This is a genomic window from Streptomyces sp. NPDC042201 (genome assembly GCF_055582185.1).
In genome coordinates this window covers 1-57,671 of record NZ_JBVJDS010000003.1, presented here as the reverse complement: position 1 = coordinate 57,671, position 57,671 = coordinate 1, and the positions used below count along the sequence as shown (strand labels likewise).

The 57,671-nt window shown below is 70.2% G+C and carries 44 protein-coding genes, 1 tRNA gene, 2 rRNA genes and 1 pseudogene (1 of these 48 running past the window's edge); 14 read left to right on the top strand and 34 right to left on the bottom strand.

Annotation, left to right across the window (positions count from 1 at the left end; all coding sequences use genetic code 11):
* The 4 genes in view from ACZ6MZ_RS07810 to ACZ6MZ_RS07795 are tightly spaced (at most 60 nt apart) and all read right to left on the bottom strand, a layout consistent with a single transcriptional unit that may run on beyond the window.
* A protein-coding gene (locus ACZ6MZ_RS07810) for an IucA/IucC family protein (protein WP_469350455.1) crosses the window boundary here: on the bottom strand, positions 1–1,687 show its 5' portion. 152 nt of this gene lie to the left of the window's left edge; the window shows 1,687 of its 1,839 coding nt (coding positions 1–1,687); its start codon is at positions 1,685–1,687; its stop codon lies beyond the left edge, outside the window.
* 60 nt (positions 1,688–1,747) lie between these two features.
* A complete protein-coding gene (locus ACZ6MZ_RS07805) occupies positions 1,748–2,485 on the bottom strand; it encodes a GNAT family N-acetyltransferase (RefSeq protein WP_389782517.1) in 738 nt (245 codons plus the stop codon).
* Positions 2,486–2,527: 42 nt separating this feature from the next.
* A complete protein-coding gene (locus tag ACZ6MZ_RS07800; protein ID WP_469350453.1) occupies positions 2,528–4,441 on the bottom strand; it encodes an IucA/IucC family protein in 1,914 nt (637 codons plus the stop codon).
* A gap of 29 nt (positions 4,442–4,470) precedes the next feature.
* A complete protein-coding gene (locus ACZ6MZ_RS07795; protein WP_469350452.1) occupies positions 4,471–5,835 on the bottom strand; it encodes a diaminobutyrate--2-oxoglutarate transaminase family protein in 1,365 nt (454 codons plus the stop codon).
* Between the two features lie 282 nt (positions 5,836–6,117).
* On the opposite strand from ACZ6MZ_RS07795, the gene ACZ6MZ_RS07790 reads away from it, so the two are divergent.
* Positions 6,118–7,341 carry a trypsin-like serine peptidase gene (locus ACZ6MZ_RS07790; protein WP_384179924.1) on the top strand — a complete coding sequence of 408 codons (1,224 nt, stop codon included), beginning with the start codon at positions 6,118–6,120 and terminating at the stop codon, positions 7,339–7,341.
* A gap of 128 nt (positions 7,342–7,469) precedes the next feature.
* Here ACZ6MZ_RS07790 and hflX read toward each other — a convergent pair whose 3' ends face one another.
* From hflX to miaA, 6 genes are all read right to left on the bottom strand, one after another.
* The gene (gene hflX, locus ACZ6MZ_RS07785; protein ID WP_469350450.1) at positions 7,470–8,960 is read right to left on the bottom strand and encodes a GTPase HflX; all 1,491 of its coding nucleotides are present in this window, start codon (positions 8,958–8,960) and stop codon (positions 7,470–7,472) included.
* 114 nt (positions 8,961–9,074) lie between these two features.
* The gene (locus ACZ6MZ_RS07780; RefSeq protein ID WP_469350449.1) at positions 9,075–10,613 is read right to left on the bottom strand and encodes a M1 family metallopeptidase; all 1,539 of its coding nucleotides are present in this window, start codon (positions 10,611–10,613) and stop codon (positions 9,075–9,077) included.
* A gap of 165 nt (positions 10,614–10,778) precedes the next feature.
* The gene (locus ACZ6MZ_RS07775; RefSeq protein WP_469350448.1) at positions 10,779–12,854 is read right to left on the bottom strand and encodes a RelA/SpoT family protein; all 2,076 of its coding nucleotides are present in this window, start codon (positions 12,852–12,854) and stop codon (positions 10,779–10,781) included.
* A gap of 138 nt (positions 12,855–12,992) precedes the next feature.
* Positions 12,993–13,901: a diaminopimelate epimerase gene (dapF, locus tag ACZ6MZ_RS07770; RefSeq protein ID WP_389782535.1), complete on the bottom strand. Its 909-nt coding sequence runs from the start codon at positions 13,899–13,901 to the stop codon at positions 12,993–12,995.
* A gap of 63 nt (positions 13,902–13,964) precedes the next feature.
* Positions 13,965–14,402, bottom strand: a complete 438-nt coding sequence (locus tag ACZ6MZ_RS07765; RefSeq protein ID WP_384179914.1) for a hypothetical protein — start codon at positions 14,400–14,402, stop codon at positions 13,965–13,967.
* 125 nt (positions 14,403–14,527) lie between these two features.
* Complete coding sequence (miaA, locus tag ACZ6MZ_RS07760) at positions 14,528–15,466, bottom strand: tRNA (adenosine(37)-N6)-dimethylallyltransferase MiaA (RefSeq protein WP_389782536.1); 939 nt, start codon at positions 15,464–15,466, stop codon at positions 14,528–14,530.
* 182 nt (positions 15,467–15,648) lie between these two features.
* Between miaA and ACZ6MZ_RS07755 the strand changes: the two genes are divergently transcribed.
* Together ACZ6MZ_RS07755 and ACZ6MZ_RS07750 are read left to right on the top strand one after the other, a co-directional pair.
* Positions 15,649–15,888, top strand: coding sequence for a hypothetical protein (locus ACZ6MZ_RS07755; RefSeq protein ID WP_386876665.1), 240 nt, complete (start codon positions 15,649–15,651; stop codon positions 15,886–15,888).
* Between the two features lie 30 nt (positions 15,889–15,918).
* Positions 15,919–16,170, top strand: coding sequence for an antitoxin (locus ACZ6MZ_RS07750; protein WP_386876666.1), 252 nt, complete (start codon positions 15,919–15,921; stop codon positions 16,168–16,170).
* Between the two features lie 129 nt (positions 16,171–16,299).
* Here the strand turns inward: ACZ6MZ_RS07750 and ACZ6MZ_RS07745 are convergent, their stop codons facing one another.
* Both ACZ6MZ_RS07745 and miaB read right to left on the bottom strand, forming a co-directional pair.
* Positions 16,300–17,022 carry a class III extradiol dioxygenase subunit B-like domain-containing protein gene (locus ACZ6MZ_RS07745; protein ID WP_469350444.1) on the bottom strand — a complete coding sequence of 241 codons (723 nt, stop codon included), beginning with the start codon at positions 17,020–17,022 and terminating at the stop codon, positions 16,300–16,302.
* Positions 17,023–17,088: 66 nt separating this feature from the next.
* Positions 17,089–18,576, bottom strand: coding sequence for a tRNA (N6-isopentenyl adenosine(37)-C2)-methylthiotransferase MiaB (miaB, locus tag ACZ6MZ_RS07740; protein ID WP_384179904.1), 1,488 nt, complete (start codon positions 18,574–18,576; stop codon positions 17,089–17,091).
* Positions 18,577–18,674: 98 nt separating this feature from the next.
* On the opposite strand from miaB, the gene ACZ6MZ_RS07735 reads away from it, so the two are divergent.
* Positions 18,675–19,676: a TAXI family TRAP transporter solute-binding subunit gene (locus tag ACZ6MZ_RS07735; RefSeq protein WP_384179902.1), complete on the top strand. Its 1,002-nt coding sequence runs from the start codon at positions 18,675–18,677 to the stop codon at positions 19,674–19,676.
* Between the two features lie 66 nt (positions 19,677–19,742).
* On the opposite strand, the gene ACZ6MZ_RS07730 is transcribed toward ACZ6MZ_RS07735, so the two are convergent.
* Both ACZ6MZ_RS07730 and ACZ6MZ_RS07725 read right to left on the bottom strand, forming a co-directional pair.
* Positions 19,743–21,134 (bottom strand): sensor histidine kinase, encoded by a 1,392-nt coding sequence (locus ACZ6MZ_RS07730; protein WP_469350441.1) that lies wholly within the window; start codon positions 21,132–21,134, stop codon positions 19,743–19,745.
* 6 nt (positions 21,135–21,140) lie between these two features.
* A complete protein-coding gene (locus tag ACZ6MZ_RS07725; RefSeq protein ID WP_384179898.1) occupies positions 21,141–21,854 on the bottom strand; it encodes a response regulator transcription factor in 714 nt (237 codons plus the stop codon).
* A gap of 251 nt (positions 21,855–22,105) precedes the next feature.
* On the opposite strand from ACZ6MZ_RS07725, the gene ACZ6MZ_RS07720 reads away from it, so the two are divergent.
* The 8 genes from ACZ6MZ_RS07720 (at position 22,106) to ACZ6MZ_RS07685 (ending at position 28,476) form a co-directional block, all read left to right on the top strand.
* Positions 22,106–22,891, top strand: a complete 786-nt coding sequence (locus ACZ6MZ_RS07720) for an amino acid ABC transporter ATP-binding protein (protein WP_384179896.1) — start codon at positions 22,106–22,108, stop codon at positions 22,889–22,891.
* Between the two features lie 138 nt (positions 22,892–23,029).
* The gene (locus ACZ6MZ_RS07715) at positions 23,030–23,872 is read left to right on the top strand and encodes a glutamate ABC transporter substrate-binding protein (RefSeq protein ID WP_389782544.1); all 843 of its coding nucleotides are present in this window, start codon (positions 23,030–23,032) and stop codon (positions 23,870–23,872) included.
* A 74-nt stretch (positions 23,873–23,946) separates the two neighbouring features.
* Entirely contained in the window at positions 23,947–24,621 is a 675-nt protein-coding gene (locus ACZ6MZ_RS07710) for an amino acid ABC transporter permease (protein WP_386876672.1), read from the top strand.
* Positions 24,618–25,505, top strand: coding sequence for an amino acid ABC transporter permease (locus ACZ6MZ_RS07705; RefSeq protein WP_469350438.1), 888 nt, complete (start codon positions 24,618–24,620; stop codon positions 25,503–25,505). Before ACZ6MZ_RS07710 ends, ACZ6MZ_RS07705 begins: the two co-directional genes overlap by 4 nt.
* A gap of 161 nt (positions 25,506–25,666) precedes the next feature.
* The gene (locus ACZ6MZ_RS07700) at positions 25,667–27,274 is read left to right on the top strand and encodes an FAD-dependent monooxygenase (RefSeq protein WP_384179888.1); all 1,608 of its coding nucleotides are present in this window, start codon (positions 25,667–25,669) and stop codon (positions 27,272–27,274) included.
* Between the two features lie 32 nt (positions 27,275–27,306).
* Positions 27,307–27,393, top strand: a complete 87-nt coding sequence (locus tag ACZ6MZ_RS07695) for a putative leader peptide (RefSeq protein ID WP_311307652.1) — start codon at positions 27,307–27,309, stop codon at positions 27,391–27,393.
* A 70-nt stretch (positions 27,394–27,463) separates the two neighbouring features.
* Positions 27,464–28,036, top strand: coding sequence for a cupin domain-containing protein (locus ACZ6MZ_RS07690; RefSeq protein WP_469350436.1), 573 nt, complete (start codon positions 27,464–27,466; stop codon positions 28,034–28,036).
* A gap of 11 nt (positions 28,037–28,047) precedes the next feature.
* Positions 28,048–28,476, top strand: coding sequence for a rhodanese-like domain-containing protein (locus tag ACZ6MZ_RS07685; RefSeq protein ID WP_469351101.1), 429 nt, complete (start codon positions 28,048–28,050; stop codon positions 28,474–28,476).
* Positions 28,477–28,525: 49 nt separating this feature from the next.
* Here ACZ6MZ_RS07685 and ACZ6MZ_RS07680 read toward each other — a convergent pair whose 3' ends face one another.
* The 8 genes and pseudogenes from ACZ6MZ_RS07680 to ACZ6MZ_RS07645 form a co-directional block, all read right to left on the bottom strand.
* Positions 28,526–28,801 (bottom strand): DUF2087 domain-containing protein, encoded by a 276-nt coding sequence (locus tag ACZ6MZ_RS07680; RefSeq protein WP_469350435.1) that lies wholly within the window; start codon positions 28,799–28,801, stop codon positions 28,526–28,528.
* Positions 28,802–28,868: 67 nt separating this feature from the next.
* Positions 28,869–29,576, bottom strand: a pseudogene (recX, locus tag ACZ6MZ_RS07675) (recombination regulator RecX); the annotation flags it as partial.
* On the bottom strand, positions 29,459–30,586 hold the full coding sequence (recA, locus tag ACZ6MZ_RS07670; RefSeq protein ID WP_389782556.1) for a recombinase RecA: 1,128 nt from the start codon (positions 30,584–30,586) through the stop codon (positions 29,459–29,461). The pseudogene recX and the gene recA, both read right to left, overlap by 118 nt.
* A gap of 222 nt (positions 30,587–30,808) precedes the next feature.
* Positions 30,809–31,927: an AI-2E family transporter gene (locus tag ACZ6MZ_RS07665; RefSeq protein ID WP_384180199.1), complete on the bottom strand. Its 1,119-nt coding sequence runs from the start codon at positions 31,925–31,927 to the stop codon at positions 30,809–30,811.
* Positions 31,928–32,109: 182 nt separating this feature from the next.
* Positions 32,110–32,304 carry a DUF3046 domain-containing protein gene (locus ACZ6MZ_RS07660; protein WP_469350433.1) on the bottom strand — a complete coding sequence of 65 codons (195 nt, stop codon included), beginning with the start codon at positions 32,302–32,304 and terminating at the stop codon, positions 32,110–32,112.
* 57 nt (positions 32,305–32,361) lie between these two features.
* Positions 32,362–32,670, bottom strand: a complete 309-nt coding sequence (locus tag ACZ6MZ_RS07655; protein WP_469350431.1) for an AzlD domain-containing protein — start codon at positions 32,668–32,670, stop codon at positions 32,362–32,364.
* Positions 32,667–33,407 carry an AzlC family ABC transporter permease gene (locus ACZ6MZ_RS07650; RefSeq protein ID WP_384180197.1) on the bottom strand — a complete coding sequence of 247 codons (741 nt, stop codon included), beginning with the start codon at positions 33,405–33,407 and terminating at the stop codon, positions 32,667–32,669. Before ACZ6MZ_RS07650 ends, ACZ6MZ_RS07655 begins: the two co-directional genes overlap by 4 nt.
* A gap of 134 nt (positions 33,408–33,541) precedes the next feature.
* Entirely contained in the window at positions 33,542–34,372 is an 831-nt protein-coding gene (locus ACZ6MZ_RS07645; RefSeq protein ID WP_469350429.1) for an AraC family transcriptional regulator, read from the bottom strand.
* A gap of 81 nt (positions 34,373–34,453) precedes the next feature.
* Between ACZ6MZ_RS07645 and ACZ6MZ_RS07640 the strand changes: the two genes are divergently transcribed.
* Complete coding sequence (locus ACZ6MZ_RS07640) at positions 34,454–39,073, top strand: ATP-dependent helicase (protein ID WP_469350427.1); 4,620 nt, start codon at positions 34,454–34,456, stop codon at positions 39,071–39,073.
* Positions 39,074–39,669: 596 nt separating this feature from the next.
* Here ACZ6MZ_RS07640 and ACZ6MZ_RS07635 read toward each other — a convergent pair.
* The 9 genes from ACZ6MZ_RS07635 to ACZ6MZ_RS07595 all read right to left on the bottom strand — a co-directional run bounded on the left by ACZ6MZ_RS07635 (position 39,670) and on the right by ACZ6MZ_RS07595 (position 54,166).
* Positions 39,670–40,140, bottom strand: coding sequence for a Dps family protein (locus ACZ6MZ_RS07635; protein WP_384179872.1), 471 nt, complete (start codon positions 40,138–40,140; stop codon positions 39,670–39,672).
* 144 nt (positions 40,141–40,284) lie between these two features.
* A complete protein-coding gene (locus ACZ6MZ_RS07630) occupies positions 40,285–40,668 on the bottom strand; it encodes a helix-turn-helix domain-containing protein (RefSeq protein ID WP_384179870.1) in 384 nt (127 codons plus the stop codon).
* Between the two features lie 109 nt (positions 40,669–40,777).
* Positions 40,778–41,308, bottom strand: a complete 531-nt coding sequence (locus ACZ6MZ_RS07625) for a CinA family protein (RefSeq protein ID WP_469351098.1) — start codon at positions 41,306–41,308, stop codon at positions 40,778–40,780.
* Positions 41,309–41,346: 38 nt separating this feature from the next.
* Positions 41,347–42,018 (bottom strand): CDP-diacylglycerol--glycerol-3-phosphate 3-phosphatidyltransferase, encoded by a 672-nt coding sequence (pgsA, locus tag ACZ6MZ_RS07620; RefSeq protein ID WP_384337671.1) that lies wholly within the window; start codon positions 42,016–42,018, stop codon positions 41,347–41,349.
* Positions 42,015–43,550, bottom strand: a complete 1,536-nt coding sequence (rimO, locus tag ACZ6MZ_RS07615) for a 30S ribosomal protein S12 methylthiotransferase RimO (RefSeq protein WP_469350425.1) — start codon at positions 43,548–43,550, stop codon at positions 42,015–42,017. The genes pgsA and rimO overlap by 4 nt, the downstream gene beginning before the upstream one ends.
* A gap of 50 nt (positions 43,551–43,600) precedes the next feature.
* Complete coding sequence (locus ACZ6MZ_RS07610; RefSeq protein WP_384180193.1) at positions 43,601–44,368, bottom strand: helix-turn-helix domain-containing protein; 768 nt, start codon at positions 44,366–44,368, stop codon at positions 43,601–43,603.
* 417 nt (positions 44,369–44,785) lie between these two features.
* Positions 44,786–47,602 (bottom strand): DNA translocase FtsK, encoded by a 2,817-nt coding sequence (locus ACZ6MZ_RS07605; RefSeq protein ID WP_469350423.1) that lies wholly within the window; start codon positions 47,600–47,602, stop codon positions 44,786–44,788.
* Between the two features lie 104 nt (positions 47,603–47,706).
* Positions 47,707–48,375, bottom strand: coding sequence for a response regulator (locus ACZ6MZ_RS07600; protein WP_384179862.1), 669 nt, complete (start codon positions 48,373–48,375; stop codon positions 47,707–47,709).
* A 277-nt stretch (positions 48,376–48,652) separates the two neighbouring features.
* Complete coding sequence (locus ACZ6MZ_RS07595; RefSeq protein WP_469350422.1) at positions 48,653–54,166, bottom strand: HAMP domain-containing protein; 5,514 nt, start codon at positions 54,164–54,166, stop codon at positions 48,653–48,655.
* A gap of 281 nt (positions 54,167–54,447) precedes the next feature.
* Between ACZ6MZ_RS07595 and ACZ6MZ_RS07590 the strand changes: the two genes are divergently transcribed.
* Positions 54,448–57,099 (top strand): SpoIIE family protein phosphatase, encoded by a 2,652-nt coding sequence (locus ACZ6MZ_RS07590; protein ID WP_469350421.1) that lies wholly within the window; start codon positions 54,448–54,450, stop codon positions 57,097–57,099.
* A 63-nt stretch (positions 57,100–57,162) separates the two neighbouring features.
* Here ACZ6MZ_RS07590 and ACZ6MZ_RS07585 read toward each other — a convergent pair.
* From ACZ6MZ_RS07585 to ACZ6MZ_RS07575, 3 genes are all read right to left on the bottom strand, one after another.
* Positions 57,163–57,235 (bottom strand) — tRNA-Thr (locus ACZ6MZ_RS07585).
* Positions 57,236–57,399: 164 nt separating this feature from the next.
* Positions 57,400–57,516, bottom strand: a 5S ribosomal RNA gene (rrf, locus tag ACZ6MZ_RS07580).
* Positions 57,517–57,597: 81 nt separating this feature from the next.
* Positions 57,598–57,671, bottom strand: a 23S ribosomal RNA gene (locus tag ACZ6MZ_RS07575); the annotation flags it as partial.

Sequence of the window (57,671 nt, the reverse complement as noted above, 5' to 3'; positions counted from 1 at the left end):
TCTCGAACCGCTCCTTGGACTCCGGGAAGCGGACCTGGTAGCGCAGAATCTCCGCCCGTACGAGGGACCAGAACTCCTCCTCCGGCACACCCAGCTGTTCCTGGCACAGCGGCGCCAGGAAGCGGAAGACACCGACGAAGAGCCCTGAATGGATGAACTGGGTGAGGAAGGCCGGTTCCTCCTTGAGGAGGACGTCCTTCACGTCGCTGGGCATCGCGTCGTGCTCGGGCAGCGGCTGGGCGCTGATGTTGACGTCGTCGACGAAATCCTTGATCGCGAGCCGTACCGGCACGTCCCGGTCGTCGAAGACGACGATGGCGTTCTCGCCGTGCGGGGAGAAGACGGTCCCGTAGCGGTAGAGGAAATGCAGCAGAGGCGGGAGCAGGGCCGAGAACAGCCGCTGCAGCCAGACGGCGGGGGCGAGTCCTGAACGAACGACGAGCTCGGCGGTGAAGGAACGTCCCTGCTGATCCGTGTGGAGCAGAGCGGCAAGCGTACGGGCGCGCTCGCCGGGGGCCAGCCGGGTCAGGAGGGGCTCACGCCAGATCGCGCCGAGCAGCTCCCTGTACTGGTACGGAACATCGGGGAGGTGATCGTAGAGGGGGTGCTCGACGGTCACGGAGGCGACTTCACCGAGCAGGATCACCGCGCACTCGTCGCGCAGGAAGGGGTCCGCGTCGCGCAGTCCGTGCACCCAGGCGGTGACAGCGGGGGCGGCGAGCGTGCGCTCCGTGGGCAGTCCGCGCCAGACGAGGGTGTTGAGGATGGACAGCGGCAGTTTGACCGTGTGCCGGTCGGGCCGTCCGACGTTGAGGAAGGTACGGATGGACTGCTGCGGCAGTCGGAGATCACCGTCGGTGGGGAGCGGGACGATCGCTCCCTGGGCTATGGCGGGGGCGTAGAGCTGCACCAGCACTTCGTCCCACTGCCAGGGGTGCACCGGGAGGTAGAGATAGGCGGCGGGGTCCAGACCACGGCCGCGGAGTACGGAGTCGAAGCGCTCGCGGACCGGGGCGTCGAGTTCGAGGCCGTAGAGCCGGTCGGGGGTGTCCAGGGCGGACACGCCCCGGTAGGTGGCGAGCGAGGTGCTGACCGCGATCCAGGGCAGCTGGGCCCGCGTGCGCGCCTCGGGCGACCAGCGGGCGGCATCGGTGGTGGAGAAGCCGATCCGGCCCTTGTTCAGGACGATCCAGGGATGGCCGGTCTGGTGCCCTTCGAGTTCGGCGTAGCCGAGGTCGGCGAGGTGTGCGGCGGTGAGGGCGGTGTGGTCGAGCCGGGCGTCGGCGGCGAGTGTGGTGGTGAGTTCGCGGACGAGATGGCCGAGCGTTTCGCCGTCGAGTCCGAGCAGCCGGCGGGACAGCAGCAGGAACCGCAGGGGATCCGTGAAGGGCTCGTTCCCGTATTCCATGGATTCCGGATCGACGCGCCAGCTGCCGTACGCGCCGCGCGCGGCCCGGAAGGTGAGCGCCTCGCCGGTGTCGACCGTGAGCGCGTACTGGCCGTCGGCGGTCCCCGGGACCGGCTCGATGATCTCCTCGTACGCGAATTCCCCGAGCAGTTTGGCGAGAAGGCGACCGGCCGCCCGCTCCCAGGCCCCTGGATTCAGCTCGGGTGGGGAGAAGAGCGCGGTCGGCTCGGCGGAGCCGGTGGGGCCGGTGGAGTCATCGGGGACGGGGAACTGCGGCACATGGACTCCTCGGGACGGAACCGATGGGGATCGAGCGGTGTATGTAAGGCAGCGGACCGTTCACAGCAGGTCGCGAAGGGCGCGGTCGCGGACCATGAGGGCGGCTCGCTTGTCGGGGAGATCGACTTCCGCCTGGAAGCGGAAGCCGGCGCTGAGAAAGGCGGACACGGAGGGGGTGTTGCGCAGGTCGGGTTCGGCGATGACGCGCCCGCAGCGTGGGCGGTGGTCGAGGACAAGACCGGAGACCGCTCTGAGGAGGGTGGTGCCGACTCCGCGGCCGCGGTCGGCGACGCCGGCGACGAGCAGATGGATTCCGGTGTCGTGCGGACGGGAGGGGTAGTGGCGTGCGAGGGGGTCGAGGTCCGCGCGGTAGATCTCCCAGTAGCTCATGGGGATCCCGTTCAGCACACCGAGACAGGGGATGCTGCGGCCGTCGCCTTCGAGCTGGGGGCGCAGATGGGCGGCGGTGACGGCTTCCGGACCGGAAAGTTCCCAGAAGGCGGCGACGGCGGGGTCGTTCATCCAGCGGGTGATCCGTGCCAGATCACGCTCGATGCGGACGGGAACGAGCCGGAAGACACCGACGGACGTGGTGACCGGGCCCCAGCCGGCGGGGGCGTCGAGCAGGCCGCCGGCTGAGGCAACGTCGGACGGCACCCCGACGGCTGTCGGGGTGCCCTCTCCGAACAGTGCGATGAGCTCCTCGGGCAGCCGCAGATCAAGAGTGTCGTCGGCGCCCCCGCCGATATGCGGGGTGGGGCTGGTTCCGGTGTCGGTGCTCGCGTCGGTGGGAGGCACAGTGGCGCTCTCCTCTCAGCAGTTCGGACGAGTCGTGTTCGTTCAATGGCGAAGGGGGTTGGTGATGGTGACGTAGACGGACTGGGTGTCGACGGGGCCGACGAGCTCGTCGAGGCCGTGCAGCCGGGTGAGCAGATTGGCCTTGCAGCGCAGCGTGGGTGACTCCAGGAGCTGGCCGGGCAGCGCTGAGCCGAGCTCCGCCGCGCGGGAGAGGAACTGTCGGAAGGCGGCGAGGAGGACGCGTTCGTCGGCGAGGCCCTGGGCGCCGAACGCTCCGATCAGACCGAAGACGTTGTTGATGCCGAGGTAGTAGGCGAAGCGCTCGTCGGTGACCTCGTCGGAGACAAAGGTGTCGCTCACCGAGCCGATGCCGGGGAGACGGCTTTCCAGCGAAGGGCGGTGGGATTCACGGAAGTAATAGCCCTGGTTGTCGCGGTAGCGGCCGCCGACGGGCCAGCCGTCGGTGTCGAGGAGCACCAGGGTGTTCTGCTGGTGAGCCTCCAGGGCGATGCCCGCTGTGCCGTCCAGCCAGAGCACCGGGCGTACCACCTGGTCGAGGTAGCGCAGGAACCACTCTGCGGACACGGCTCCGGTGGAACGGCCGGTACGGGCGGCGAGGCCGGCGATGGTCTCGGCCAGGCGCGAATACATGCCGGTTCGGCCGGGATAGGGGCGCGGAGCGGTCAGTCCGGCGATGCAGACGGCGTCGTCGCCGGCGGCGAACGGGTTGTGGCGGAGCATGACGTCGAGTCCGCCCACCGCTTCGCCGTCCGGGGTGTCGACGGCGAGCCAGGCGGGGTCGCGGACGATGTCGAAGCCGGGGTGGGCGGCGTGCCATTCCTTGGCGAGGCCGCTGCGCAGCAGCCGGTGGACCTCGACGCCCCGGTGGAGTTCCTTGCGGAGGTTCTCGCGACGGGAGTTGGTGATGCGCACGCCGAGGGAGAGCTTGAGCATGGCCCGGGCGCCGGGCCGGTGCACGGTCCGGATCGAGGAGGTGGGATGCCAGGGGGTTCCGTGGGGCCCGAGGTCGTGGAGGAGGCCGGCGTCGAGGAGTCCGGCGACGGCGGGTCGCTGCCGTAATTCGCGGGCCTGCCAGGGGTGGAGAGGCAGGGGCACGGTGTGATCGGGAAGAGGGACGTCTCCCAGTAGGCGGGCCGTCAGCAGGCCGGCGGGCACGATGCGGCCCTGCTCGGTCCAGGCCGAGTCGGCGGCGAGCACGGACCGGTCGACGGCCATCCAGTGCAGCGGGAAGGAGCCGCGCAACTCGGGTGAGTAGAGGCGGGCTTCGGCCTCGGAGAGTCCTTCTCGGCTCTTCGGTGTGGGATGGAGGGGGTGCCCGAGCAGCAGCGACTGTTCGGCGGTGAGGAACAGGTCCGCGTCCGCGGCGGCTTCGGGACGGCGGCGCCGGTCGGTGAGGAAGTCGGCTGTGTGGCTGACGGAGTTGGCGACCCTGCCGACCAGATCGGCGCCCTGGTAGCGGCCGGACTCACGGCTGAGGAGTGCGGCGACCGTGACGGCCTCGGCGGCGGGGGCGTTGTGCGGGCCGCTCTCCAGGAACGGCATGCCGAAGCGGTGCCAGCCCGTGGCCGACCAGTACCGGACGGGGACCAGAAGGGCGATGCCACTGACGTCGAGCGGGATCCGCAGCACATTGCCGTCGGGGCGGGGCAGGTTGTTCTCCCTGACCCAGCAGCGCAGCAGATTCTCGACCGCCGCGGAGTCGGCGGCCTTGTGGGGGTCGGGATGGTCGAGGTAGTCGGCGGCCGGTAGCCCCGCTGACAGGTCGGCGGTGGAGGCGAGGTGTTCGTCGAAGCCACCTGCCGGTTGGCGGGGCACGGTCGGTGACTCGACGGTCCGGGGGGCTTGCGCCGGGTCGTGCCCTCGGCGGTGTCCCCGGTCGTCGGCGGTGGGACGGCCGTGGGCCTCGGGCACATCAGGTGCGGGAGTGGAGTTCACGGAAGGCTTCCTTGTGGGGGTGTCCAGAGTCAGTACGACGGGCCGGTTTCTGTCCGGCGGAGCACGGCACGCTCCGCGGCGGCCAGGGCGTCGGCGAAGCGGTCGAGGACCGCCACGGCCTGTTCATCGGTGAGGGTGAGCGGAGGGAGCAGACGTACGACGGCGGACCGGCGTCCACCGAGTTCGACGATGAGACCGCGGCTGAGACATTCTCGCTGAACCGCCGCGGCGAGGGCGGGATCCGGCGGGGCGGGGTCGCCGGCGTCCGTGGCGACGAGTTCGACACCGATCATGAGCCCGCGGCCGCGTACGTCTCCGATGCACGGGTGGTGCACGGCGAGGCCCTGGAGCTGTCCCAGCAGGCGCGCGCCGAGGGTCGCGGCACGATCGGCGAGCTTGTTCTCCCGTACGTACGCGAGGGTGGCCGCGCCCGCCGCCATCGCGAGCTGGTTACCGCGGAAGGTGCCCGCACGCTCTCCGGGCGGCCAGCAGTCGAGGTCCGAGTGGTACACGATCACGGCCAGGGGAAGGGAGCCGCCGATCGCTTGGGAAAGCACCATGACGTCAGGGGTGATCCCGCTGTGCTCCACGGCCCAGAAGGTACCGGTCCTCCCGACTCCTGTCTGCACCTCGTCTGCGATGAGCGGGATGGACCGGCTCTCGGTGATCTCCCGCATCCTGCGCAGCCAGGCGTCGGGGGCGGGGATGATGCCGCCCTCGCCCTGCACCGGTTCGAGGATCATTCCGGCGGGGGCGGGCAGTCCGCCCCTGGAGTCGTCGAGCAGGCTCTCGGTCCAGCGGGCGGAGAGTTCGGCGCCGCGTTCCCCGCCGATACCGAAGGGGCACCGGTAGCTGTACGGATAGGGCAGCCGGGTCACCCGGACGTCCTGGGCACCGCCGGAGGCGGCGAGGGCTCCGGCCGTCATCCCGTGGTACGCCCCGGTGAAGGCGAGGAGGCCGCTGCGGCCGGTGGCGGCGCGGACGAGCTTGAAGGCGGCCTCGACCGCGTCCGTGCCCGCGGGACCGCAGAATCGCACGCGGGCGTTGCCGGCGAACTGCCGTGGCAGGGTGGCGAACAGCTCAGTGAGGAAGGCGTCCTTGACGGGCGTGGCGAGGTCAAGTGCCTGCAACGGCGCACCGGAGTCGAGGACTTTCCTGATCGCCTCCAGGACCACCGGGTGATTGTGTCCGAGCGCCAAGGTCCCCGCGCCGGAGAGGCAGTCCAGATACCGCCGCCCGTCCGCCCCTTCGATCGTCAGCCCCCGTGCGCGCACCGGCACGATGGGCAGCGATCTCGCGTAGGTACGGGCGGCCGGTTCGCGCAGGGACTGACGCCGGAGGATGCCCTCGTGGGCGATGGTCGGCGCCGCCGGAGCTGGTTCGGTCACGGCCACGGCTGTCGGTCCTTCCGCTGTCACGTTCAGTCTCACGTCAGTACGGCGCTCACCTGCCGAGTGTTCGACCGTGAACGCTGACGTCGCCCCCTACGTACCAACGACGGCGGGTGCCGGGGATCACGGCCGATCGGAAGATCCTTCGGGTCGCGGAACCGCGGCCCTGCCGTACGCCGTCCCCATCAGCACCGGCATAGTGGGGGGCCGCGTCCCGGCTCCGGCACCGTGACCGGGGTGCGCACTCTGTTCCGAACTGTTCCGAAGTCCCAGGGGGATCACGCCATGCGACCCATTCGCCCGACGCTCGCCGCACGCCGTGGGAGGAGCGCACGGCGCAGAATCTCTCCCGTACTCGGCGCCGTCTCGGTCGCCGCGGCCCTCGCGCTGACGGCCACCGCCTGCGGGCCGGGCGACGACAACGCGTCGGCCCAGGCGAGCGAGACCGCCGGCGGTTCGTCCGACGGCAAGATCACGATTCCCGACGATCTCAAGGACCGGCTCAAGGATCGCGGGATCGATCTGGACAAGTGGCGCGGCGGCGAGTGGAAGAACTGGGACAAGGACACCTGGCTGCGTGAGGCCAGGGACTTCGTCAATCCGATCATCGAGGGCCTCTGGGACCAGGACCGGATGCGGGACGCGGAGGAGCCCGACAAGCCGGTCGACGAGCAGGACATCTCGGGCGACGAGGGAGTCACCGACCCGACGCCGCAGCCGGTCGACGCGCAGGCCGTGAAGACGCCGTACGGCGACAACGTGGCCGAGGCGGGCAAGCTGTTCTTCGACGGGCCCGAGGGCTCGATGGTCTGCTCGGCGACCGTGGTCAAGGACCCGGCCCACCCCGGTAAGTCCAACATGGTGTGGACCGCGGGTCATTGTGTGCACGCAGGCAAGAGCGGCGGCTGGTACCGCAACCTCGCCTTCGTGCCCTCGTACAACAACGGCGGCCTCTCGATGGCCGAGTTGGAGAGCGCCACCAAGGAGCAGGCCGCTCCGCACGGCGTGTGGTGGGCCGACTGGGGCCAGACCTCCGAGCAGTGGATCTCCCAGGGCGCCTCGACGGGCGGCCAGGGGGCGCCGTACGACTTCGCGGTGATCCATGTGACCCCGGAGAAGGGCAGCGGCGGCAAGTCGCTGGAGGAGACGGTCGGTTCGGCTCTGCCGGTGGACTTCAACGCTCCGGCCACCGCGGAGATCGCCGCCATGACCGCGACCGGATATCCGGCGGCGCCGCCGTACGAGGGCCAGAAGCTCTTCCAGTGCCAGGACAAGCCGGGCCGGCTGTCGCTGACGGCCGAGGACCCGACGATGTACCGCATCGGCTGCACCATGACCGGCGGTTCGTCGGGCGGCGGCTGGGTCGCGAACGGCCGGGACGGCAAGCCCGCCCTGGTGTCCAACACCTCCATAGGCCCGGTGACAGCCGGCTGGCTGGCCGGACCGCGCCTCGGCGATGTGGCCAAGGGCCTCTACGACGGCGTCAGCGAGAAGTTCGCGGGCCAGTAACGCGCGAGCCGGCCACGGGCGTTCGCGTCCATGGGTCCGGCTGGGGCGGAGACGCACAGGGCGAAGGCCCGCACCCTCGTGTCGAGGGTGCGGGCCTTTGTCGTACGGTCAGTCAGCTACCGGTGTGCTCAGCGGGCGACCGGCACATAGGGAGCGAGCGCGGCGGCCAGTTCCTCATGGACGCGGGCCTTGAGCGCTGTGCCCTCCGGGGTGTGTTCCTCGGAGAGCACCTCGCCGTCGGCATGCACCCGCGAGACCAGTCCGCCCTGCGTGTACGGCAGGAGCACCTCGACCTCGACCTCGGGACGGGGCAACTCGGCGTCGATGAGTGCGAGCAGCTCACCCATGCCCATGCCGGTGCGCGCCGAGACGGCAATAGAGTGCCGTTCCATGCGCAGCAGGCGCTGCAGGACCAGCGGGTCCGCCGCGTCCGCCTTGTTGATCACCACGATCTCGCGTACGTCCACGGCGCCCACCTCGCGGATCACCTCACGCACGGCGGCCAGCTGCTCCTCCGGCGCCGGATGCGAGCCGTCGACCACGTGCAGGATGAGATCGGAGTTGCCGACCTCCTCCATCGTGGAGCGGAACGCCTCGACGAGGTGGTGCGGCAGATGCCGGACGAACCCGACCGTGTCGGCCAGGGTGTAAAGACGGCCGCTCGGTGTCTCGGCCCGGCGCACGGTCGGGTCGAGGGTGGCGAACAGCGCGTTCTCCACCAGCACGCCCGCGCCGGTGAGCCGGTTGAGCAGGGAGGACTTGCCCGCGTTGGTGTATCCGGCGATGGCGACCGACGGCACCTTGTTGCGCCGCCGCTCCTGCCGCTTGATCTCGCGGCCCGTCTTCATCTCCGCGATCTCCCGGCGCATCTTCGCCATCTTCTCGCGGATCCGCCGACGGTCCGTCTCGATCTTGGTCTCACCGGGGCCGCGGGTGGCCATGCCGCCACCGCCGCCACCACCCATCTGCCGGGACAGCGACTGACCCCAGCCGCGCAGCCGCGGCAGCATGTACTGCATTTGGGCCAGCGCGACCTGTGCCTTGCCCTCGCGGGACTTGGCGTGCTGCGCGAAGATGTCGAGGATCAGGGCTGTACGGTCGACGACCTTGACCTTGACGACATCTTCGAGATGGATCAGCTGGCCGGGGCTCAGCTCACCGTCGCAGACGACGGTGTCGGCGCCGCTCTCCAGGACGATGTCCCGGAGCTCCTGGGCCTTGCCGGAGCCGATGTAGGTGGCCGGATCCGGCTTGTCACGGCGCTGGATCACCCCGTCGAGCACCAGCGCACCCGCCGTCTCGGCGAGCGCCGCCAGCTCCGCGAGGGAGTTCTCCGCGTCACGCACGGTCCCCGAGGTCCACACACCCACCAGCACGACGCGCTCCAGGCGCAGCTGACGGTACTCGACCTCGGTGACGTCTTCCAGCTCGGTGGAGAGACCCGCCACACGCCGCAGCGCGGCGCGCTCGGAGCGGTCGAACTGGTCGCCGTCCCGCTCTCCGTCGATCTCGTGGCTCCAGGCGACGTCCTCTTCCATCAGGGCATCGGCCCGAAGGCTGTCCGTGCGAGTGTCCGCGAAGCTCTGCGCGTCCTGGGAAGGGGATGAAGAGGAGGTCATTGGATCCTTACGTCGATGGAGAAGTCGCTTATGCCAGTCACAACGCGTGACGGCCAGGATTGATTCCCGGCCGCGTCGCCGACTCATGAATGGTGGCACGGTTCGGGTCGGCCGTCACTCGGGTTTCACGCTCTGTTCCGGGACGATGCCACGGCTGAGGGGCGCTGTCTCGCTGCCCGGGCGGTGCCGGGTTTCCTGCTCGGTGCCGGTCGTCCTCGTCGAGGTGACACTCCGCCACTCCGGGTGGCCGGGCATCCGCGGGGTCTTCCGCCCGTACAGCCATGCCGTGAAGAAGGCGGACAGGTCACGCCCCGCGATGTCCGACGCCAGCGCGGTGAAGTCCGCCGTGGTCGCGGTCCCGTCCTGGTGGTCGCGCACCCAGTCCCGCTCCAGCCGCTGGAAGGCCGTCGCGCCGATCTCGTGCCGCAGCGCGTAGAGCACCAGGGCGCTGCCGTCGTACACCACCGGCCGGAACAGGCTGATCTGGTGCCCCGCCGTCGGGGGCTCGGGGGCCGCCGGGGGGCCGCCCGCCGCCCGCCAGCCGTCGGACTTGCGGTAGGCGGCCCGCATCCGCGCCTCCAGTGACTTCTTTGCGTGCTCCTGCGCGTACAGCGCCTCGTACCAGGTGGCATGTCCTTCGTTGAGCCAGAGATCGGACCAGGTGCGCGGCGAGACACTGTCGCCGAACCACTGGTGGGACAGCTCGTGGACCATGACCGAGTCGACGTACCACTCCGGGTACTCGGAGCGGGTGAACAGGGAGCGCTCGAAGAGCGAGAGGGTCTGGGTCTCCAGCTCGAAGCCCGTGTCGGCGCCGGCTACCAGCACTCCGTACGTCTCGAAGGGGTACCGGCCCACCTGCTGCTCCATCCACCGCACCTGCGCCGGTGTCTTCTTGAGCCAGCGCTCCAGTTTCCCGCGGTCGGCGGCCGGCACCACGTCCCGTACGGGCAGTGCGTGCGGCCCCGCGCGGCGGATCACGGCCGAGTCGCCGATGGAGACCTGGGCCAGTTCGGTGGCCATGGGGTGGCGGGTGCGATAGGTCCAGGTGGTGTTCGCGCCGTGGCGGGTCTTCCCCTCGGGCAGACCGTTGGCCACCGCCGTCAGCCGCTGGGGCGCGGTGATGCGGAAGGTGAAGTAGGCCTTGTCCGCGGGGTGATCGTTGCCGGGGAAGACGCGGTGCGCCGCATCGGCCTGGTTGGCCATCGCCAGCCCGTCGGTGGTCCGCACCCAGCCGCCGGCCGTGCCCCTCGGGTCGCTGGTGTGGCTGACGGTGATCCACATCCGGGAGCCCGCGTCCACCGCTTTGGCGGGGGTGACGACGAGGTCCTCACCGGCCGTCACGAACCGCGCGGGTGCGCCGTTGACGGCGACCGAGCGGACCACGCCGTGCGTGAAGTCGAGGTTGATCCGCTCCAGTCGCTGGGTCACCAGCGCGTCGATCTTGGTGAGGGCGGCCAGCGGCTTGCTGTTGTTGCCGCTGTAGGTGAAGTCGAGGTCGTAGGTGAGGACGTCGTAGCCGGGATTGCCCAGCTGCGGGAAGAGCGGATCGCCGATGCCGAGCGGCTGGGGCGCGGGCAGGGTCGCGGCGACGAGGGTGACCGAGGCGGCGGCCAGCAGAGCGGCGCGCAGACGGCGGGAGGTGAGCAGCATGAGCCACCGCTACCAGCGCGGGCCCCGCGCGCGCAGACGGCGCGCGCCGCACCCACCCGAAAGGGGCAGGTCCGGGCCCCGGCGGCGGCCGGATGCCGTTCTTCACGCCCGGTTGACGAACCGGCCTCCGGCGCGGCCTTGAGGGCGGTCGCCGGAGGCCGGTCCTCAGGCGGTAGCCGGATGCTGGGCCCGGCTGACGTCGTACACCCCGGGCACGTCGCGCATCGCGCGCATCAGCCGGGTCAGCCCCGCCGCGTCGGGCAGCTCCAGCGTGTACGTGTGCCGTACGCGCTGCTCGCTGGGCGGCTCGACGTTGGCCGAGACGATCGCGGCGCCCGCCGTGGCGATGGCTTCCGTGAGATCGGCGAGCAGCCGGGGACGCCCGAAGGACTCGGCGTACAGCGTGACCCGGCACCCGGGCGTGTCTCCCCAGCTCACCGTGACCGGGGCCCGGTCGGTGGCCCGCATCCGGGCCACCGCCGGGCATTCCTCCCGGTGGACCGTGACGGCGCCGCCGCGGACCGAGAAGCCGGTGATCGCGTCCGGCGGTACGGGCGTACAGCAGCCTGCCAGCCGTACGGTCGCGCCCGGCGGGTCCACCACGGCGTTGGCGGCGCCGCGCCGGTCGGCGGTGACGGCGAGGCGGGCACGGGGCGCGACGGCGGGAAGTCCCACGGCCTCCGGGTGCGCCGCGAGCCATCCGGTGATCGCGATCCGGGCACTGGCCGTACGGGCGTGGTCCAGCCACTCGCGCGAGGGCCCCGATCCCCCGTCCTGGGCCAGCAGCAGCTGGACCGTGTCACCGTCGCTCAGGACCGTGCTCAGCGTCGCCAGCCGGCCGTTGACCCTCGCCCCGAGGCAGCCGTGCGCCGCTTCGCCGTACTGGGCGTACGCCGCGTCCACACAGGTCGCCCCGACCGGCAGCCCGAGCATGCCGCCCTCGGCGCGGAAGACGGTGATCTCCCGGTCCTGCGCGAGGTCGGCGCGGAGCGTCGTCCAGAAGGTGTCGGGGTCGGGGGCCGCCTGCTGCCACACCAGCAGCCGGGAGAGCCAGCCGGGCCTGGTCGGATCGGCGCGCTCACCGTCCTGCGGCTCCACCACGTCGACCGAGGCGTAGGGGTTGCCGAGCGCGACGACTCCGGCCTCGGCGACCTGGTGCATCTGATGCGTACGGATGAGGACTTCGGCGACCGCGCCGTCCGGCCCCGCGACCGCCGTGTGCAGCGACTGGTACAGGTTGAACTTGGGGGCGGCGATGAAGTCCTTGAACTCCGAGATCACCGGGGTGAAGCAGGTGTGCAGCTCGCCCAGGACGGCGTAGCAGTCGGCGTCCTCGCCGACCAGCACCAGCAGCCTGCCGAAGTCCGTGCCGCGCAGCTCGCCGCGTTTGAGCCTGGACCGGTGCACGGAGACGAAGTGCCGTGGCCTGACGAGGACCTCGGCGGTGATGCCCGCCTCGCGCAGCACCCGCCGAACGTCCTCGGAGATGACCGCGAGCGCGTCCCCCGCGGTGGCGTTGTCCGCGATCAGGGCCCGGGTGATCGTGTACTCCTCGGGGTGGAGGATCGCGAAGACCAGATCCTCCAGTTCGGTCTTGAGTGCCTGGACGCCGAGGCGTTCGGCGAGCGGAATGAGCACGTCCTGGGTGACCTTGGCGATACGGGCCTGCTTCTCGGGACGCATCACCCCGAGGGTGCGCATGTTGTGCAGCCGGTCCGCCAGCTTGATCGACATCACCCGGACGTCGTTGCCGGTGGCGACGAGCATCTTGCGGAAGGTCTCGGGCTCCGCGGCGGCGCCGTAGTCGACCTTCTCCAGTTTGGTCACGCCGTCGACCAGATAGCAGACCTCGTCACCGAACTCCGCGCGCACCTGGTCGAGCGTCACTTCGGTGTCCTCGACGGTGTCGTGGAGAAGAGAGGCCGTCAGTGTCGTGGTCTCGGCGCCCAGTTCGGCGAGGATCAGGGTCACCGCCAGCGGATGCGTGATGTACGGCTCGCCGCTCTTGCGGTACTGCCCGCGGTGCGAGGTCTCGGCGAGGACGTACGCCTTGTGCAGCACGGCGAGATCGGCGTCCGGATGGTGCGCGCGGTGGGCGTCCGCGACATGGCCGATGGCGTCGGGCAGCCGGTCCCTGGAAGCGGGACCGAGTAACGCGGCCCTGCCGAGCCTGCGGAGGTCGATCCTGGGAATACCGCGTCTGCGGCTATGGGCACCAGGGTTGGTGGCCTCTGCACTCATGGGCACCTCCGGCAGCTTCGTCCGGCGGTGGAAGAGCAGGAGCGCCCTCCGGGCCGGTGCTTGATGCTACCGAGCCCACCACGTGGAGCAGTCCCGCCCTTGCCCGGCGGGAAACGGATCACCCATTCGAGCGAAGCGTTATGCGAAGGCCGTTTCGAGCCACACCGGGTCGATGTGACCCTCAGCGACGATCACGGCGGGCCCGGTCATCTCGATCTCGCCGTCAGGACGCTCCGTGATGACCAGTCGTCCGCCGGGAAGATCCACGGTGTACGTGACGGGGACGCCGGTCACCGCGGGGTCGTCGCCGTCCCTGCGCGCCGCGGCGACGGCCACGGCGCAGGCGCCCGTGCCGCAGGAGCGGGTCTCTCCCGAGCCGCGCTCATGGACGCGCATGGCGACATGGCGGGGACCGCGGTCGACGACGAATTCGACATTCACCCCGTCCGGGTAGACGGACCCGGGGCTGACGGGCGGCTCGGAGAACAGATTCCCGGCGTGCGCCAGGTCGTCCACGAACGCGACCGCGTGCGGATTGCCCATATTGACGTTGAGGGCGGGCCAGGCGCGGTCGCCGACGGTGACCGTCACACCGTCCTCGGGGAGCGCGGCGCGTCCCATGTGGACGGTGATGGCGCCGCCCTCGATGCCGTTCTTGGTCTCGGCGTTCTTGGCGAGGTGCACCTTCTTCACGCCGCCGCGCGTGGCCACGGCCAGGTCGCCCGCCTCCACATGGCCGGCACGCTGCAGATAGCGGGCGAAGACCCGCACGCCGTTGCCGCACATCTCGGCGATGGATCCGTCGGCATTGCGGTAGTCCATGAACCACTCGGCCTCGCCTGCCATGGCACGTGCCTCGGGGTGCGCCGCGGACCGCACGACATGCAGCAGCCCGTCTCCGCCGATGCCGGCCCGGCGGTCACAGAGGCGGGCGACGGCCCGTGCGGGCAGGTCGATGACGTTGTCCGGGTCGGGAACGATCACGAAGTCGTTCTCGGTCCCGTGGCCCTTGAGGAAGGCGATCGGTGCGCTCTGCGAGGTGCTCACGGGACCATCGTACGAGCCGGCACCGACAGATCCGCTGTCCGGCGTCCCGGCGGGGCGCCGAGGTCAGCGCAGCCGGGCGACGCGCCAGACGGCGAGGGCGACCAGGGCGGCGGCCACGGTCACGTACAGGGCGATGACCCGCCAGTCCGGGCGCTCGCCGGAGGAGCGCGAGGGCAGTCCCGGCCAGGTGTGGCCCACCCGGCGGGCGGCCATCATGCCCCAGCCCGCCGCGCAGCAGCTGATCAGCAGTCCCAGCATGGCGACGACCGCTCCGCCGTCCCCGGTACCGAAGGCGAGGGGGAAGGCGAACATCAGGGAGCCGATCGCCGCGAGCATCACGATCGGGGCCAGCTGCCAGATCCGCAGCCGGCGCTGCGGCCGCAGTTCGACCTCGACCTCCGGGGTCACGGTCTCTTCTTCCGGCCCGTCAGGACTCAGCCGTGGGGCGTCATCCTGCGTGTCCGGTACCGCGGGTTGTCCGTTGCGAGGGCCGGCCTCCATCGCCACGCGCCCTCCCAAGTCCGACTCCACTGGCTGATCGATGCCCGATGGTCGATCGATGCTCGATGATGGCACGCTCATGGGTACCGGAATGACGGGCGGAGCGTCCCGATGCCATCACGTGATCAGGCTGTAACCGCCCGTTCGACCAACGCCAGCGCCCGGTGCGGGAGTTCCTCCCGGTGCTCCGTTCCGCCGCTCAGCCAGTGCACGCGCGCGTCGCGGCGGAACCACGAGTCCTGGCGGCGGGCGAAGCGTTTGGTGGCGCGCACGGTCTCCGCACGCGCCTCGTCGTCGGTGCACTCCCCCGCCAGCGCCGCGAGAACCTGCTGGTAGCCGAGCGCGCGCGACGCGGTCCGCCCTTCGCGCAGGCCCCGGGCCTCCAGGGCGCGCACCTCGTCCACGAGTCCCGCCTCCCACATCCGGTCCACCCGCCGCGCGATCCGCGTGTCCAGCTCGGGGCGGTCGACATCGACTCCGATCTGCACGGTGTCGTATACCGCGTCGTGGCCCGGCAGATTGGCCGTGAAGGGCTTGCCGGTGATCTCGATCACCTCCAGCGCCCGGACGATACGGCGGCCGTTGCTGGGGAGGATCGCGCGGCCGGCCTGGGGGTCCGCGGCGGACAGCCGGGCGTGCAGGGCGCCCGATCCGCGCAGGGTGAGCTCCGCCTCGAGCCGGGCGCGCACCTCGGGGTCGGTGCCGGGGAAGTCGAGGGCGTCGATGGCACCCCGTACGTAGAGCCCCGAGCCGCCCACCAGGACGGGGGTGCGCCCCGCTGCGAGCAGCCGCTCGATCTGCGCCCTGGCGAGCTTCTGGTACTCGGCGACGCTGGCGGCCTCGGTGACATCCCAGATGTCGAGGAGATGGTGCGGGACGCCGGCCCGCTCCTCGGTCGTCAGCTTGGCGGTTCCGATGTCCATCCCACGGTAGAGCTGCATGGAGTCGGCGTTGATGACCTCACCGTCGAGTTGCCGGGCGAGGTGGACGCCCAGATCGGACTTACCGGCCGCGGTGGGACCGACGACGGCGATGACCCGCGGTGCGGGAGCTGCGCTTCTCACGTCCCCAGTCTCGCAAACTTGAGGGCCCCTACCCGAACGAGTTACGTGACGGCACACGTCCGGGTTCGTTGCCTGTTGCGAGGTTCCGGCCGCCGGTTTTCTGGCCGGTGCCCCTGAGCGGCGCAATGGGACGCTCCGGGCGGCGCGGAATTTCGCCCCCACGAGTAGGCTATGGAGTAGATATGGGTGTTTTTGCGTGGTTTCGCCGTACGTCTGCGGCCACGTCCGCGGCGTCAACCCCGGAGGCACAGGCCGTCCCTCCAACGGTAGACGCCACGGCGGAAGCCGGGCCGGCCGAGGGCGGCGAGGCCGGGGCCGTGGTCTCCGAGAGCGCCGTGGTCTCCGAGAGTGTGGAGATCCCGAAGCAGCAGTCGGCGGAGGCCGCCGCGGACAATGAGGCCGGGGAGAGCGCCCGCAAGTAGGCTGTTGACTCCTCTGAGGGAAGGTGGCCCATGGGTTTCCTGGATTCACTGAAGGCCAAGATGTCTCCGGCCAAGGACAAGGTCTCTGACCTCGCGCAACATCACGGGGACAGAATCGGCCACGGGCTGGACAAGGCCGCCCGAGCGGTCGATCAGAAGACCAAGGGAAAGTACAGCAGCAAGATCGATTCCGGTACGGGCAAGGCGAAGGACGCCCTGGACCGGCTCGCCCACAAGGACGACGGTAAGGGCGGTACTCCCCCGCCGCCGCCCGCCACCTGACCCTCGGCTCCCGGCCGACGACCTCGGCCATCACGGCCGCGGGGCGCAGCACAGCGCCTCGCGGCCGTTGCCGTACCCGTACCCGGCCCGCGTCCCGGTCGGCCCGGTCGTCCCCGTCGGCGGGTGAGGCTAGGACCAGGCCGCGACGAGATACCCGACGCCATAGGGCGCGTCCTCGTACAGCAGCTGGCCGCCCAGGCCCGCGCCCTCGGCCGCGCCCGCGAGCACCTGCCACGGCGCCCGGCCCGCCGCCTTCAGTTCGTACGCCAGCTCCGCGTCCAGCGCCTTCAGCGCTGCCACGTCCGCCGTCTCCAGGGCCCGGGCGACCCCCTCGTCGAACCCGGCCGCGCGCTCGTCGAGATAGCCGGGCGCCTTCAGCGAGCGGCACGCGGCGGCGTCGCCCATCACCAGCAGTGCCACCCGGCCGGAGCGCGCCGCTATCTCCTGTCCGGTCTGAATACACCGCTCGGCGGCGAGAGGTTCCCCGACCCCGAGCCCGGTGACCGGAGCGGCGGACCAGCGGACACGCTCCAGCAGCCAGGCGGCAACGGCCAGGGAGGCCGGCAGCTCGCGCTCGTCGTGCTCGCCGACGACGGCTCCGCCTCCGCCCAGCACGACGTCGAGAGCCACCCCGAAGCCGCGGAAGGACCCGGTGGCGCCCTGAGGATGCGGCCCCCGGCCCTCCTCCTCGGCGGGTCCGACGACGATCAGCCGGTCGGGCCGTGCGGCGGACAGCACCCCGAGGGCATCGGCGCACGCGGCGCGCAGCGCGTCCAGCTCGGGGGCCGCCCCCGCTGCCACGGCGGGCACGAGCAGCGGCGGACAGGGGCAGACAGCAGCGGCGACCAGCATGATCGCACCCTAGCGCGGGGGCGGGAGCGGTCGGCCCCGCGCCCGGTCAGGCCCGACCGGCCCCGCTCACTCGACGCTGCAACCGCCGCTCACGGCCGGCAGCGGGGCGGGTACCCCGATCGTGGGAAGGCCCAGCAGCACACCCGCGGGCTTCGCGGCCCCGGACGCGTTCCGCTTGTCCCAGGCATCGCCGGCGCGGGTCCTGCGCACCGTGCGCGTCGGCCCCTCGGCGAGCAGATGGTGCGGAGCCGCGTACGTAATCTCGACGGTCACCACATCGCCCGGGCGCACCTCGTCGTCCGGCTTGGTGAAGTGGACGAGGCGGTTGTCCGGGGCACGTCCCGACAGCCGGTGGGTGGCGCCGTCCTTGCGTCCCTCGCCCTCGGCGACCATGACCTCCAGCGTCCGGCCGACCTGTGTCTTGTTCTCCGCCCAGGAGATCTCCTCCTGAAGGGCGGACAGGCGCATGTAGCGCTCCTGGACGACCTCCTTGGGGATCTGGTCCGCCATCTCGGCGGCGGGTGTCCCGGGGCGCTTCGAGTACTGGAAGGTGAAGGCCTGCGCGAAGCGCGCCTCGCGCACCACCCGCATGGTCTGCTCGAAGTCCTCCTCGGTCTCGCCGGGGAAGCCCACAATGATGTCGGTGGAGATGGCGGCGTGCGGAATGGCGGCGCGCACCTTGTCGATGATGCCGAGGTAACGGTCCTGCCGGTACGAGCGGCGCATCGCCTTGAGGATGATGTCCGAGCCGGACTGGAGCGGCATGTGGAGCTGCGGCATCACATTCGGTGTCTCGGCCATCGCGGCGATCACATCGTCCGTGAAGTCACGCGGGTGCGGTGAGGTGAAGCGGACGCGCTCCAGGCCCTCGATCGCGCCACAGGCCCGCAGCAGTTTGGAGAACGCCTCACGGTCGCCGATGTCGGAGCCGTACGCGTTGACGTTCTGGCCCAGCAGCGTGATCTCGGAGACGCCCTCGGCGACCAGCGCCTCGATCTCGGCCAGGATGTCGCCGGGGCGGCGGTCCTTCTCCTTGCCGCGCAGGGCGGGGACGATGCAGAAGGTACAGGTGTTGTTGCAGCCGACGGAGATGGAGACCCACGCGGCGTAGGCGGACTCACGGCGGGTCGGCAGTGTGGAGGGGAATGCCTCCAGTGACTCGGCGATCTCGACCTGCGCCTCTTCCTGGACACGCGCGCGCTCCAGGAGGACCGGCAGCTTGCCGATGTTGTGCGTCCCGAAGACGACATCGACCCAGGGCGCGCGGCGCACGATGGTGTCGCGGTCCTTCTGCGCCAGACAGCCGCCGACGGCGATCTGCATGCCGGGCCGCTTGGTCTTCATCGGCGCGAGCCGGCCGAGATTTCCGTACAGCTTGTTGTCGGCGTTCTCCCGCACCGCACAGGTGTTGAAGACGACGACGTCGGCGTCGCCGTCGGCGCCTTCGGGCGCGCGGACGTATCCGGCTCCCTCCAGCAGGCCGGACAGCCGCTCGGAGTCGTGGACATTCATCTGGCACCCGTAGGTGCGCACCTCGTAAGTCTTCGCGCTCATCTCGCCCACCAGGGTACGGGGTCGTCCGGGCCCGGTGCCCGTGGCTTCCCCAAGACAAGGCCTGGCCATCACGGGGAGTGAGCTGACAGGATCGCCGCATGTTCACCGCTCCGTCCCGTATGAGCCGCGGCCGTGCCGTCCAGGGCGCCGCCGCGCTGCTGGTGGTGCTCGGGCTGCTGATGTGGTGGCTGCTGCCGATCGGGACGTCGTCGCCGAGCGGCTCGATCACGTTCAGTACGGGGGTGACGAGCGGGGTCTATCAGCGGTACGGAGCGCTGCTCAAGGAGGACCTCGCCCATGATCTGCCGAATGTGTCGATAGACCTGAAGACCAGCGAGGGCTCGCAGCAGAACATCGCGCGGGTGGCCACCGGCGATGCCGACTTCACCATCGCCACCGCCGACGCCGTCGCCAAGTACCGGAAGGACGGGAAGCCGGGGGCGGACCGGCTGCGCGGATGCGCGCGGCTGTACGACGACTATGTGCAGCTGGTCGTGCGCAAGGAATCGGACGTCCGCTCCGCCGGTGACCTGCGGGACAAGACAGTGGGAGTGGGCCAGGAGGGATCCGGGGTCCGGCTGATAGCCGACCGGATTCTGACGGCCGCGGGGCTCGACCCGCAACACGACATCACCCCCGACCCGTCCGGGATAGACACCATGCCGGGCCTTCTCGAACAGGGCGCCCTCGACGCCTTCTTCTGGTCGGGCGGGCTGCCCACCCTCGCCCTCCAGGACCTGTCGGAGCGTCTGGACATCCGGTTGGTGCCGCTGGAGGCCGGGCTGATCGGCAAGCTGCACTCGGCGGACGAGACCGCCTCGCGCTACTACCGCGCCACGGACATACCCGCCGACGCCTACCGCAAGGCACAGAACGGCAGAGCCGTCCCGACGGTGGCGGTGGCCAATCTGCTGGTCACCACCGACCGGATGGACGCCGGGCTGACCGAAGGCTTCACCCGTACCGTGATCGACAGCCGGGACCGGATCGGCAACGAGGTGCATCCGGCCCAGCTGGTGGACCTGCGGACCGCGATCTACACGGACCCGCTGCGGCTGCACGAGGGCGCCAAGCGCTACTACCGGTCGGTCAAGCCGTAAGGCGGAGCCGTAAAGCAGGCGGAGCCGTAGCGGAAGCAGAGCCGTCGAGCAGGCGGAGCCGCCCGGTCATCCCGTGGGGGACGACCTCGGGACGGTGAGCGTGACCCGCAGACCGCGCGGCTCACCGTGCGCGTACGTGATCGAGCCACCGCCCGCCGCCAGGAGCGCTCGCGAGATGGACAGGCCGAGGCCGGACCCCTTGATGTTCTGGTGACGGTTGCTGCGCCAGAACCGGTCACCGATCCGCGCGATCTCATCGTCCGTCAGCCCCGGTCCGCCGTCGTTGATGACGACCATGGAGGTCGACCCGTTGCGGCCGACGGTGACCACGACCTCTTCGCCCGCCGGGGTGAACTTGAGGGCATTGTCGATCACGGCGTCCAGGGCGCTGGAGAGCGCGATGGGGTCGGCCCAGGCGGTGACCGCGGCGCGGTGCTCGGTCAGCCGTACGCCCTTCCCCTCAGCGACGGCCCGCCAGGCGGCGACCCGCTCGGCCGCCAGCTCGCCTATGTCGGTGAGCCGCAGGTCGGCGGCGGTGTGCTCGGCCAGCGCCAGGTCCAGCAGGTCGTCCAGGACCTGGGCGAGCCGCCTGCCCTCCGTGCGTACGGAAGCGATCTCCGCGTTCCCGTCGGGCAGTTCGAGGGCGAGCAGTTCGATACGGAGCAGCAGGGCGGCGAGCGGATTGCGCAGCTGGTGGGAGGCGTCGGCGACAAAGGCGCGCTGCTGCTCCAGCACATCCTCGACGTTGTCGGCCATCTCGTTGAACGCGCTGGCCAGGCGCCGCAGTTCCGGGGGCCCGCCGGCCGCCGCGACCCGGGATTTCATCCGGCCGGTGGCGATGTCATGGGTGGCCGCGTCCAGCACCCGTACGGGGCGGAGCACCCAGCCCGTCAGCCGGAAGGCGGCCGCGACGGCGAGCAGCATGGCCCCGGCCTCGCCCACGGCGATGAGCAGCCAGCCCTCGAGGATGCGGGAACGCATCTGGCCGGTGGGTGAGTCGGTCACCACGACCGCGACGACGTCTCCGCCCCGTACGACCGGCGAATCGACGATGAGCCGGCCGTTCTGCCACGGCCAGACCTGCTCGGGGTCGTCGCTCCGGCGGCCCAGCAGGGCCTCCTGGAAGGCTTGCCGCCCCTCCCCGGTCCTGGGCACGGTCCAGTTCCCCGGGGCGCCGGCCATGGCGTCGCCGTCGCGGTAGAAGACGCCCACCCTGATCCCGTACACCTGGTGGTACCGGGTGAGTTCCTCTTCCAGCAGGGTGCGCCGCTCATCGGTGGCTGAGCTGCTCTCGGCGACGAACTGGGCGCGGGCCGCGACGCGCGCCGTGTCGTCGATCCGGTCGACGACGACGCGCTGCTGCTGCGCGGCGGCGAGACTGACGGCGAGCGGAAAGCCGAGGGCGAGGAGCACGCCGGCCATGAGGATGATGAGCAGCGGCAGAAGTCGGTTACGCACCGGCCGTTACGGACCCTGGTGCGCGGACGGGACGACCAGGCGGTAGCCGACGCCGCGCACGGTCTCGATCAGCGCCGGCATCCCGAGCTTGCCGCGCAGGGACGCCACATGCACTTCGAGCGTGCGGCCCGTCCCTTCCCAACTGGTGAGCCACACCTCGCTGATGATCTGCTCACGGCCGAAGACGACACCGGGACGCTGCGCGAGCAGGGCCAGCAGGTCGAACTCCTTGCGGGTCAGCTGGACGGCCGTGCCGTCGACGCTGACCCGGCGGGTGGGCAGTTCGAGGGTGAGGCGCCCGAGCCGCTGGGAGGTCTCCGTGACCTGGCCCGGCTCCTCGCCGCTCGCGTTGCGCCGGCTGACGGCATGGATACGGGCGAGCAGTTCACCGGTGTCGTACGGCTTGACGACATAGTCGTCGGCGCCCAGGTTGAGGCCGTGGATCCGGGACCGGACATCGGCCCGCGCGGTAACCATGATCACCGGGGTCGCGGTGATCTTCCGGATCTTGCCGCAGACCTGATAGCCGTCCTGGTCGGGCAGCCCGAGGTCCAGCAGGATGACCGCGAACGGCGACTTGCCGGCGTTGGCGGCGGGCAGCAGGGCCTGCAAAGCCTCTTCACCGCTCCTGGCGTGCACGACCTCGAAGCCGTGTTTGGCGAGCACGGCCGACAGGGCGGCCGCGACATGGTCGTCGTCCTCCACCAGCAGCAGTCTCATGGCCCCCCTCCGCGGTAGCGGTCGCATAAAACGTACCTGGGCATCCACGCCCATGGCGTCGCGCCAGTCAAGAGCGTTCCCGTTACACCCACGTTTCCGTTACCCACCCGGTACTCCCCGCACTGCCCTCTTCACGCGGAGTGTCCGGTTGCGGCCGGATCGTTATGCTCAATTTCAGCTCAGATGTAATGACGCTGATCGCAGTGCGTGACTAAGGTCCTCCCAACCGAGGAGGACGGAGCATTAAGCCGATGAGCGGAGTGTCAGTGACCAAGGGCACCGAGGACGCCATACCGGCGACGGGCGACCTGGTCGTACTGAGCAACGTCAACAAGCACTTCGGCGCGCTGCATGTGCTCCAGGACATCGACCTGACCATCGCGCGCGGCGAGGTCGTGGTCGTCATCGGGCCTTCCGGGTCCGGCAAGTCCACACTGTGCCGCACCATCAACCGCCTGGAGACCATCGATTCGGGCGCGATCTCGATCGACGGTAAGCCGCTGCCGCAGGAGGGCAGGGAGCTCGCCCGGCTGCGCGCCGATGTCGGCATGGTCTTCCAGTCGTTCAACCTCTTCGCACACAAGACCGTGCTGGAGAACGTCACGCTGGGCCAGATCAAGGTTCGCAAGACGGACAAGAAGGACGCCGAGGAGCGGGCGCGCGCCCTTCTGGACCGCGTGGGCGTCGGCTCCCAGGCCGACAAGTACCCGGCCCAGCTCTCGGGCGGCCAGCAGCAACGCGTCGCCATCGCACGGGCGTTGGCGATGGGCCCCAAGGTCATGCTCTTCGACGAGCCGACCTCCGCGCTCGACCCCGAGATGATCAATGAGGTCCTCGAGGTCATGCAGCAGCTGGCCCGCGACGGGATGACGATGGTCGTCGTCACCCACGAGATGGGCTTCGCACGCTCCGCGGCGAACCGGGTCGTCTTCATGGCGGACGGCCGGATCGTCGAAGAGGCCGCCCCCGACGCGTTCTTCAGCAACCCGCGCAGCGACCGTGCCAAGGACTTCCTGTCGAAGATCCTTCATCACTGATCACAGCCATCACTGATCACAGCCATCACTGATCGCGGCTCTTCAACTGATCACGGCTCTTCATAGGGCTCTACCGAGTTCGGCAGAACCTGTCGGCAGAACCTGTTCGTCCACGTCTCACCCGAGGGAAGTTCACGCATGAAGCTTCACAAGGCAAGCGCGGCAGCCGCTGCGGCACTCGTCCTCGCCCTGACCGCCACCGCCTGCGGCGGCGACAGCAAGGACGACAGCAAGGACAGCGGTGACGGCGGTGGCAAGATCACCATCGGCATCAAGTTCGACCAGCCGGGTCTCGGCCTCAAGAAGACCGACGGCTCCTTCGCGGGCTTCGACGTCGACGTCGCCACCTATGTCGCCAAGGAACTGGGCTTCGACGCCAAGAGCATCGAGTGGAAAGAGTCCCCCAGCGCCCAGCGCGAGAACCTGATCTCCAACGGTGACGTGAAGTTCGTCGTCGCCAGCTACTCGATCACCGACGAGCGCAAGCAGAAGGTCGACTTCGCCGGCCCGTACTTCCTCGCCCACCAGGACCTCCTGGTCCGCGCGGACGACAGCTCCATCACCAAGGTCGCGGACCTGAACTCGAAGAAGCTCTGTTCCGTCACGGGCTCGACCTCGGCGCAGAACGTCAAGGAGAAGCTGGCCCCCAAGGCCGACCTCCTGCAGAACGGCGGCTACTCGGAGTGCCTGACCAGCCTGGAGAACAAGGCCGTTGACGCCCTGACGACGGACGACTCCATCCTCGCCGGTTACGCGTCGCAGAAGGAGCACCAGGGCAAGTTCAAGCTCGCGGGCCTCAAGCTCAGTGACGAGAACTACGGCATCGGCCTCAAGAAGGGCGACACCGAGCTCCAGACCAAGATCAACGCCGCCCTGAAGAAGATGGTGTCGGACGGTTCCTGGGAGAAGGCCGTGACGGCGAACTTCGGTCCGGCCGGCTACAAGAACGAGCCTGCCCCGCAGATCGCCGAAGGCAGCTGAGACAGCAGTGACGCGCCGCCGGCCGGGCCGGCGGCGCGTACCGACCAGCCAACCAGGGGAGAGCGCGGGGCATCGTGTTCGACTTTCTTGATTCCGGGCAGTACGACCTGCTCGGCGCCTTCTGGGTGACGGTGCAGCTCACCCTCTACTCGGCAGTTGGTTCCCTCATATGGGGAACGCTGCTCGCGGGGATGCGCGTCAGTCCCGTGCCCATCATGCGCGCCTTCGGTACCGCGTACGTCAATATGGTACGAAACACCCCACTGACCGTGCTTATCGTCGCCTGTTCACTGGGGCTCAGCCAGACCCTTCAGATCACGCTCGGTGGCGGGGACTTCACGTCGATCGGCTTCCGGCTGGCCGTACTGGGTCTCGTCGCCTACACCGGCACCTTCGTCTGCGAGTCCCTGCGCTCCGGCATCAACACCGTGCCGGTCGGGCAGGCCGAAGCGGCCCGCGCGCTGGGCCTGAGCTTCTTTCAGGTACTGACCCTGATAGTGCTCCCGCAGGCGTTCCGTTCCGTCGTCGCACCGCTGGCCAACGTGCTGATCGCGCTGACCAAGAACACCACGGTGGCCTCGGCGATCGGCGTCCTCGAGGCGTCGGCGCTGATGAAGACAATGATCGAGAACGAAAGCGACGCGCTCTTCGCGGTCTTCGCGGTGTTCGCCTTCGGATTCATCGTTCTCACCCTCCCGACCGGTCTCCTTCTGGGCTGGGTCAGCAAGCGAGTGGCGGTGAAGCGATGAGTGCCACGTCCGTTCTGTACGACACTCCCGGTGTACGCGCCAAGCGGCGCAACATCATCTACACGATCGTGTTCCTGGTTCTCTTCGTGCTCGCCGCCTGGTGGATGCTGGCGGCGATGGCCGAGAAGAACCAGCTGGCGTCCGAGAAGTGGAGCCCGTTCATCACGGACTCCCAGGTGTGGACGACGTTCCTGCTGCCGGGACTGGTGGAGACCCTCAAGGCCGCGGCCCTGGCCATCGTGATCGCCCTGCCGTTCGGCGCGCTGCTCGGCATCGGCCGGCTCTCCGACCACGCCTGGGTACGGGTACCGGTCGGCGTCGTGGTGGAGTTCTTCCGCTCCATCCCGGTCCTGCTGATGATGTTGTTCGCCTTGCAGGCGTACGCGCAGTTCACCGATGTCTCGTCCGACATCCGGCCGCTGTACGCCGTGGTGACGGGTCTGGTGCTCTACAACGCCTCGGTCATCGCCGAGATCGTCCGGGCGGGCATCCTCTCGCTGCCCTACGGCCAGACCGACGCCGCGAAGGCGATCGGGATGCGCAAGGGCCAGACCATGTCGTACGTCCTGCTTCCGCAGGCGGTGACCGCGATGCTGCCGGCCCTGGTCAGCCAGCTGGTGGTCATCGTCAAGGACACCGCCCTGGGCGGCGCGATCCTCGGTCTGCCCGAACTGCTCTCGCAGGTCCGCGCGATCACCGCGAACTTCGGCGCGAACACCATCGCCGCGCTCACCGTCGTCGCCCTGATCTACATCGCCCTGAACTTCCTGCTCACCACCTTCGCCGGATGGCTGGAACAACGCCTGCGCCGCGCGAAGAAGAGCACGGGTGCGGTTCTCGGCGCCGATGACGTACAGCAGGTCAACGGTCCGGGGGCGATGTAGGACGGCAGCGGCTCGTGAGGCCGGCGGGACGAGGGGTGTACGCGCCGCTCAGGCCGTCGCTTGACGCGGGCACCCCCAGTAGGTTGCATACGTTCTGTGATCACGCACCGGGCTCCCACTGCCACTGACCGCATGACCGCACGGGCCGGAGGGGTCGCGCCGTGGACCCGGTGATCGTCGTCGGCGCGGGCCCCGTCGGGCTCGCGCTCTCCCTCGCCCTCGCCGCGCAGGGCGTGCCCTCCGTCGTCCTGGACGAAGGGCCGGGCACGGACGATCCACGCCCGGCCCGCACCGCCATACTGCGGCCCGACACGGCCGCGCTGGTGGCCCGCCTGGGCTGCACCACCCTCCGTGATGAGGGAACCCACTGGGTCGGCTGGCGCTCGATGCGGCGCAAGCAGCTGATGCGGCGGCTGCCGCTGGGCGAGGACGACGCCCCGGCGCCGCTGCACATCCCGCAGCACGCCCTGTCCCGCGGGCTGCGGGAGGCCATCGCGGGCCAGGAACTGGTGCGGGTGGTCACCGGCAGCCGGCTCGACTCGCTGGAGCAGGACGCCCGCGGGGTCACCGTGCACACGCGCGGCTCCGCGGCGACCTGGTGGCGCGGCAGCCATCTGGTGGGCTGCGACGGCGCCAGGTCCACGGTCCGCAAGCTGCTCACCATCCGTTTTCCCGGGCGTACGGCGGTGGAGCGGCATGCCGTCGCCGCGCTCCGCGCCGAGCTGCCGTGGCCCGGCGAGGCGATGCTGCACCGGCAGCCGCCCTGGCGCTCCGGCGGCGAGGAGGTGTCCGCCAGGCCGCTCGCCGACGGCGTTTGGCGGCTCGACTGGCTGCTGCCCGCACGGGGTGACGTGGTCACGCCCGATGCGCTGGTGGCGCGTTTACGGGACACCCTGGCCGGCTGGTGCGGTGAGACACCGCCGTACGAACTGCTCGATACGGGCGTCTACACGCTGCACCACCGGCTCGCCAGGCGCTGGCGCGTGGGGCGGGCCTTCCTCGCCGGGGACGCCGCCCATCTGCTGGGCGCGGTCGGCACCCAGGGGCTCGACGAAGGGCTGCGGGACATCGGCAACCTCGCCTGGAAGGTGGCCGAGGACTGGCACCACGGCGCGTCGGAGACACTGCTGGACAGCTACCAGGCGGAGCGGCGCACCGCCGTCGCCGCGCGGCTGCGCGCGGCCGACCAGTCCCTGCCGATACTGCGGGGCGGCGGCGCGCTGCGGACGTACATGCCGGGGTCCTCGCGCGGTCACGACACCCTGCTCGCCGACGGGCATCTGGGGAACGGGCCGCTGGGAGCACCGCCCGCCTATCCGCACTCCCCCCTCGCACCTCCGCCCGCCGAGGCGCAGACGGCCGTCGGCACGCCCCCCGGCGGTCCTGTCGCCGATGTACGGGTGATGGCACCCGACGGCACGACCGCGCGGCTCCGGGACCGGCTCGGGCGGGGGCGGCTGCTGGTGGTACTGGTCGCGCCGGGGACCGGCGTGTGGGACCGGCGGCACTGGCAGACCGCGGGGGTGATGCCGCGACTGGCCGCGGCGGTGACCGCGCTGCCGGTGCGGGCCGAGCTGCTGGTGACCGAGGCCTATCCGGGCGCTTCGGCGCACAGTGTGCTGCTGGTGCGGCCGGACGGACATCTGGTCACCGCCTTCGGCGGGGTACGTCCTGCGGACCTCTACGCGGCGGCGGACGCGGCGCGGGGAGGCACCCCGCCGGAGCCGACCGTTCCGGTGGCGCCTGACCGGACTGCGAACATCAATTGACCGCCGCAGGCTCGCATGGTGTACTCCGGATTGTGACTGACACCGATGTGCGCCTGTGGCGGAGAGTCCATATGGACTTGCTCCGCTATGCGGGCTGCGTGTGTCGCCCGTCCTGCTGATTCGCCCTTTTTCCCTCGCGCCCGCCGGGTTCCGGCCGCGCTTCCTCGCGAACTTCTCAGGACGGACACCATGTCTTCTCCGGTACGTGCCTCCGCAGCCGCCACCACCACCGCTGCTGCCGCGCCTGCCGTTGCCGCCCCCGCGGCCCCCGGCCCCACCCCCGCCGAACTGCTCGACTTCGTGCGCCGGGCCGCGGCCGACGCCGAGCTGATCAGCTCACTCCCCCTCGACCCCGAGGGCCGTACCTGGATCCGGCTCGACGGGCCGGCGGGCAGCGAGGCCTGGCTGATCGGCTGGCCGCCGGGCACGGGCACCGGCTGGCACGACCACGGCGGCTCGCACGGCGCGTTCGCCACGGCGGCGGGCACGCTCAAGGAGGACTCGCTGGCGGCGCGGCTGCCCACCGAGGGGTGGAAGACCCTGGAACTGTCCGAAGGGGTCGACCGCGAGCGGCAGCTGGCGGCGGGCGAGGGCCGGGCGTTCGGCAGGCACCACGTCCACGAGGTGCGCAACGAGTCCGGGGCCGAGCACGCCGTGTCCGTGCACGCGTACTACCCACCGCTGCCGCTGATGCGGCGCTACAGCCGCACGGGCCCGGTGCTCCGCCTCGAGCAGGTGGAGCGTCCCGAGGAGTGGCAGTGAGCCGGGCGGGAATCGAGCCGGCGGGTAGCGAGCCGGCGGGTAGCGAGCGGGTGGGGACCGAGCCGGTGGGGATCGACGAACTGCTGGAGCGGGTCCGTGCGGACCTGGACCGGATATCACCGCGGGATGCCTTCGAGGCCGCAGGGGCCGGCGCGCTGCTGGTGGACATCCGGTACGCGGCGCTGCGGGATCAGGACGGGCTGATACCGGGAGCCCTGGTCGTCGAGCGCAATGAGCTGGAGTGGCGGCTCGATCCACAGGGCAGCCACCGCGCGGCGGAGGCCACGAGCCACGATCTGCGGGTGGTGGTGATCTGCAACGAGGGGTACGCGTCGAGCCTCGCGGCGGTGTCCCTGCGCCAACTGGGACTGCACCGCGCGACCGACCTCGTCGGGGGCTTCCAGGCGTGGAAGGCCGAGGGACTGCCGGTCGCCCGCTGAGCGGGTGCTCGCCGTCCGCCGCCGCCGGAATTCAGCACCCGGACAGGGCCTAGCTGACCCGCCGGTAGCTGCTGCCGTCCTTGGGCCGGTTCAGCAGACCGGCCACGACCAGATAGCGGCGCAGCGCGGCGCAGTCGTGGTGCACCGTGAGCAGGGCCTCGTTGACCTCACGCTCGCTGTAGGCCCGGTCCCGCTCGAACAGCGTCTCCGTGAGATGGACGAGCAGCTGCTCGCGGCGGGCGGCCCTCCGTGGGATCGCCGTCAATCGCCCTTGGGAGAAAAGGGCGGCCACTCCCTGGGAACCGCTCGATCTGTTGTCGGACATGGGCGGAAGCCTCCCAGCCGGCCCACCACGGGGCAACGCCTTTTCGCGCGTGTCACCCCAGCACGCTCTAGTACAGGCTCTCGTCCAGTCCCTCGGTGTCCTCGCCCTCCTCCTCCAGCGCCTGCTTGACCACCCGCAGCGCCATGCCCTCCGGGTAGCCCTTGCGGGCCAGCATGCCCGCGAGCCGGCGCAGCCTCCTGTCACGCTCGAGACCGCGAGTGGCGCGGAGCTTACGGGCGACCAGCTCGCGGGCGGTCGCCTCCTCCTGGTCGGAGTCGAGCTGCCCGACCGCCTCGTCGATCAGGGCGGAGTCCACCCCTTTCGTCCGCAGCTCGCGCGCGAGGGCACGGCGGGCCAGGCCCCGCCCGTGGTGCCGGGACTCCACCCAGGCGTCCGCGAACGCCGCGTCGTCGATCAGCCCCACATCCTCGAAGCGGGAGAGCACCTCCTCGGCGACGTCCTCGGGGATGTCCCGCTTCTCCAGCGCGTCCGCCAGCTGTTTACGGGTGCGCGGAGTCCCGGTGAGCAGGCGCAGACAGATCGCCCGCGCCCGCTCCGCCGGATTCTGGGGCGGCAGCTCCTGCTCGGCCCTCGACGAGCCGGAGCTGTCGCCCGGCCATTCCGTTCGCCGCCTCTTCGCATAAGGCACGGTACGAACTAGCTCTTGGCCACTGCCGCCTTGGCCGTCTTGGCCTTGGAGGCAGGAGCGGCAGCCGACTTCACCGGGTCCGCGGCCGGCACCGGGGCTCCGGCCGCGTCCACGCCGGGCTCGGCCGTCGGCGCTTCCGGCCTGACGCCGACACCCAGCTTCTCCAGGATCTTCTTCTCGATCTCATTGGCGAGATCGGGGTTGTCCTTGAGGAAGTTACGGGCGTTCTCCTTGCCCTGGCCGAGCTGGTCGCCCTCGTACGTGTACCAGGCACCGGCCTTCCGTACGAAGCCGTGCTCCACGCCCATGTCGATCAGGCCGCCCTCGCGGCTGATGCCGTGGCCGTAGAGGATGTCGAACTCGGCCTGCTTGAAGGGCGGCGCGACCTTGTTCTTGACGACCTTGACGCGGGTGCGGTTGCCGACGGCGTCGGTGCCGTCCTTCAGGGTCTCGATACGGCGGATGTCGAGGCGCACCGAGGCGTAGAACTTGAGCGCGCGGCCACCCGTCGTGGTCTCCGGCGAGCCGAACATCACGCCGATCTTCTCGCGGAGCTGGTTGATGAAGATCGCGGTGGTCTTGGACTGGTTGAGCGCGCTGGTGATCTTCCGGAGCGCCTGGCTCATCAGCCGCGCCTGCAGACCGACGTGCGAGTCACCCATCTCCCCCTCGATCTCCGCGCGCGGCACCAGGGCGGCGACGGAGTCGATGACGATCAGGTCGAGCGCCCCGGAGCGGACCAGCATGTCCACGATTTCGAGGGCCTGCTCGCCGTTGTCCGGCTGGGACAGGAGCAGGTTGTCGATGTCGACGCCGAGCTTCTTCGCGTACTCGGGGTCGAGGGCGTGCTCGGCGTCCACGAAGGCCACCGTGCCGCCGGCCTTCTGCGCGTTCGCCACGGCGTGCAGCGTCAGGGTCGTCTTGCCGGAGGACTCCGGCCCGTACACCTCCACGACGCGGCCGCGCGGCAGGCCGCCGACGCCGAGCGCGACGTCGAGCGCGGTCGACCCGGTGGGGATGACCTCGATGGGCTCGTTCGGCCGCTCGCCGAGGCGCATCACCGCGCCCTTGCCGAATTGCCGTTCAATTTGTGCGAGAGCGGCGTCGAGCGCCTTCTCGCGGTCGGTTCCTGCCATGGGTTCCACCCGATTTGCTTGAGTCGATCGCTTCACGTCAAGGACGCTATCCCCTGCCACTGACAATGCGTCCCGACGCCCTCCCGGGCCTGTGGACAACTCCACTGAAAACAACGCCGCGGCCGACCCCGGGAGACATCGGCCTCTCTCCCATAAGAATGGATGTTCGATTTTGGTGTCAAGCGCACCACCCGGCGGGAGCGCCGGTCTTTGTGCGGCCGGCTACCGGCCGTCGTCCGCGCGCCGTGTGCGCCGCACCTGGCGCAGGAGCGTGGCACCGGGGCGTGGTCTGCCGCCGCGCACTCTCGGGTCGTCCATCACGTCGTACCGCTTCACATACGCGCCAAGGAAGGCCTGCAGCGTGGCGACCGCGGGGATCGCGATCAGCGCGCCGACCGCGCCCAGCAGCGCCGTCCCGGCGATGACCGAGCCGAAGGCCACCGCAGGATGGATGTCGACGGACTTGGCGGTGAGCTTGGGCTGGAGCACGTAGTTCTCGAACTGCTGGTAGATCAGGACGAATCCGAGCACCCAGACCGCGTACCAGGGGTTCACGGTGAAGGCGATCAGCATCGGCAGCGCGCCCGCCAGATACGTGCCGATGGTCGGGATGAACTGGGAGACCAGCCCCACCCACACCGCGAGCGCCGGCGCGTACGGCACGCCCAGGATCTCCAGCAGGATGTAGTGCGAGACACCGGAGATCAGCGCCATCAGCCCGCGCGAGTAGAGATAGCCGCCGGTCTTGTCGACCGCGATCTCCCAGGCGCGCAGCACCTCGGCCTGCTTGGCGGGCGGGAGTACGGAGCAGAGCGCGCGCCGCAGCCGCGGGCCGTCGGCCGCGAAGTAGAACGAGAACAGGAAGATCGTCAGCAGCCGGAACAGTCCGCCCAGCACGGTGGCGGAGACATCGAGCACCCCGGTCGCGCTGTTCTGCACATATCTCTGCAGCCAGTCGGAGTGCAGCAGGCTGTCCCTGACCGCGACCCGGGACAGCTCCGTGTGGAACGTCTGGTTGATCCAGTTGATCACCGAGTCGAGGTACGCGGGGAAGGACTCGACCATGTCGACGATCTGGCTCGCCAGTATCGAGCCGAGCATCACCACAAAGCCGACGCTCGCGATCAGCACCGCGAAGAAGACCAGGAAGGTGGCGAGTCCACGCCGCATCCCGCGGGCCGCCATCCTGCTCACGGCCGGCTCGACCGCCAGCGCGAGGAAGAAGGCGATCAGCACATTGATCAGCAGCCCGATGAGCTGATGGAACGCCCAATTGCCCAGTTGGAAGCAGGCGACGAGCGCCAGCGCCAGGATCATCGCGCGCGGCAGCCAGCGGGGCATACGGACCTGGCCGCCGTCCCCGGAAGCCGGAGGCGGCGTCGTGATCGGAGCCGAGTTCGGCGGGGTGATGTCCGGTTCTACGTCCGGTGCGGTCTTGTCAGTCGGTGCCACGGAGCCAGTCTCGCCTACCGGTACGACAGCCGGTCGCGCGGACCCGCGTCATCGGGCCGCCGGCCCGGGCGTCATCGCTTGTCGGCCGGGACGCCCACGGCGGCGCAGACGCCGCGCCAGACGTCCTTCGCCTCCCAGCCGGCGTCGAGTGCCTCGTGCACCGTACGGCCACCCAGCTCGGCCATCACATGGTCACGGGCGAAGGACTCGGCGTAGGCCGCGCCGAAGTGGTCCGCCATCCGCTCCCAGAAAATCGTCAACCGCATGGACTCAGTATCCCGCCCCTGGGAGTGCGGCCGGCAGCGGGCGATCGGCCGGCCGTGTTAGCCGCCCATCGCCCGCACTCCTGCCGTCACGAGGACCGCGGACCCCACGACCACCAGGAACGGGGCGCGCAGGACCAGTGCGAGCGCCGCTGCCGCGAGCCCCGCGCCCCGGGCGTCCAGGACGAGTGCGCCGTCGGCGCTGAAGGTCTGCTGCGCGGTCAGCGCGGCGAGCAGGGCGACGGGCAGCAGGGCCGACAGCCGCTGGACGAGCGGGCGTTCCAGCGTTCCCGCGGGCACCAGCAGTCCCAGGAGCTTGACGAGATAGCAGCCGACGGCGGTCGCACCGATCGCGATCCAGATGGTCAACGGTCTGATCCCTTCCTGCGGCCGGTGATCTTGCGGCCTTCGAGCCAGAGGACCGCGGGCGCGGCGAGCGCCGCGACGAGCACTGGGACACCGGCGGGAAGCACCGGCAGGAATCCGAGGCCGAGGACGACCGCGAGGCCCGCGACCGTCCGCTCGGTGGTCGTACGGAGCATGGGCGCGAGCAGCGCGAGGAAGACGGCGGGCCCCGCCGCGTCGAGCCCCCACGCGTTGGTGTCCCCCAGGGCTTCCGCGCCCAGCGCCCCGGCGAAGGTCGTGAGGTTCCACAGCGCATAGAGCGTGAGCCCCGTGACCGTGAAGCCGATCCGGGCACTGCGCCGGGTGGGCTGGGCAAGGGCGACGGCCGTGGTCTCGTCGATGACCCACTGAGCCGCGAGAGGCCGTACGGGGCCCGGCAGCCGCAGCAGCTGGGACAGCCTGAGCCCGTAGAAGGCGTTGCGTACGCCCAGGAAGAACGCGCCCGCGGCGGCGGCGAGCGGATTGCCGCCTGCCGCGAGCGCGCCGACGAGCGCGAACTGCGAGGCGCCGGTGAAGACCAGCAGGCTGAGCGCGCAGGTCTGGAGGACGGTGAGGCCCGCGCCCGCCGAGGTGACACCGAAGGCGAAGCCCGAGAGCCCGACGGCGATGCCGACGCCCAGAGCGTCGCGTACGACGGCCGAGTCGGGCTTGGGTTCGGGCGCTGACCGGGCGGCGGACCCCGCGCGGCTGTCCGCCGGTATGTCCGGGGACGCTGATGCTGTCTGTTCTGGCACGACCTGGACGCTACGCGGCCGGGCCTGACCGGTCTTGTACGTTCTTGCGCGCTGTGGCGTCTTCGCACGGCGGGTGGCCGTGGGTCGGACCCTGGCGGCCGTCAGACCGTGGTGGCCGTCCGCTCCCTGCGATAGGCGCCGGGCGGCACGCCGACGATCCGGGTGAAGTGCCGGTGGAGATGAGGCTGGTCCGTGAAGCCGACGGCCACGGCCGCCTCCGCCGGCGCCGTACCCGCGTCCAGAAGGTGGCGGGCACGGCGGACCCGCGCGTCGGTGAGCCAGGTGTGCGGGGGCAGGCCGTAGGTGTCCTTGAAGGCCCGCAGCAGCGCGAAGGGGCTGGTGCCGAGACCGGCGGCGAGCTGCTCCAGGGACGGCGGGTCGGTCATCCGCTCCTCCAGCACGGCACGCGCGCGTGCCGCGATCCGCGCCCCGGCGCCCCGCACCGGGCGCTGCGGGAGCGGACCGCCGTTCGACCGCAGCAGCCGGGTCACCGCGATCCGCAGCAGGGTGTCGGCGGCGAGGGCGTTGCCCTCGTCGGCGGCGCGCAGCACCCGGTGGACGAGCCGGGCAGTGTACGGGTCGTCCACCACGGGGGCCGTGAAGCCGGGGGTGCCGCGGATCGTGGTGGTCTCCGCGGCGATGGAGGCGACGACATCGACCGCGGGGTAGACGGCCCCGTACCGCCAGCCCTCCGGGCCCTGGGCGTGGCCGGTGTGCGGGGTCTCGGGGTTGATCAGCGCGAGCGAGCCGGGGCCCGCGTACTGATCGCCGCCACCGTGGTGGAAGACCTCGACGCCCTCCGTGATCGCGGCGATGACGAAGGTCTCGTGCGTGTGCCGCAGAAACGTCTTGTCGATGTAGCGCGCACGCAGCAGATCGACGCCGGGCAGCTCGGAGTAGCGCCAGTGCCGTGCCTGCTCCCGGGATGCCATACTCCCATTCTGCGTTGCCGGTCCGCGGGCCGTTTGCCCAGGTCGGGGCGTTTGTCAGTGGCCGGGTGCACGATGGGGGGCATGGCACGGACTGCGCTCGACTCCTTCTCCCCCGCGACCCGCGGCTGGTTCACGGGGGCTTTCTCCGCGCCCACCGCGGCGCAGGAGGGGGCCTGGCGTGCCATCGGGGAGGGCTCGGACGTGCTGGTGGTGGCCCCCACCGGCTCCGGCAAGACGCTGGCCGCCTTCCTCGCCGCCCTGGACCAGCTGGCGTCGACGCCCCCGCCCGCCGAAGCGAAGAAGCGCTGCCGGGTGCTGTACGTCTCGCCGCTCAAGGCGCTCGCCGTCGATGTGGAGCGCAACCTGCGCAGCCCGCTCACGGGGATCCGGCAGGAGTCCGTGCGGCGGGGGCTGCCCGAGCCCGAAGTGCGGGTCGGTATCCGCTCGGGCGACACCCCGCCCGCCGAGCGGCGTTCCATGGCCACGAAGCCGCCGGACATCCTGATCACCACCCCCGAATCGCTGTTCCTGATGCTCACGTCCTCGGCGCGGGACGCGCTCGCGGGGATCGAGACGGTGATCCTGGACGAGGTGCACGCCGTCGCCGGGACGAAGCGGGGCGCCCATCTCGCCCTGTCCCTGGAGCGGCTCGACGAGCTGCTGCCGCGCCCGGCCCGCCGGATCGGACTGTCGGCGACGGTGCGTCCGGTGGAGGAGGTCGCCCGCTATCTGTCTCCCCAGCGCAGGGTGGAGATCGTCCAGCCGCCCTCCGGCAAGGAGTTCGACCTCTCCGTCGTCGTCCCGGTGGAGGATCTGGGCGAGCTGGGCGGCTCTCCCGCATCGGAGACGGACAGCGCGGAGAAGCCGTCGATCTGGCCTCATGTGGAGGAGCGGATCGCCGATCTCGTCCAGGCGCACCGCTCCACGATCGTTTTCGCCAACTCGCGCCGGCTGGCCGAGCGGTTGTGCAACCGGCTGAACGAGATCGCGTACGAACGCGCCACCGGGGAGCCCCTGCCCGAGGCGCACTCCCCGGCCGAGATCATGGCCGAGTCGGGCGCGGCCAAGGGGGCGCCTCCCCTGCTCGCCCGCGCGCACCACGGCTCGGTCTCCAAGGAGCAGCGCGCCCAGGTCGAGGAGGACCTCAAGGCCGGCCGGCTGCCCGCCGTCGTGGCCACCTCCAGTCTGGAACTGGGCATCGACATGGGAGCGGTGGATCTGGTCGTCCAGGTCGAGTCGCCGCCCTCGGTCGCCTCGGGTCTCCAGCGGGTCGGCCGCGCGGGTCACCAGGTGGGCGCGGTCTCCACGGGCGTCGTCTTCCCCAAGTACCGCGGCGACCTGGTCCAGGCAGCCGTGGTCACCGAGCGGATGCGCAGCGGATCCATCGAGGCGCTGCGCGTCCCCGCCAATCCGCTGGACGTGCTGGCCCAGCAGCTGGTCGCCATGGTCGCTCTGGACACCAGGCAGGCCGACGATCTGCTCGCCCTGGCCCGCCGCGCCGCGCCCTTCGCCGCGCTGCCCGAGTCCGCGTTCACCGCCGTCCTCGACATGCTCGCCGGGCGCTATCCCTCCGATGCCTTCGCGGAGCTGCGTCCCCGGGTGGTGTGGGACCGCGTCGCCGGTACGGTCACGGGCCGCCCCGGCGCGCAGCGCCTGGCCGTCACCTCCGGCGGCACCATCCCCGACCGCGGCCTCTTCGGTGTCTTCCTCGTCGGGGCCGACCCCAAGAAGGGCGGTGGCCGGGTCGGTGAGCTGGACGAGGAGATGGTCTACGAATCCAGGGTGGGCGATGTCTTCACGCTCGGTACGACCTCCTGGCGGATCGAGGACATCACCCGCGACCGCGTCCTGGTCACCCCCGCCCCCGGCGTCCCGGGCCGGCTGCCGTTCTGGAAGGGCGACCAGCTGGGCCGTCCGCTGGAGCTGGGCCGCGCGGTGGGCGCGTTCCTGCGCGAGGTCGGTTCCCTCTCCGAGGAGGACGCCCGGCTGCGGCTGCTGACCGCGGGCCTCGACGCGTGGGCCGCCGGCAATGTGCTGTCGTATCTGGACGAGCAGCGCCGGGCCTGTGGCCACATTCCGGACGACCGGACGATCCTCGTCGAGCGGTTCCGCGACGAGCTGGGCGACTGGCGGGTGGTGATCCACTCACCGTTCGGAGCGCAGGTGCACGCGCCGTGGGCGCTGGCCCTCGGCGCCCGTCTCGCCGAGCGGTACGGCATGGACGCGCAGGTCATGCACGCCGACGACGGCATCGTGCTGCGGCTCCCCGACGCCGACCTGATGGGCCTGGATCTCCTCGATGACGAGCCGGACCGCCTCAGCACGGCCTTCGACAGCGAGCAGGCTCCCCTCGGAGCCTCGGACGTGGTCTTCGACCGGGGCGACATCAGCGGGATCGTCACCGAGCAGGTGGGCGGCTCGGCGCTCTTCGCCTCCCGGTTCCGGGAGTGCGCCGCGCGGGCGCTGCTGCTGCCGCGCAGGAGCCCCGGCAAGCGCACCCCGCTGTGGCAGCAGCGCCAGCGCGCCGCCCAGCTCCTTCAGGTGGCGAGCGAGTTCGGCTCGTTCCCGATCGTGCTGGAGGCGGTGCGGGAGTGCCTTCAGGATGTCTTCGACGTCCCCGGCCTCACCGAACTCATGGGGGACATCGAGTCCCGGCGGGTCCGGCTCGTCGAGGTCACCACCCCGGAGCCCTCGCCCTTCGCCAGGTCCCTGCTCTTCGGCTATGTCGCCCAGTTCCTGTACGAGGGCGACTCCCCCCTCGCGGAGCGGCGGGCCGCCGCGCTGTCCCTGGACTCCCGGCTGCTGGCCGAGCTGCTCGGCCAGTCCGAGCTGCGCGAGCTGCTCGACCCAGAGGTCCTCACCGAGCTGGAGCAGGAGCTCCAGTGGGTCACCGAGGACCGGCGCGTCAAGGACCTCGAAGGCGTCGCCGACCTGCTCCGGGTCCTCGGACCGCTCACCGACGAAGAGCTGGCGGAACGCGGCGCGCAGGCGCCATGGGCCCAGGACCTCGCGGCGGCCCGCCGCGCCATCAAGGTGCGGATCGGCGGAGCCGAGCACTGGGCGGCGATCGAGGACGCGGGCCGGCTGCGGGACGCGCTGGGCACGGCGCTGCCGGTCGGTGTCCCCGAGGCGTTCACCGAACCGGTCAAGGACCCCCTCGGCGATCTCCTCGCCCGCCATGCCCGTACGCACGGCCCATTCACCTCGTCCACGGCCGCCGAGCGCTTCGGCCTCGGCACGGCGGTCACGGACGGCGCCCTGCACCGCCTCGCCGCGAGCGGCCGGGTCGTCCAGGGCGAGTTCCATCCTTCCGGCATCGGCCAGGAGTGGTGCGACGCCACCGTGCTCCGCCGGCTGCGCCGCCGCTCCCTGGCCGCGCTGCGCCAGGAGCTGGAGCCGGTGGCCCCCGGCGCGCTCGCCACGTTCCTGCCGCAGTGGCAGCATCTGGGCAGCAACAGCCTGCGCGGCATCGACGGACTCGCCCGCGCCGTCGAGCAGTTGCAGGGTGCTCCTGTCCCGGCATCGGCGCTGGAGAAGCTGATCCTCCCGTCCAGGATCTCCGGCTACACGCCCGCGCTCCTGGACGAACTGACCACCACGGGCGAGGTTCTGTGGGCCGGAGCGGGCGCGCTGCCCGGCAAGGACGGCTGGATCTCCCTCTATCTCGCCGACGCCGCGCCGCTGTTGCTTCCTCCCCCGCACCCGCTGGAGCTGACCGCCCTCCACGAATCGCTCCTCACCACCCTCTCCGGGGGCTACGGGCTGTTCTTCCGGCAGATCGCCGACCAGATCCGCGCCACCACCCACCCCGAGGTGACCGATCCTCAACTGGCCGACGCCGTCTGGGATCTGGCCTGGTCGGGCCGGCTCACGAACGACACCCTGGCCCCGCTGCGCGCACTGCTCGGCTCCGGCCGCACCGCGGGCTCCACGGCCCACCGGGCGCGGCGCCCGGTCCCGCGCGGGCGGTACGGCACCCTCACGGCCGCCGCCAGGACCGCGTCCCGTACGGGCCCGCCGACGGTCAGCGGCCGCTGGTCGCTGCTCCCGGCCCCGGAGCCGGACCGTACGCACCGGGCGCACGCGCTGGCCCGCACTCTGCTCGACCGGCACGGGGTGGTGACCCGGGGCGCGGTCGCCGCCGAAGGTGTGGAGGGCGGCTTCTCCGCGATCTACCGCGTGCTGTCCGCCTTCGAGGACAGCGGACAGGCCCGGCGCGGCTATGTCGTCGAGGGCCTGGGCGCGGCCCAGTTCGCGATGGACGGCGCGGTCGACCGGCTGCGCGCGGCGGCCACGGCCCGTGACCGCGCCGAGTCCCAGCCCTCGCCCCGCGCCGTGGTCCTGGCCGCGGCCGACCCCGCCAACGCCTACGGAGCCGCGCTCCCCTGGCCGGAGCCCCCGACCGACGCCGGCCACAAGCCGGGCCGCAAGGCAGGCTCGCTGGTCGTCCTCGTCGACGGCGAGCTGACCCTCTACATGGAGCGCGGCGGCAAAACCCTGCTGGCCTGGGAGACGGACCCGGAGGCCCCTTCGCTGCGAGCGGCCGTCGAAGCCCTGGCGGCAGCGGCCCGCGCGGGAGCGCTCGGTACGGTCACGGTGGAGCGCGCCAATGGCACGCCGGCCCTGACCTCCCCGCTGGGCCGCGCCCTGGAATCAGCGGGCTTCCATGCCACGCCCAGGGGGCTGCGCCTTCGGGCCTGACGTTGTTCGCCGCCAACGGGACGCGCGTCGGCGGCAAGGGTGTTCGTTTCGCCCGTGTTCGTTTCGCCTGTCAGGAGCGGGAGTTGGCGACTCGTCAGATATCGCGGCGGCCGCGTGGCCGCGCGGGCCTGATGCCTTGCCTGATGTCTTGCCCAATGCCTCGCCGGAACGCCGGCGCCCCCGCCGTGACGACGCGACATGCACCGGCAGCAGGCTCAGCCCCCAGCCGCCCGCCACCACCGCTCCCTCCACGATCCCCGTGTGCTCGGGCTCCAGCGCGAGCCGCAGTACGGCCCACCACCACAACCCGCCCAGAGCGAGCGCCGGCAGAAGGACCCATCGCCCTGCCATGGCCGCCTCCTCCGGTCGACGCTAGACCTGCCCGATCGCCCGCCGGGAGGGCGCATCGGATGCACGCCCCGGCGCGCGCAGGCCGGGCTCCCGCCGCCCGACGTGCACACCAACTCGTCATCAACACCGTGCTGTTCGTGGCGCCCGCTGTTGTCACGGATGCCCCTCTCTGCCGGCCCCACACGCCGTGGCCAAGCCCGCGCCGGCGTCGCCCCGGTCGACGCCGGCGCGACGCTCTCACTCGGTCAGGCGCTCTCGGCCTGGAACATCCACGCGTGCTTCTCCAGATCGCCGGCCACCTGGATCAGCGCGTCCTGGGTCACCGGGTCCGGCTCATCCGTCACCTCGACGCGCTCACGCATCCGTGTGACGACCGCGCCGAGTGCCTCCACCATGATCCGTACGGCGTCCCCATCCTTGATCCAGCCGTTGGGCACCGTACCGATGGCGCTTGTCGCCGCCACCGTTCCGGCCCGCCCGTCCGGGGTCACTCCGATCGCGGACGCCCGTTCCGCCACCGTGTCCGAGTGCTGCCGCGCCGTGGACACGACCTCGTCGAGCTGCAGGTGTACGGAGCGGAAGCGCGGCCCGACGATATTCCAGTGGACCTGTTTGGCGACCAGTGAGAGATCGACCAGGTCCACGAGCGCACCTTGCAGCGCCTCACCGACCAGCTTCAGATGCTCCTCGGACAGGGAACTCTTCACGACAGACATGCGTGTCCTCCAGTTCCGTTCACCGTTGTATTGGCACGCACCATCCACCATGGCATAAATGAGACAAAGCGGTCATCCGGAGATGGCGAAAACCCCGGCCGGTACTCGCGTACCAACCGGGGTTCAGGTCAAACTCTGGGGAATCTAGGCGGCGACGACGTCTACCGCCTCCGTAGGCACCTTGATCGTCACCCGCTCCGTCGGCACTCCGGCCACCGACGTCACAGAGACGGAATTGAGCATTGGGCGTACTGGCGCAGGCACCGGCTCGTTCGCCGCCGCCGACGCTGCCAGCTCGGCCAACGACAGTTCGTCGCTCACTTCTCGCATGAGCTCGGACATCCGTACATCAAGCGCGTCGCAGATCGCGGAGAGCAGCTCGGAGGAAGCCTCCTTCTGCCCCCGTTCCACCTCGGAAAGATAGCCGAGCGAGACTCGGGCGGAGGAGGAGACTTCGCGCAGAGTACGGCCCTGGCGCTGGCGCTGCCGACGCAGCACGTCACCCAGCAGGCGACGGAGCAGAATCATCGGTGGCTCCCTCCTCGGACCGCGTAGCCGCATCCTTCACGCCCCACCGTACCGCCTCGCGCTGCGGCCGTGCGGGGAGCGATGTCGTGTTCACTCAGGGCTGCAAACATCAATACCCCCCGTTCTGTTCCGTATCCTGTGCCCGTCTGTTCCCGGAGAGTTCGCCGAGGAGCAGTGCGAGTACACTCCGCACACTCTCTTTACGGATGTCCGCCCGGTCGCCGTTCAACCGCAGAGCGCTCACTTTCCCCGCGCCTTCCGGCCCCACGACCGCCACGTACACGGTCCCGACCGGCTGCCCGTCCTGCGGATCGGGGCCCGCGACCCCGGTGGTCGCCGCACCCCAGCCGGCCCCCAGCACCCGCCGCACGCCGGCCGCCATCTGCCGTGCCACCTCGGGGTCCACCGCGCCGCGCTGTTCCAGCAGGACCGGGTCGACGCCCAGAACATCCCGTTTCAGATCCGTCGCATAGGCCGTGACGGACCCACGGAAGGTCCGGGAGGCGCCGGGGACGGACGTCAGCTCCGCGGCCAGCAGACCGCCGGTGAGGGATTCCGCGACGGCCAGCGTCCCGCCGCGCTCCAGCAGAGCCGCCAGTACCCGCGCCGCGCGGTCGTCGACCGCGCCGGCCCCAGCCACCGCACCGGTTCCGGCCGCGGCACCCGCCCCGGCATCGGTCACCGCGCGGACTCCGCCGCCGCGCGCTCCGCCGCGAGCCCCTGACGCCGCAGCACGACCGCCTGCCGCACATAGTCCAGCGCGGTCAGCACCGTCAGCACGACGGCCACCGCCATCACCCAGAAGCGCAGCGTGGCCAGCGGCCCGGTCAGCGCGAGTACGTACATGCCCACGGCCGTGCCCTGCGCCAGGGTCTTGATCTTGCCGCCGCGGCTGGCCGGAATGACCCCGTGCCTGATCACCCAGAACCGCATCAGCGTGATGCCGAGTTCACGGAAAAGGATGACCCCCGTCACCCACCACGGCAGATCGCCGAGCGAGGACAGACAGATCAGCGCCGCGCCCATGATCGCCTTGTCCGCGATCGGGTCGGCGATCTTGCCGAAGTCGGTGACCAGGTTGTACGTACGGGCCAGATGGCCGTCGAAGATGTCCGTGATCATGGCGACGGCGAAGGCGGCCCAGGCCCAGGCACGCCAGGCAGGGTCGAACCCGCCGTCCTGGAGCATCAGCACAACGAAGCAGGGCACCAGCACCAGCCGCAGCATGGTGAGGATATTGGCGATGTTCCACAGACTGGCCTGATTGACCGCCACAGCCCCCAGCTTGCCACCACCGGGCGCCGACTTCGCGCTGGTGCCGCCCGCCGCGGACGCCGGGACTCCGGTCATCTGGCCGCCTCCTCGCCCGGGATCCGGGATTCGTCCCCCAGCAGGCCGCGGTACTCGGCCACCAGGTCCACGCCCTCGGTACCGACCACCTTCGCCTCGACCATACGGCCGGGAAGCAGGCCCTCGCTCGAAGTGAAGATCACCTGGCCGTCCGTCTCGGGGGCCTGGTGCGCAGCCCGGCCGACCGCCGCCTCCCCGGTGCCGTCCTCCGGGTCGACCGACTCGACGAGCACTTCGAGGCTCTCGCCGAGCCGCTCCTCGGCCCGCTGGGCGGTCAGCTCCTCGGCCAGCCGCGACAGATGCGCCAGCCGCTCGGCGACGACATCACCATCCAGCTTGTCCGCGTACGTGGCGGCCTCGGTGCCGTCCTCGTCCGAGTAGCCGAAGACGCCGATGGCGTCGAGGCGGGCACCCGTGAGGAAGCGCTCCAGCTCAGCGAAGTCCGCCTCGCTCTCGCCGGGGAAGCCGACGATGAAGTTCGAACGCACACCGGCCTGCGGCGCCTTGCCCCGGATGGTCTCCAGCAGCTCCAGGAAGCGGTCGGTGTCCCCGAAGCGCCGCATCGCGCGCAGCACGCCGGGCGCCGAGTGCTGGAAGGACAGATCGAAGTACGGCGCGACCTTCGGCGTCGACGTCAGGACGTCGATCAGTCCGGGGCGCATCTCGGCGGGCTGCAGGTAGCTGACCCGTACCCGCTCGATCCCGTCGACGGCCGCCAGCTCGGGCAGCAGGGTCTCCAGCAGCCGGATGTCGCCGAGGTCCTTGCCGTACGACGTGTTGTTCTCGGAGACGAGCATGACCTCCTTGACGCCCTGCTCGGCCAGCCAGCGCGTCTCACCCAGGACGTCCGAGGGGCGCCGGGAGATGAAGGAGCCGCGGAACGACGGAATGGCGCAGAAGGAGCAGCGCCGGTCGCAGCCGGACGCGAGCTTCACGGAGGCGACAGGGCTGTGGTCCAGTCTGCGCCGCAGGGGCGCCCGCGGCCCGGAGGCCGGGGCGATCCCCTCCGGCAGGTCCTCGGCGGCCGGCAGGATGTCCACCTGACCGGCCACCGGGGAGAGGTCTCCGTGCCCCGGCAGGGCCACCCCGGCGGCGGCCTGCCGCTCGACCGGGCTGAGCGGCAGCAGCTTGCGCCGGTCGCGGGGCGTGTGCGAGGCGTGGATGCCGCCGTTCAGGATGGTCTGGAGGCGCTCGGAGATATCGGCGTAGTCGTCAAAGCCGAGCACGCCGTCCGCCTCGGGCAGGGCCTCCGCCAGCTCCTTGCCGTACCGCTCGGCCATGCAGCCGACGGCGACGACCGCCTGGGTCTTGCCCTGATCCTTGAGATCATTGGCTTCCAGCAGGGCGTCGACGGAGTCCTTCTTCGCGGCCTCGACGAATCCGCAGGTGTTGACGACAGCGACGTCCGCGGCGGCGGCGTCCTGGACGAGCTCCCAGCCGTCCGCTGCCAAGCGGCCTGCAAGCTCCTCCGAGTCCACCTCGTTACGGGCGCAGCCAAGAGTGACAAGGGCGACGGTACGGCGTTCGGGCATGGGCGCAAGACTACTTTGTCCTGGCCCTGCCCCCGCCGTGCAGGGGTTGCTCAGCCGACCTCGGGGTCGCCCTTCGTGTACGAGAGCCGCTCGACCTGCCCGGCCTCGAACTCGTCCTCGACCTTCTTGCCGTTGACGAACAGCTCGATCGCCCCGGCATTCCCGATGATCAGATCGATCTGCTCATCGTCCTGGAAAGTCTTGGAAGCGCCCTTGAGGAGCGTGCCGTCGAACAGCAGCTTGCCGTTGTGCGCCTTGGCGGAGATCCAGCTCTTGTCGTCTATGGCGGAGAGCTTCACCGTGACCTTGTCGCGCGGCGCGGCGGCGATGGCGCTTTCCGACGGGTCGGGCTTGGGGGCGGTCGACTTCGTCGCACTGGGCTTGGCGCCCTTGTCGGGCTTCGCTCCCTCGGCGACGGACTTGGTCTTTCCTCCCTCGTCCCCATCGCTGAACAGGGTGAAGCCGGCGAAGCCGACCACGGCGACGATCGCGGCGACCATGGCGGCGGTCCAGTTGGGGCGGGCCCGCTCGGGCCGGATCCGCTCCGCCTCGAACATGGGCGCCGCGCCCGTGGGCATCGGACGCCCGCCGTGCGCGTCGTCGAATCGCTCGACGAGGTCATCAGGGTCGATCCCGACCGTGCGGGCGAGCATACGGATGTGCCCGCGGGCGTAGACATCGCCGCCGCAGCGCGAGAAGTCGTCCTGCTCGATCGCCTGCACGATGGGGACGCGTACGCGGGTCGAGCTGCTGACCTCATCGACCGTCAGGTTCGCCGCGACGCGCGCCTGCTGAAGAATCTGACCGATCGAAGGCAGGTCGTCTTCGGGCTCGGTGTCGAAGGCCGGGGCGTCGGAAGCCGAGCTGTCCGAAGCCGAGACGTCGGAAGTAGTGCTGTCCGAAGCCGGGGCATCGGAAGCCGAGCTGTCGGAAGCCGGGGCGTCGGGAGGGCTGACGTCGGAAACGGCGCCGTCGGAAGAGTTGACGTCGGGGGCGTTGTCGTCAGGTTCTGGGGCGTTGCCGTCGGGGGAGTTGCCGATGGACACGGGGGCGCCTTTCGAGCGTGTAGCCACCTGCTGGACGTTCAGTCTATGGGTGGTACGAAAGGGTGGGGCAACCGGGCGGATGCACTTTGTACGCCATCAGAAGGGCCTGACGACGTGGTAGAGGGACACGATGCACTTCCTCTCTCCAACTTGACGTCTGACCTAGGGAAACGGTTGCCTTCCTTTTCCCTAGGATTGAGCCTCCCCGCGTATCACGGCGAGCACTCCATCCAATTCATCCGCCTTCACCAGGACATCGCGGGCTTTGGAGCCCTCACTCGGTCCGACGATGTTCCTCGATTCCATGAGGTCCATCAGCCGGCCGGCCTTGGCGAAACCGACACGCAGCTTCCGCTGAAGCATCGAGGTCGAGCCGAACTGCGTGGAAACCACCAGTTCGGCGGCCTGGCAGAGCAGATCGAGATCGTCGCCGATGTCCTCGTCGATCTCCTTCTTCTTGGCCGTCCCGACCACGACGTCCTCACGGAAGACGGGTGCCATCTGATCCTTGCAGTGCTGGACGACCGCCGCGACCTCGTCCTCGGTGACAAAGGCACCCTGCATACGGGTCGGCTTGTTCGCGCCCATCGGCAGGAACAGGCCGTCTCCCTTGCCGATCAGCTTCTCCGCGCCCGGCTGATCGAGGATGACCCGGCTGTCGGCCAGCGAGGACGTCGCGAAGGCGAGCCGCGAGGGTACATTCGCCTTGATCAGCCCGGTGACGACATCGACCGAGGGCCGCTGGGTGGCGAGCACCAGATGAATACCGGCGGCACGGGCCAACTGGGTGATACGGACGATGGCGTCCTCGACATCACGCGGCGCGACCATCATCAGGTCGGCCAGCTCGTCCACGATGACCAGCAGATACGGATACGGCGAGAGCTCACGCTGGCTGCCCTCGGGCAGCTTGACCTTCCCGTTGCGCACGGCCCGGTTGAAGTCGTCGATATGGCGGTAGCCGTAGGCCGCGAGGTCGTCGTAGCGCAGATCCATCTCCCGTACGACCCACTGGAGTGCCTCGGCGGCCCGCTTGGGGTTGGTGATGATCGGCGTGATCAGATGCGGGATGCCCTCGTACGCGGTCAGCTCGACCCGCTTGGGGTCCACGAGCACCATCCGGACGTCCTCCGGGGTCGCCCGGACCATCACCGACGTGATCAGGCAGTTGATGCAGGAGGACTTCCCGGAGCCGGTAGCGCCGGCGACGAGCATGTGCGGCATCTTCGCGAGGTTGGCCATCACATAGCCGCCCTCGACGTCCTTGCCGAGCGCGACGAGCATCGGGTGGTCGTCCTCGGCGGCGTTCGCGAGACGCAGCACATCACCCAGGTTGACCATTTCGCGGTCGGTGTTCGGGATCTCGATACCGACCGCGGACTTTCCGGGGATCGGGGAGATGATCCGTACGTCCGGACTGGCCACGGCGTACGCGATGTTCTTGGTGAGCGCGGTGATGCGCTCGACCTTCACGGCGGGCCCGAGCTCCACCTCGTACCGCGTGACCGTCGGGCCCCGGGTGAAGCCGGTGACGGCCGCGTCGACCTTGAACTCCCTGAAGACATTGCTGAGCGAGGCGACGATCACGTCATTGGCGGCGCTGCGCGTCTTGCCGGGACCGCCGCGCTCCAGCAGGTCCAGCGAGGGCAGCGCGTACGTGATGTCCCCGCGGAGCTGGAGTTGCTCGGCGCGCGGCGGCAGCGGTTCGTCCTCGCGGGGCGCGGGCTTGGTCAGGTCCGCGACAACCCCGGCGGCGGCAGCCGGCTTCTCCGCCTCTCGCGCGCTCGGTACGGGTACGGAGCGCTCCCCGGCGGTGTCCTCCGTGCGCGCCCCGGGCGCCTCCCCCCGCTTGCGCGTACGGTCCACGGACACGCCCTGGGTGAGGTCCGCGACGATCGGCGAGGGCGGCATCCCGTTGAGGACGGCGCCGTCCAGCGCCGCCGCCGCGGCGGCCGCCACATCCACGGCGTCCATGGGCCGGCCCAGGTCCGGCTGGGCGGAGGACCGGCGCGGCCTGCGCCGCGCGGAGAGCGCCTCCCCCTCGGCCTGATCGGGGTCGTACTCCTGCGGTGTCGCGCTCCGGCGTGCGGACGGGCGGCGCGCGCCGGCGGGCAGCGACTGGCGCCACTGCTCGTCGTACCGCTCGTCGTCGCTGTCGGGCTCTTCCGGTTCGTACTCTTCCGGCTCGTAGGGGGGTTCGACTATCCCCAGCTTGGAGCCGAGCAGCCGCAGCCGCTGCGGGATGGCGTTGACGGGGGTGGCGGTGACGACCAGCAGGCCGAAGACGGTGAGCAGCAGGAGCAGCGGTACGGCGAGGACCTCGCCCGTGGTGAAGATCAGCGGTGTGGAGGCGGCCCAGCCGATGAGCCCGCCCGCGTCCTGCATCGCTTCGGTGCCTTCGCCGCGCCCCGGGGCGCCGCAGGCGATATGAACCAGCCCGAGCACGCCGATGACGAGCGCGGAGAGTCCGATGACGATCCGTCCGTTGGCCTCGGGCTTCTCGGGATAGAGGATCAGCCGTACGGCGACGGCGCCCAGCAGTATCGGCACGAGCAGATCGAGCCGGCCGAAGGCTCCGGTGATGAGCATCTCGACCAGGTCGCCCACCGGGCCTTGCAGGTTCGACCAGGTGCCGGCCGCGACGACGAGGGCGAGGCCGAGCAGCAGCAGGGCCACCCCGTCCTTGCGATGGGCCGGGTCGAGCCCCTTCGCGCCGCGTCCTATGCCGCGGAACATCGCCCCGATGCCGTGCGCGGCCCCGAGCCAGACGGCGCGTACGAGCCGGTACACGCCCCCGGTCGGGGACGGTGCGGCTTTGGGTACCGGCTTGGCGACCGCTTTCTTCGCGGGGGCCTTCTTGGCCGGTGCTTTCTTCACGGGCACGGTCTTCTTCGGCGCCGCCTTTTTGGCGGGCGCCGCTTTCGCGGCGCCGGTCGTACGGCCGGGCCGCGGCTTTGCGGTGCCCGCCGTGCCCTGGGAACCCTTGCCGGACGTACGTGAGGCCATGGTGGTGAGGTTACCGGTGTGAGCGGCCGCGGACACGTGTGCCCACGGCTTCACCCGATCGTGTCGTCCGTGGGGTGTCGGGAAACTGACGCTGCTTCAGCTGCTCAGTTCTGCGAGGGAAGTGTGGGCGAACCGCTTCCCGTGCCCGGCTCCAGCGCGTCCAGCGCCCGCCGCAGACCGGTGAGTTTGCGCTCCAGGTGGGCGGCGGTGGCCACGGCGGAAGCATCCGCCGAATCGTCGTCCAGCTGCTTGGAGAGCGCTTCCGCCTGCTCCTCAACTGCCGCGAGCCGCGCGGACAGTTCAGCCAGCAGACCGGTCGGCTCCTTGGCCTCGCCCGCCCCCGCCAGCTGGAGCCTGAGCAGCTCGGCCTGCTCCTTCAACTGGCAGTTCTTCATGTACAGCTCGACGAAGACCGAGACCTTGGCGCGCAGCACCCACGGGTCGAACGGCTTCGAGATGTAGTCCACCGCGCCCGCCGCGTAACCCCGGAAGGTGTGGTGCGGGCCGTGGTTGATGGCCGTGAGAAAAATGATCGGGATGTCGCGTGTCCGCTCCCGCCGCTTGATGTGCGCGGCGGTCTCGAAACCGTCCATCCCTGGCATCTGGACATCCAGCAGAATGACGGCGAAGTCGTCCGTCAGCAGCGCTTTGAGCGCTTCCTCCCCTGACGATGCCCGCACCAGCGTCTGATCGAGCGCAGAGAGGATGGCCTCCAGCGCCAGCAGATTCTCCGGCCGGTCATCGACCAGGAGGATCTTGGCCTTCTGCACCATGGCCACCCGCCCTCCTCGCCCCGGCATGGGGCGTCCCCTGCTCGCAAGGCCCGGCGAAGCACCGGGCGCCGCCCCAGGGGACGACTCCGTTACGCCGTCCGTCCTTGTGCCGGTCATCGTAGCCGCACCCCGCCTGTCGCCACACCCTGTCACCGTGATGTCACTGTGCACGAACGAGAAACGTTGCGGGAGACCAGAAGGTTCCCCGAATATCGCCGCCTCACACGCCGCCGGGCACAGTCGATCACGACATCGGGCTGATTCGCACAGCCACTGATCATTTGTCGCGCATCCACCCCTCCATCACCGACAGCAGATGGTCAGGATCGACCGGCTTCGTCACATAGTCGGAAGCACCGGAGTCGATCGCCTTCTCCCTGTCGCCCTTCATCGCCTTCGCGGTGAGCGCGATGATCGGCAGCCCGGCGAACTGCGGCATCCTGCGGATCGCCGTCGTCGTCGCGTATCCGTCCATCTCCGGCATCATGATGTCCATCAGAACGACCGTCACATCATCGTGCTGCTCCAGGACTTCGATGCCTTCCCGGCCGTTCTCCGCGTACAGCACCGACAGACCGTGCTGCTCCAGCACGCTGGTGAGCGCGAAGACATTACGGATGTCGTCGTCGACGATCAGCACCTTCTCACCGGCGAAGGTGAAGGTACGACGCTCCTGGGGCGCCTCCTGACGGCCCGTACCGCCCGTACCGACGGTCCAGGACTCCCGTCCCGCGGAAGACCCGCCCGAAGACCCCGGCGCCCCTGCCGGCGTCGCCTGGCCGCCCTGTCCTGACGTATCGGAGCCCTGCTCCGCGGCGGCGACGCTCCTGCGGCGGCGCCGGAACAGCGCGGCAGGACCCGGCAGCTCCGCGGGCGCGTGCTCCTCCGGCCGCGGCTGCCCCGCGGTCTGCGCGGTGACACCGCTCGTCACGCGCCCCAGCGGCTTCATGCCGGCGGGCGTCAGCTGCGGATAGCCCTGCGGAGGCAGTTCGCTCGGATGGAGCGGCAGGTAGAGCGTGAAGGTCGAGCCACGCCCCGGCTCACTCGCCGCGTGGATCTCACCGCCGAGCAGCCGCGCGATCTCCCGGCTGATGGACAGGCCCAGACCCGTACCGCCGTACTTCCGGCTGGTCGTGCCGTCCGCCTGCTTGAACGCCTCGAAGATCACACGCATCTTGCTCGCCGCGATGCCGATCCCGGTGTCGGTGACCGAGAACGCGATCAGGTCACCGTCGGCGTCACGCAGCGAACCCGCCTCCAGCAGCTGCTCCCTGATGGCATGCGGCACATCCGTACCCGCCGGCCGGATCACCAGCTCCACCGCGCCGCTGTCGGTGAACTTCACCGCGTTGGACAGGAGGTTGCGCAGTACCTGCAGCAGACGCTGCTCGTCGGTGTGCAGGGTGGCGGGCAGCTCCGGCGACACCCGTACGGAGAAATCGAGCCCCTTCTCCGCGGTGAGCGGCCGGAACGTCGCCTCCACATAGTCGACCAGCTGCACCAGCGCGATGCGGGTCGGGCTGACGTCCATCTTGCCCGCCTCGACCTTCGACAGATCAAGGATGTCGTTGATCAGCTGGAGCAGATCGGAACCCGCGCCATGGATCGTCTCCGCGAACTCCACCTGCTTCGGGGAGAGATTCGACTCGGCGTTGTCCGCGAGCAGCTTGGCGAGGATGAGCAGCGAGTTGAGCGGCGTACGCAGCTCGTGCGACATGTTCGCCAGGAACTCCGACTTGTAGCGCATCGAGACGGCGAGCTGCTCGGCCCGCTCCTCCAAAACCTGCCTGGCCTCTTCGATCTCGGTGTTCTTCACCTCGATGTCGCGGTTCTGCTGCGCCAGCAGCTCGGCCTTCTCCTCCAACTCCTCGTTGGACTCCTGAAGGGCCTTCTGCCGGTTCTCGAGCTCCGCGGAGCGCTCCCGCAGCTGCTCGGTCAGCTCCTGCGACTGCTTCAGCAGCACCTCGGTCTTGGAGTTGACGCTGATGGTGTTGACGCTCGTCGCGATCATCTCGGCGATCTGGTTGAGGAAGTCCCGCTGGATATGGGTGAACGGCTGGAACGACGCCAGCTCGATCACCCCGAGGACCTTCCCCTCAAAGAGCACCGGCAGCACGATCACATGCGCCGGCGACGCCTCCCCGAGCCCGGACGAGATCTTGAGATACCCCGGCGGCACATTGACCTGGATGGTTCGTTTCTCCTCGGCGGCCGTGCCGATAAGAGTCTCGCCGGGCCGGAAGGCCGTCGGCATCGCGCCGGCCGAGTAGCCGTAGCTGCCGCGCATGCACAGCTCGTACGAGGCGTCCTTGCCGACATCCGTACCGACCTGGGGCACCGCGCCGGTCTGCATCGCCAGGAAGAACGCGCCGTGCTGCGCCGAGACCACCGGGGTCAGCTCGCTCATGATCAGCGAGGCGACGTCATCGAGATCGCGGCGGCCCTGCATCAGCCCGGAGATACGGGCGAGGTTGCCCTTCAGCCAGTCCTGCTCCTCGTTGGCGAGGGTGGTGTCCCGCAGGTTGGCGATCATCGTGTTGATGTTGTCCTGCAGGACCTGGATCTCGCCCGCCGCGTCGACATCGATCTTGAGGTTCAGATCGCCGCGGGTCACCGCGGTGGCGACGGCGGCGATGGCCCGCACCTGACGGGTCAGGTTCCCGGCCATCTCGTTCACCGATTCGGTGAGGTCGCGCCACGTGCCGTCGACGTCCCGCACCCGGGCCTGGCCGCCCAGCTGCCCGTCCGTGCCCACCTCGCGGGCCACCCGGGTCACCTGATCGGCGAAGGAGGAGAGCTGGTCGACCATCGTGTTGATGGTGTTCTTCAGCTTCAGGATCTCACCGCGCGCGTCGATGTCGATCTTCTTGGTGAGATCGCCCTTGGCGATGGCGGTGGTGACCGTGGCGATCTGGCGCACCTGCCCGGTCAGGTTGGACGCCATCGAGTTCACCGACTCGGTGAGGTCCTTCCACGTGCCGGACACGCCGGGAACCCTGGCCTGGCCGCCCAGTTCGCCCTCGGTGCCCACCTCGCGGGCGACTCGCGTCACCTCGTCCGCGAACGAGGACAGCGTCGTCACCATCGTATTGACGGTGTCGGCGAGCTCCGCGACCTCGCCGCGCGCCTCCACCGTCACCTTCTTCGTCAGATCGCCGTTGGCCACCGCCGACGAGACCCGCGAGATGTTGCGCACCTGGCTGGTCAGGTTGTTGGCCATCGTGTTGACGTTGTCGCTGAGGTCCTTCCAGATGCCGGTGACACCCCGGACCCGGGCCTGACCGCCGAGGATGCCTTCCGTACCCACCTCACGGGCGACTCGCGTCACCTCGTCCGCGAAGTTCGACAGCTGGTCGACCATCGTGTTGACGGTCGTGACCAGGTCGAGGATCTCGCCCCGGGCATCGACGGTGATCTTCTTCGACAGATCGCCCTTGGCGACCGCCGTGGTGACCTCGGCGATATTGCGGACCTGCGAGGTCAGATTGTTCGCCATGAAGTTGACGGACTGGGTGAGGTCCTTCCACGTACCGGAGACACCCTGCACCTCGGCCTGGCCGCCGAGGATGCCCTCGGTACCCACCTCGCGGGCCACCCGGGTCACCTGTTCGGCGAAGTTGGACAGCTGGTCCACCATCGTGTTGAGGGTGTTCTTCAGCTCCAGGATCTCGCCGCGCGCGTCCACATCGATCTTCTGCGACAGGTCGCCACGCGCGACCGCCGTGGCAACGCCCGCGATGTTCCGGACCTGCGCGGTGAGGTTGCCCGCCATGCCGTTCACGGAGTCGGTCAGGTCGCGCCAGACGCCCGCGACGCCCGGCACCTGCGCCTGACCGCCCAGCCGGCCGTCCGTACCCACCTCGCGGGCGACCCTGGTCACCTGCTCGGCGAAGGCCGACAACTGGTCGACCATGGTGTTGATGGTGTTCTTCAGCTCCAGGATCTCGCCCCGGGCGTCCACATCGATCTTCTGCGACAGATCGCCCCGCGCCACGGCCGTGGTCACCTGCGCGATCTGCCTCACCTGATCGGTCAGATTCCCCGCCATGAAGTTGACGGAGTCGGTGAGTTCCTTCCACGTACCACTGACGCCGTCCACCCGCGCCTGGCCGCCGAGCCGCCCCTCCGTACCCACGTCCCGCGCCATGCGCGTCACCTGGTCGGCGAACGAGGAGAGCTGCGCCACCATCGTGTTGACAGTGTTCTTGAGCTCCAGCATCTCGCCCGCGACATCGACGGTGACCTTCTGCGACAGATCGCCATTGGCGACCGCCGTCGTCACCTGCGCGATGTCCCGCACCTGGCCGGTGAGGTTACGGAACGCCGTGTTCACCGAATCGGTGAGGTCCTTCCAGGTCCCCGCCGCACCGGGCACTTCCGCCTGGCCACCGAGCCTGCCCTCGACGCCGACCTCCCGCGCGACGCGCGTGACCTCGGAACCGAACGACTGCAGCTGATCCACCATCGTATTGACGGTGTTCTTCAGCTCCAGCATCTCGCCCGCGACATCGACGGTGACCTTCTGGGACAGATCGCCGTTCGCGACCGCCGTCGTCACCTGCGCGATGTCCCGCACCTGCGTGGTCAGATTGCGGAAGACGGTGTTGACCGAGTCCGTCAGGTCCTTCCAGGTCCCCGCGGCGCCGGGCACCTGTGCCTGACCACCGAGCAGACCCTCGGCTCCGACCTCGCTCGCCACGCGTGTCACTTCGTCCGCGAACGTACGGAGCGTCTCGGTCATCTGATTGATGGTCTCGGCGAGCTGGGCCACCTCGCCGCGCGCGCTCACCGTGACCTTCTGCGACAGATCACCATTGGCGACGGCCGTGGTGACCTCGGCGATGCCCCGCACCTGGTTGGTCAGGTTGCCGGCCATCGTGTTCACCGAATCGGTGAGGTCCTTCCACACCCCGGCCACACCAGGGACGGTCGCCTGACCGCCCAGCTCACCTTCGGTGCCGACCTCCCGTGCCACGCGTGTGACCTCGGAGGAGAAGGACGACAGCTGATCCACCATCGTGTTGACGGTGTTCTTCAGCTGGAGCATCTCGCCGGCCACATGGACCGTGACCTTGCGCGACAGATCGCCCTTGGCGACCGCCGTCGTAACGAGAGCAATGTCACGTACCTGAGCGGTGAGCCGGTACGCCATCGTGTTGACGGAATCCGTGAGATCTTTCCACGATCCGGACATACCGCGCACCTTGGCCTGGCCGCCGAGCTTGCCCTCGGTACCGACCTCCAGCGCCACCCGGGTCACCTCGTCGGTGAACGCGGAGAGCTGGTCGACCAGATTGTTGACCGTACGGGCCACCTTCAGGAACTCGCCGCGCAGCGGCCGCTCCGCCCCGTCGGTGGAGTGCGAGCGCAGGTCCATCCGCTGTTCCAGGTCGCCCTCGGCGACCGCGGAGAGCACCCGCCCGACCTCGGACACGGGCCGCGCCAGATCGTCGACCAGCGCGTTCGACGCGTCGATCGCCGCAGCCCAGGACCCCTCGCAGGCCCCGGTCTCCAGGCGCTCTGTGAGCTTTCCCTCGCGCCCGACCATGCGCCGCACGCGGGCCAGCTCACCCGTGAGATGGAGATTGCGGTCGGCGACCTCGTTGAAGACGGCGGCGATCTCCGCCATCACATCGTCATCGGAGACGGTCAGGCGCTTTCGGAAGTTGCCGTCCCGCATCGACACCAAGGCCGTCAGCAGTCTGCTCAGTTCCGCCGCGTCCACCTCGACTGTCCCATTGCTCCGGGATCGTCCGCCTTTCACGCGTGTGTTCGCGCCACGCGCCGCCATGCCAGACTCCACCGTGTCCCTCCCGCAGGGGTTGACCGAACTGTCCGGGCTGTTTCGGAAAGCCTGCCCAGTGTTTCACCATGGCCGAACCAGGCCATAACAGTTCGGCAGCTTCGCATAGCGTCCCCGAACCCGGAGGACGGAAACTGTGGTGACCGGCATCCGCTCGGACAGCGAAGGTAAGTAACCTGGCATCCGGCTGTCCAACCGCCCCGGTCCGCCCGGCAGGGGCGGTGTGGCGAAGGTACTACCACCGGGCACCTGGAGGGGCGGGGCCGATCATGGCGGAGCCGGGCGTCGAAACGCGTACGAGGAGTTCTGTGATCACCGCGCGGGCGGCTGCCAGCTTCGACCCTGTCGGGCGGTCCGTCGCGACGGCCCGCGCCTTCGTCCGTGACACGCTCCAGGGATGGGGCTACTCCGAGGTCGTCGACGACGCCGTCGTCCTCACCAGCGAGCTCGTCACCAACGCCGTCATCCATGCCGGCACCTCCGCCGATGTGCTCTGCCTCCGTACGGAGGACGGCGTCCGGGTCGAAGTCGCCGACCGCTACCCCGAGCGCGAGGTGCCCATTCAGGGCACCGGGCAGTCGTTCGGCAGCCCGGACCGCGAGAACGGCCGGGGACTGCTGCTCTGCGCCGCGCTGGCATCCCGCTGGGGCGTCGAGTACACGCCCACGTACAAGCAGGTGTGGTTCCAGCTCGACCTCCCTCAGCGCCCGGTCGGCACCCGCTCCGCAGGCCCCGTCCTGCCCACCAGTCTGCTCCCCGTCGCCGACGAACGGGTACGGGTCGCCGTCGTCCAGATCGACGGGACCGGCGCCGTCGTCCGCTGGAACGAGGACGCGGAGCACATCTTCGGGTACGCCCCCGAGCAGGTCGTCGGCAAGCCCCTCACCGACCTCGCCGCCTGGCCGCAGACCCCCGGCATCGGCACAGGCATCGTCGAGGCGCTCCAACTCTCGCGCTGGGAGGGCAGTTACGGCATGCGGGGCGCCGACGGCCGGGTCATCCCCGTCTACGCCTCACACCTCCGGGTGCGTGACACCCAGGGCGAGCCGTCCACGGTCTGCCTCCTCGTACGTGATTACGAACGCGCCGTCATCCAGACCCCGCTGCGCGCCCCCGCGACCGAGGCGGGCGCCGAGAGCCGCACCGCGGACCCCTTCGAGATCTTCATCGGCTCCCCCGCCCCGGAGGACCTCGACGGACTCCTCCAGCGGACGGTCGAGCGCGCCCGCGACATGCTCGACGGCGACTCCGCCTTCCTGCTGCTGGCCACGGACGACGAGACGGAACTGGAGGTACGGGCCTCCACCGGGCTCCCCTCCGCCCGCCAGCGCTTCGCCAGGGTTCCCGTGGAGGCCGGCACCGGACGCTACGGCTCCGCGCGGATGCCGGCCGTCCACGACGACCTCACGGCCGTCCCGGGAGCGGTCCCGCTGCTGACCGGCACCGGGATGCGCTCGGTCGTGACCGTCCCGCTGAAGGTCGAGGGCCGGCTCACCGGCTCCCTGGGCGTCGCCGCCGAAGGAGCGAGCCGCTTCTCCAACGAGGAGGCGCTGCGCCTCCAGTTCGCCGCCGACCGCATCGCCCTGGCCGTCGAGTCGGCCCGGCTGGGCGAACTGGAGCGTCTGCGCCGCGGCTCGCTCTCGTTCCTCGTGGAGGCCTCGGACCTGCTCGCGGGAACCCTGGACCGTGACCAGACGCTGGCCCTGATGGCGCAGATGACCGTGCCCACCCTGGCCACCTGGTGCGCGGTCTACACGATCGCCGACCAGTCGTCGGACCCGTATCTCTCCTATGTGCTGCACGAGGACGAGGAGCGCATCGACGGCCTCAAGGCCCTGCTCTCCAAGATCAACCCGCCGGACCCGGTTCCCACCCCCGGCGCCCGCATCTGGACCGCCCCCGCGGACGCCGCCCACCAGGCAGCCCTGCGCACCTCCATGCGCCAGCTGGGAGGCGGTTCGGCCCCGACCGCGTCGAGCGTCGGCACAACACTGGCCACAGCGGCCGCTGTCGGCGGCGAGACCGTGGTGCTGCCGCTGGTGGCCCGTAACCGGGTCATCGGCATGCTGACCCTCGGCAAGCCCTCCGACGACCACTTCCGCCAGGAGATCCTGGAGCTCGCGGAAGACCTCTCGCGCCGAGCGGCGCTGGCCCTCGACAACGCCCGCCTCTACTCCGAGCGCACGGCCATCAGCCAGGCCCTGCAGCGCAGCCTGCTGCCGCCGGGGCTCCCCCAGGTGCCCGGGGTCGAGGTCGAGGTCATCTACCGCGCGGCGGGCGAAGGCAACGAGGTCGGGGGCGACTTCTACGATCTCTTCCCGATCCGGGACGGTGCCTACGGCTTCGCCATCGGTGACGTCTGCGGTACGGGCCCGGAAGCCGCGGCCGTCACCGGCCTGGCCCGGCACGCCCTGCGGCTGCTGGCCCGCGAGGGCTTCGGCGGACCCGCGGTGCTCGAGCGGCTGAACGCGGCCATCCTCGACGAGGGCGCCCGCAGCCGCTTTCTCACCCTGCTCTACGGGGAGTTGTGGCCCCAGGAGGACGGCAGCGCGATTCTCAAGGTGGTCTGCGCCGGCCATCCGCTCCCCCTGCGTCTGCGTCAGAACGGCACGGTCGAACCGGCGGCCGAACCGCAGCCGCTGCTCGGCGTCATGGAGGACCTGGAGCTGTACGAGCAGACGATCACCCTGGACCCGGGAGACGTCCTCCTGTGCGTCACCGACGGCGTCACGGAACGCCGGGAGGGCACGCGCATGCTCGGGGACGACGGCCTGGCCGATGTTCTGACGACCTGTACGGGACTCACGGCCGGCGCGGTCGCCTCCCGCGTACTACGCGCGGTGGAACGCTTCGCGGCCGAGCCTGCCTCGGACGACATGGCCATCCTGGCGATGCGTGTTCCGGAGCCCCACCCCAGCTAGAACGACAGAACGCGAACAGCGAAAGGCCCCCGCCAACTGGCGGGGGCCTTTCGCTGTTCCTTGAGCCCCAATACGGAATCGAACCGTAGACCTTCTCCTTACCATGGAGACGCTCTACCGACTGAGCTATTGGGGCGAGCAACAAGAGAAAGCATACCCGATGCTCGACCTGCTCAGCACCCTCCGCCGGCCGCGAAGTGTCGACTGGTCAGGCCGGATCAATGACACGGGTCTGCGCAAATGGGTGGTGAACGCAGAAATGCCCCGCACCATACGGTGCGGGGCATTCCCACAAAGGTTGTTCGGCGGCGTCCTACTCTCCCACAGGGTCCCCCCTGCAGTACCATCGGCGCTGTGAGGCTTAGCTTCCGGGTTCGGAATGTAACCGGGCGTTTCCCTCACGCAATGACCACCGAAACACTATGAAGATGTCGAACCAGACGGATAACCACACGACTGTTCGTTACTTCAGAACTAACACAGTGGACGCGAGCAACTGAGGACAAGCCCTCGGCCTATTAGTACCAGTCAGCTTCAACCGTTACCGGTCTTCCACATCTGGCCTATCAACC

Excerpts from the sequence above, each read along its gene's own strand:
- ACZ6MZ_RS07605 (WP_469350423.1), bottom strand. The coding sequence starts at position 47,602 with ATGGCCTCACGTACGTCCGGCAAGGGTTCCCAGGGCACGGCGGGCACC.
- ACZ6MZ_RS07630 (WP_384179870.1), bottom strand. The coding sequence starts at position 40,668 with ATGATTCTGCTCCGTCGCCTGCTGGGTGACGTGCTGCGTCGGCAGCGC.
- ACZ6MZ_RS07635 (WP_384179872.1), bottom strand. The coding sequence starts at position 40,140 with ATGTCTGTCGTGAAGAGTTCCCTGTCCGAGGAGCATCTGAAGCTGGTC.
- ACZ6MZ_RS07765 (WP_384179914.1), bottom strand. The coding sequence starts at position 14,402 with ATGGAGGCCGGCCCTCGCAACGGACAACCCGCGGTACCGGACACGCAG.
- ACZ6MZ_RS07660 (WP_469350433.1), bottom strand. The coding sequence starts at position 32,304 with ATGCGGTTGACGATTTTCTGGGAGCGGATGGCGGACCACTTCGGCGCG.
- ACZ6MZ_RS07715 (WP_389782544.1), top strand. The coding sequence starts at position 23,030 with ATGAAGCTTCACAAGGCAAGCGCGGCAGCCGCTGCGGCACTCGTCCTC.
- ACZ6MZ_RS07780 (WP_469350449.1), bottom strand. The coding sequence starts at position 10,613 with ATGCTGCTCACCTCCCGCCGTCTGCGCGCCGCTCTGCTGGCCGCCGCC.
- hflX (WP_469350450.1), bottom strand. The coding sequence starts at position 8,960 with ATGACCTCCTCTTCATCCCCTTCCCAGGACGCGCAGAGCTTCGCGGAC.
- ACZ6MZ_RS07750 (WP_386876666.1), top strand. The coding sequence starts at position 15,919 with ATGGGTTTCCTGGATTCACTGAAGGCCAAGATGTCTCCGGCCAAGGAC.
- ACZ6MZ_RS07735 (WP_384179902.1), top strand. The coding sequence starts at position 18,675 with ATGTTCACCGCTCCGTCCCGTATGAGCCGCGGCCGTGCCGTCCAGGGC.
- recA (WP_389782556.1), bottom strand. The coding sequence starts at position 30,586 with ATGGCAGGAACCGACCGCGAGAAGGCGCTCGACGCCGCTCTCGCACAA.
- ACZ6MZ_RS07645 (WP_469350429.1), bottom strand. The coding sequence starts at position 34,372 with ATGGCATCCCGGGAGCAGGCACGGCACTGGCGCTACTCCGAGCTGCCC.
- ACZ6MZ_RS07680 (WP_469350435.1), bottom strand. The coding sequence starts at position 28,801 with ATGTCCGACAACAGATCGAGCGGTTCCCAGGGAGTGGCCGCCCTTTTC.
- rimO (WP_469350425.1), bottom strand. The coding sequence starts at position 43,550 with ATGCCCGAACGCCGTACCGTCGCCCTTGTCACTCTTGGCTGCGCCCGT.
- ACZ6MZ_RS07725 (WP_384179898.1), bottom strand. The coding sequence starts at position 21,854 with ATGAGACTGCTGCTGGTGGAGGACGACGACCATGTCGCGGCCGCCCTG.
- ACZ6MZ_RS07705 (WP_469350438.1), top strand. The coding sequence starts at position 24,618 with ATGAGTGCCACGTCCGTTCTGTACGACACTCCCGGTGTACGCGCCAAG.
- ACZ6MZ_RS07665 (WP_384180199.1), bottom strand. The coding sequence starts at position 31,927 with ATGCCCCGCTGGCTGCCGCGCGCGATGATCCTGGCGCTGGCGCTCGTC.
- ACZ6MZ_RS07745 (WP_469350444.1), bottom strand. The coding sequence starts at position 17,022 with ATGCTGGTCGCCGCTGCTGTCTGCCCCTGTCCGCCGCTGCTCGTGCCC.
- ACZ6MZ_RS07790 (WP_384179924.1), top strand. The coding sequence starts at position 6,118 with ATGCGACCCATTCGCCCGACGCTCGCCGCACGCCGTGGGAGGAGCGCA.
- ACZ6MZ_RS07720 (WP_384179896.1), top strand. The coding sequence starts at position 22,106 with ATGAGCGGAGTGTCAGTGACCAAGGGCACCGAGGACGCCATACCGGCG.
- ACZ6MZ_RS07600 (WP_384179862.1), bottom strand. The coding sequence starts at position 48,375 with ATGGTGCAGAAGGCCAAGATCCTCCTGGTCGATGACCGGCCGGAGAAT.
- miaB (WP_384179904.1), bottom strand. The coding sequence starts at position 18,576 with ATGAGCGCGAAGACTTACGAGGTGCGCACCTACGGGTGCCAGATGAAT.
- ACZ6MZ_RS07755 (WP_386876665.1), top strand. The coding sequence starts at position 15,649 with ATGGGTGTTTTTGCGTGGTTTCGCCGTACGTCTGCGGCCACGTCCGCG.
- ACZ6MZ_RS07640 (WP_469350427.1), top strand. The coding sequence starts at position 34,454 with ATGGCACGGACTGCGCTCGACTCCTTCTCCCCCGCGACCCGCGGCTGG.
- ACZ6MZ_RS07775 (WP_469350448.1), bottom strand. The coding sequence starts at position 12,854 with ATGAGTGCAGAGGCCACCAACCCTGGTGCCCATAGCCGCAGACGCGGT.
- ACZ6MZ_RS07590 (WP_469350421.1), top strand. The coding sequence starts at position 54,448 with ATGGCGGAGCCGGGCGTCGAAACGCGTACGAGGAGTTCTGTGATCACC.
- ACZ6MZ_RS07690 (WP_469350436.1), top strand. The coding sequence starts at position 27,464 with ATGTCTTCTCCGGTACGTGCCTCCGCAGCCGCCACCACCACCGCTGCT.
- ACZ6MZ_RS07595 (WP_469350422.1), bottom strand. The coding sequence starts at position 54,166 with ATGGCGGCGCGTGGCGCGAACACACGCGTGAAAGGCGGACGATCCCGG.
- pgsA (WP_384337671.1), bottom strand. The coding sequence starts at position 42,018 with ATGACCGGAGTCCCGGCGTCCGCGGCGGGCGGCACCAGCGCGAAGTCG.